This is a genomic window from Pseudomonas sp. PKS (assembly GCF_051913525.1).
Taxonomy (GTDB): domain Bacteria; phylum Pseudomonadota; class Gammaproteobacteria; order Pseudomonadales; family Pseudomonadaceae; genus Aquipseudomonas; species Aquipseudomonas guariconensis_D.
This window is the reverse complement of the sequence record NZ_JBEGDO010000018.1, coordinates 56,856-103,675: the sequence shown is the minus strand read 5'-3', so window position 1 is coordinate 103,675 and position 46,820 is coordinate 56,856. Positions and strand designations below refer to the sequence as shown.

General features: G+C 64.6%; 40 protein-coding genes and 2 pseudogenes (1 of these 42 only partly in view). 12 read left to right on the top strand and 30 right to left on the bottom strand.

Annotation, left to right across the window (positions count from 1 at the left end):
- Positions 1-214: pseudogene (locus ABOA88_RS17925) on the bottom strand (phage infection protein); the annotation flags it as partial.
- Positions 215-522: 308 nt separating this feature from the next.
- On the opposite strand from ABOA88_RS17925, the gene ABOA88_RS17920 reads away from it, so the two are divergent.
- Complete coding sequence (locus ABOA88_RS17920) at positions 523-2,589, top strand: AsmA family protein (protein WP_367851905.1); 2,067 nt, start codon at positions 523-525, stop codon at positions 2,587-2,589.
- Positions 2,590-2,766: 177 nt separating this feature from the next.
- Here the strand turns inward: ABOA88_RS17920 and ABOA88_RS17915 are convergent, their stop codons facing one another.
- Together ABOA88_RS17915 and osmE are read right to left on the bottom strand one after the other, a co-directional pair.
- Positions 2,767-3,297, bottom strand: coding sequence for a ferritin-like domain-containing protein (locus ABOA88_RS17915; RefSeq protein WP_367851906.1), 531 nt, complete (start codon positions 3,295-3,297; stop codon positions 2,767-2,769).
- Between the two features lie 47 nt (positions 3,298-3,344).
- Complete coding sequence (osmE, locus tag ABOA88_RS17910) at positions 3,345-3,686, bottom strand: osmotically-inducible lipoprotein OsmE (protein ID WP_367851907.1); 342 nt, start codon at positions 3,684-3,686, stop codon at positions 3,345-3,347.
- Positions 3,687-3,807: 121 nt separating this feature from the next.
- Between osmE and ABOA88_RS17905 the strand changes: the two genes are divergently transcribed.
- The gene (locus ABOA88_RS17905) at positions 3,808-4,698 is read left to right on the top strand and encodes an esterase/lipase family protein (RefSeq protein ID WP_196169223.1); all 891 of its coding nucleotides are present in this window, start codon (positions 3,808-3,810) and stop codon (positions 4,696-4,698) included.
- Here ABOA88_RS17905 and ABOA88_RS17900 read toward each other — a convergent pair.
- Positions 4,679-5,572, bottom strand: a complete 894-nt coding sequence (locus tag ABOA88_RS17900) for a DMT family transporter (RefSeq protein WP_196162590.1) — start codon at positions 5,570-5,572, stop codon at positions 4,679-4,681. The genes ABOA88_RS17905 and ABOA88_RS17900 overlap by 20 nt on opposite strands.
- Positions 5,573-5,782: 210 nt before the next feature.
- Here ABOA88_RS17900 and ABOA88_RS17895 point away from each other — a divergent pair, with 210 nt between their 5' ends.
- The 3 genes from ABOA88_RS17895 to ABOA88_RS17885 all read left to right on the top strand — a co-directional run bounded on the left by ABOA88_RS17895 (position 5,783) and on the right by ABOA88_RS17885 (position 8,003).
- The gene (locus tag ABOA88_RS17895) at positions 5,783-6,568 is read left to right on the top strand and encodes an AraC family transcriptional regulator (RefSeq protein WP_367851908.1); all 786 of its coding nucleotides are present in this window, start codon (positions 5,783-5,785) and stop codon (positions 6,566-6,568) included.
- Positions 6,569-6,642: 74 nt separating this feature from the next.
- Positions 6,643-6,924: a PsiF family protein gene (locus ABOA88_RS17890; RefSeq protein ID WP_043207962.1), complete on the top strand. Its 282-nt coding sequence runs from the start codon at positions 6,643-6,645 to the stop codon at positions 6,922-6,924.
- Positions 6,925-6,995: 71 nt separating this feature from the next.
- On the top strand, positions 6,996-8,003 hold the full coding sequence (locus tag ABOA88_RS17885; protein ID WP_043207960.1) for an AI-2E family transporter: 1,008 nt from the start codon (positions 6,996-6,998) through the stop codon (positions 8,001-8,003).
- An 83-nt stretch (positions 8,004-8,086) separates the two neighbouring features.
- Here ABOA88_RS17885 and ABOA88_RS17880 read toward each other — a convergent pair whose 3' ends face one another.
- The gene (locus tag ABOA88_RS17880; RefSeq protein WP_196169220.1) at positions 8,087-9,358 is read right to left on the bottom strand and encodes an Hsp70 family protein; all 1,272 of its coding nucleotides are present in this window, start codon (positions 9,356-9,358) and stop codon (positions 8,087-8,089) included.
- A 164-nt stretch (positions 9,359-9,522) separates the two neighbouring features.
- Here ABOA88_RS17880 and cbpA point away from each other — a divergent pair, with 164 nt between their 5' ends.
- Positions 9,523-10,476 (top strand): curved DNA-binding protein, encoded by a 954-nt coding sequence (cbpA, locus tag ABOA88_RS17875; RefSeq protein WP_367851909.1) that lies wholly within the window; start codon positions 9,523-9,525, stop codon positions 10,474-10,476.
- A gap of 2 nt (positions 10,477-10,478) precedes the next feature.
- On the top strand, positions 10,479-10,784 hold the full coding sequence (locus tag ABOA88_RS17870) for a chaperone modulator CbpM (protein ID WP_043207952.1): 306 nt from the start codon (positions 10,479-10,481) through the stop codon (positions 10,782-10,784).
- Positions 10,785-10,876: 92 nt separating this feature from the next.
- Here ABOA88_RS17870 and ABOA88_RS17865 read toward each other — a convergent pair whose 3' ends face one another.
- From ABOA88_RS17865 to cbiE, 12 genes are all read right to left on the bottom strand, one after another.
- Complete coding sequence (locus ABOA88_RS17865) at positions 10,877-11,395, bottom strand: GNAT family N-acetyltransferase (RefSeq protein ID WP_367851910.1); 519 nt, start codon at positions 11,393-11,395, stop codon at positions 10,877-10,879.
- Positions 11,396-11,435: 40 nt separating this feature from the next.
- Complete coding sequence (cycA, locus tag ABOA88_RS17860; protein ID WP_196169217.1) at positions 11,436-12,851, bottom strand: D-serine/D-alanine/glycine transporter; 1,416 nt, start codon at positions 12,849-12,851, stop codon at positions 11,436-11,438.
- Positions 12,852-13,068: 217 nt separating this feature from the next.
- On the bottom strand, positions 13,069-14,433 hold the full coding sequence (locus ABOA88_RS17855) for a PepSY-associated TM helix domain-containing protein (RefSeq protein WP_367851911.1): 1,365 nt from the start codon (positions 14,431-14,433) through the stop codon (positions 13,069-13,071).
- 55 nt (positions 14,434-14,488) lie between these two features.
- A complete protein-coding gene (locus tag ABOA88_RS17850) occupies positions 14,489-16,540 on the bottom strand; it encodes a TonB-dependent copper receptor (RefSeq protein ID WP_367851912.1) in 2,052 nt (683 codons plus the stop codon).
- A 67-nt stretch (positions 16,541-16,607) separates the two neighbouring features.
- Positions 16,608-17,039, bottom strand: a complete 432-nt coding sequence (locus ABOA88_RS17845) for a DUF2946 domain-containing protein (RefSeq protein WP_196169214.1) — start codon at positions 17,037-17,039, stop codon at positions 16,608-16,610.
- A gap of 19 nt (positions 17,040-17,058) precedes the next feature.
- Positions 17,059-17,541 (bottom strand): copper chaperone PCu(A)C, encoded by a 483-nt coding sequence (locus ABOA88_RS17840; RefSeq protein ID WP_196169213.1) that lies wholly within the window; start codon positions 17,539-17,541, stop codon positions 17,059-17,061.
- Positions 17,542-17,587: 46 nt separating this feature from the next.
- Positions 17,588-17,977, bottom strand: coding sequence for a DUF2946 domain-containing protein (locus ABOA88_RS17835; protein ID WP_196169212.1), 390 nt, complete (start codon positions 17,975-17,977; stop codon positions 17,588-17,590).
- Between the two features lie 189 nt (positions 17,978-18,166).
- A complete protein-coding gene (locus ABOA88_RS17830) occupies positions 18,167-19,021 on the bottom strand; it encodes an SPFH domain-containing protein (protein ID WP_196169211.1) in 855 nt (284 codons plus the stop codon).
- Positions 19,022-19,046: 25 nt separating this feature from the next.
- A complete protein-coding gene (locus ABOA88_RS17825; RefSeq protein WP_196169210.1) occupies positions 19,047-19,484 on the bottom strand; it encodes an NfeD family protein in 438 nt (145 codons plus the stop codon).
- A 64-nt stretch (positions 19,485-19,548) separates the two neighbouring features.
- The gene (locus ABOA88_RS17820) at positions 19,549-20,289 is read right to left on the bottom strand and encodes a cobalt-precorrin-6A reductase (RefSeq protein ID WP_196169209.1); all 741 of its coding nucleotides are present in this window, start codon (positions 20,287-20,289) and stop codon (positions 19,549-19,551) included.
- Positions 20,286-21,380: a cobalt-precorrin-5B (C(1))-methyltransferase gene (locus ABOA88_RS17815; RefSeq protein WP_367851913.1), complete on the bottom strand. Its 1,095-nt coding sequence runs from the start codon at positions 21,378-21,380 to the stop codon at positions 20,286-20,288. The genes ABOA88_RS17820 and ABOA88_RS17815 overlap by 4 nt, the downstream gene beginning before the upstream one ends.
- The gene (cbiE, locus tag ABOA88_RS17810) at positions 21,373-22,584 is read right to left on the bottom strand and encodes a precorrin-6y C5,15-methyltransferase (decarboxylating) subunit CbiE (RefSeq protein WP_367851914.1); all 1,212 of its coding nucleotides are present in this window, start codon (positions 22,582-22,584) and stop codon (positions 21,373-21,375) included. The genes ABOA88_RS17815 and cbiE overlap by 8 nt, the downstream gene beginning before the upstream one ends.
- Positions 22,585-22,824: 240 nt before the next feature.
- On the opposite strand from cbiE, the gene cobG reads away from it, so the two are divergent.
- Genes cobG through cobJ form a run of 4 tightly spaced genes read left to right on the top strand, consistent with a single transcriptional unit; the run spans position 22,825 to position 27,194 of the window.
- A complete protein-coding gene (gene cobG / locus ABOA88_RS17805) occupies positions 22,825-24,150 on the top strand; it encodes a precorrin-3B synthase (RefSeq protein WP_367851915.1) in 1,326 nt (441 codons plus the stop codon).
- Positions 24,143-24,769, top strand: a complete 627-nt coding sequence (locus ABOA88_RS17800) for a precorrin-8X methylmutase (RefSeq protein ID WP_196169205.1) — start codon at positions 24,143-24,145, stop codon at positions 24,767-24,769. Before cobG ends, ABOA88_RS17800 begins: the two co-directional genes overlap by 8 nt.
- Positions 24,769-25,500, top strand: a complete 732-nt coding sequence (locus ABOA88_RS17795) for a precorrin-2 C(20)-methyltransferase (RefSeq protein ID WP_196169376.1) — start codon at positions 24,769-24,771, stop codon at positions 25,498-25,500. The genes ABOA88_RS17800 and ABOA88_RS17795 overlap by 1 nt, the downstream gene beginning before the upstream one ends.
- Positions 25,488-27,194, top strand: coding sequence for a precorrin-3B C(17)-methyltransferase (cobJ, locus tag ABOA88_RS17790; RefSeq protein WP_367851916.1), 1,707 nt, complete (start codon positions 25,488-25,490; stop codon positions 27,192-27,194). Before ABOA88_RS17795 ends, cobJ begins: the two co-directional genes overlap by 13 nt.
- Positions 27,195-27,206: 12 nt before the next feature.
- Here cobJ and ABOA88_RS17785 read toward each other — a convergent pair whose 3' ends face one another.
- From ABOA88_RS17785 to prmA, 8 genes are all read right to left on the bottom strand, one after another.
- Positions 27,207-27,803, bottom strand: coding sequence for a MarC family protein (locus ABOA88_RS17785; protein ID WP_196162609.1), 597 nt, complete (start codon positions 27,801-27,803; stop codon positions 27,207-27,209).
- 142 nt (positions 27,804-27,945) lie between these two features.
- Entirely contained in the window at positions 27,946-30,717 is a 2,772-nt protein-coding gene (locus ABOA88_RS17780; protein WP_367851917.1) for a hybrid sensor histidine kinase/response regulator, read from the bottom strand.
- A gap of 132 nt (positions 30,718-30,849) precedes the next feature.
- The gene (purD, locus tag ABOA88_RS17775) at positions 30,850-32,142 is read right to left on the bottom strand and encodes a phosphoribosylamine--glycine ligase (protein ID WP_367851918.1); all 1,293 of its coding nucleotides are present in this window, start codon (positions 32,140-32,142) and stop codon (positions 30,850-30,852) included.
- Between the two features lie 183 nt (positions 32,143-32,325).
- Positions 32,326-33,933: a bifunctional phosphoribosylaminoimidazolecarboxamide formyltransferase/IMP cyclohydrolase gene (gene purH / locus ABOA88_RS17770; protein WP_196169201.1), complete on the bottom strand. Its 1,608-nt coding sequence runs from the start codon at positions 33,931-33,933 to the stop codon at positions 32,326-32,328.
- Between the two features lie 77 nt (positions 33,934-34,010).
- A complete protein-coding gene (gene fis, locus ABOA88_RS17765) occupies positions 34,011-34,331 on the bottom strand; it encodes a DNA-binding transcriptional regulator Fis (protein WP_008093076.1) in 321 nt (106 codons plus the stop codon).
- Positions 34,328-35,341, bottom strand: a complete 1,014-nt coding sequence (gene dusB, locus ABOA88_RS17760) for a tRNA dihydrouridine synthase DusB (RefSeq protein ID WP_367851919.1) — start codon at positions 35,339-35,341, stop codon at positions 34,328-34,330. Before dusB ends, fis begins: the two co-directional genes overlap by 4 nt.
- Before the next feature lie 222 nt (positions 35,342-35,563).
- Complete coding sequence (locus tag ABOA88_RS17755; protein ID WP_367851920.1) at positions 35,564-36,916, bottom strand: DUF3426 domain-containing protein; 1,353 nt, start codon at positions 36,914-36,916, stop codon at positions 35,564-35,566.
- A gap of 41 nt (positions 36,917-36,957) precedes the next feature.
- Positions 36,958-37,836: a 50S ribosomal protein L11 methyltransferase gene (prmA, locus tag ABOA88_RS17750; protein ID WP_070572716.1), complete on the bottom strand. Its 879-nt coding sequence runs from the start codon at positions 37,834-37,836 to the stop codon at positions 36,958-36,960.
- Between the two features lie 156 nt (positions 37,837-37,992).
- Between prmA and ABOA88_RS17745 the strand changes: the two genes are divergently transcribed.
- Positions 37,993-41,925, top strand: coding sequence for a type III effector 1 (locus ABOA88_RS17745; RefSeq protein ID WP_437437103.1), 3,933 nt, complete (start codon positions 37,993-37,995; stop codon positions 41,923-41,925).
- Between the two features lie 57 nt (positions 41,926-41,982).
- Here ABOA88_RS17745 and accC read toward each other — a convergent pair whose 3' ends face one another.
- From accC to ABOA88_RS17720, 5 genes and pseudogenes are all read right to left on the bottom strand, one after another.
- Complete coding sequence (gene accC, locus ABOA88_RS17740) at positions 41,983-43,338, bottom strand: acetyl-CoA carboxylase biotin carboxylase subunit (RefSeq protein ID WP_043207909.1); 1,356 nt, start codon at positions 43,336-43,338, stop codon at positions 41,983-41,985.
- A 17-nt stretch (positions 43,339-43,355) separates the two neighbouring features.
- Positions 43,356-43,823 carry an acetyl-CoA carboxylase biotin carboxyl carrier protein gene (gene accB / locus ABOA88_RS17735; protein ID WP_196169198.1) on the bottom strand — a complete coding sequence of 156 codons (468 nt, stop codon included), beginning with the start codon at positions 43,821-43,823 and terminating at the stop codon, positions 43,356-43,358.
- Between the two features lie 101 nt (positions 43,824-43,924).
- Complete coding sequence (gene aroQ / locus ABOA88_RS17730; protein ID WP_070090423.1) at positions 43,925-44,377, bottom strand: type II 3-dehydroquinate dehydratase; 453 nt, start codon at positions 44,375-44,377, stop codon at positions 43,925-43,927.
- 179 nt (positions 44,378-44,556) lie between these two features.
- The gene (locus tag ABOA88_RS17725) at positions 44,557-46,335 is read right to left on the bottom strand and encodes a protein-disulfide reductase DsbD (RefSeq protein WP_367851921.1); all 1,779 of its coding nucleotides are present in this window, start codon (positions 46,333-46,335) and stop codon (positions 44,557-44,559) included.
- A gap of 162 nt (positions 46,336-46,497) precedes the next feature.
- Positions 46,498-46,820 (bottom strand): annotated as a pseudogene (locus ABOA88_RS17720) (methyl-accepting chemotaxis protein); its annotated part runs 193 nt beyond the window's last position; the annotation flags it as partial.

Genomic DNA, 46,820 nt, shown 5'->3' with positions numbered 1-46,820 from the left:
GCTCGATCAGTCGATCGGAACCACCTTCGGCGACGCGGTTGTTACGCTCGATCAGACGATCAGAGCCGCCTTCTGCCAGGGTATTCAGGGGCTGGCTGACGGTCGCAGCGCTGGAACGGGATTCAGCCGTAAGGTGTTGTTCGGCAGCCGGCAAGGCGAAGGCGTTGGCGGCAAGGGCTGTCAGGGTCAGGCTCAGCAGCAGATGGCGTTTCATGATCTCGTTGCTCCTCTAGGGGGCTGGGAAAAGTGGGTACGAGGCCAATGCTACGCTCGGTAACGCCAGAGAAAAGTTCATCCGGGTAATGGTAACAATCGATGCCATTGATACACCGCTTTAGTGGCTCTGGCGCAGGGGTTTCAGGGGGTGTGGCTGGAGTGTCACCGGTGGAGGAGGCCCGCGCACCGACCGGTCGGGCCGGTTTATCATCGTGATCGATTAAACCCGGCGTGCTTTCGTCAGTCCGACATAATGAGTGCCATCGCGGTGCCCGTTTTGTGCCATGCAGTCAGGAGAATTACGCAATGACGCGTCCCTTGCGCATCCTTACCTGGATCCTCACCAGCCTGTTGACCCTGCTGGCGATATTGGTGGTGGTGATCGCCACGTTCGACTGGAACCGCGTGAAGCCGCTGCTCAACGAGAAGGTCTCCGAAGCCCTGCACCGCCCTTTCGCGATCAACGGCAACCTGGCCGTGCAATGGCACCGTGAACCCTCTGAGGGCGGTTGGCGCGCCTGGGTGCCCTGGCCGCATTTCGTTGCCCAGGACCTGACCCTCGGCAACCCCGACTGGCTCGAATCACCGCGCATGGTGGGGCTCGAGCGCGTGACGTTTCGGCTGTCGCCAGTGCCGTTGCTGTTCCAGCAGATCGTCATCCCGCGCATCGACCTCGCCAAGCCCACTGCCAGCCTGACGCGTCTGGCCGATGGGCGGGCCAACTGGACTTTCGATCTGGGGCCCAAGGATGAAACCGCCGAGCCCTCGCCCTGGGTGTTGGACATTGGCGCCATCGGCTTCGACCAGGGCAATGTCAGTTTCGATGACCAGACGCTGAAAACCCGCATGAAGGTCCAGATCGACCCGCTGGGCAAGCCGATCCCCTTCAGCGAGATCGTCGGCCAGGCCCGTGCCGAGAAGACCGGCGCTGCCCAGGATTACGCCTTCGGCCTCAAGGCCCAAGGCACCTACAAAGGCCAGCCGGTCTCCGGCACCGGCAAGATCGGCGGTCTGCTGGCCTTGCAGGACGCCAGCCAGCCGTTTCCGCTGCAGGCCGACGCGCGGATCGGCGACACCCGGGTGGCGCTCGCCGGCACCCTGACCGACCCGCGCAACCTGGGGGCGCTCGATCTGCGCCTGCGCTTGTCCGGCAGCAGCCTGGGTAACCTCTACCCCCTCACCGGTGTCACCCTGCCAGACACTCCGGCCTACGCCACCGACGGTCACCTCACCGCCAACCTGCACGATGCCCAGGGGGCGCGGTTTCGCTATGAAGGCTTCAACGGCAAGATCGGCGACAGCGATATCCATGGCGACCTGACGTTCGTCGCCAGCCAGCCACGGCCCAAGCTCTCCGGCAACCTGGTGTCCGAGCAGTTGCTGTTCAAGGACTTGGCGCCGCTGATCGGCGCCGACTCCAACGCCGAGCAGAAGGCCCGGGGTGGCGCCAGCAAGCAGCCGACCGGCAAGGTGCTGCCGGTTGAGGAATTCCGTACCGAGCGCTGGCGCGCGATGGATGCCGACGTCACCTTCAGCGGCAAACGCATCGTGCACAGCCAACAATTGCCCTTCAAGGACCTCTCTGCCCACCTATTGCTAGAAGACGGCCTGTTGCGCCTGGAGCCCCTGCGTTTTGGCGTGGCGGGCGGCAACTTGAACGCGAACATTCGCCTCGATGGCCGCAGTGTGCCGATGCAGGGGCGGGCGCGCCTGAGCGCCCGGGGCTTCAAGCTCAAGCAGTTGTTCCCAAGCTTTGCGCCCATGCAGACCAGTTTCGGCGAACTCAATGGCGATGCCGACCTCAGCGGACGAGGCAATTCGGTGGCGGCCTTGCTGGGCACTTCCAATGGTGATCTGAGCCTGTTGATCAACGACGGCGCCATCAGCCGCAGCCTGATGGAAATCGCCGGGCTCAACGTGGGCAACTATGTAATCGGCAAGCTGTTCGGCGACGAGGAGGTGAAGATCAACTGCGCGGCAGCCAACGTGGGCATCAAGGACGGGTTGGCGAGCACGCGCCTGTTCGTCTTCGACACCGAAAACGCGATCATCTACATCAATGGGACGGCGAATTTTGCCACGGAGCAACTGGACCTGAAGGTCACGCCAGAGTCCAAAGGCCTGCGTCTGTTCTCCCTGCGATCGCCGCTTTACGTGCGAGGGCCGTTCGCCAAGCCCCGCGCCGGCGTGCAGGCGGTGCCGCTGGCGCTTCGCGGGGCAGGCATGGTCGCCTTGGGCGTGGCCATGGGGCCTGCGGCAGGGCTGCTGGCGCTGATCGCGCCGGGGGATGATGTGCCCAACCAGTGCACACCGCTGCTCGAGCAAATGAAGGCAGGCAAGGCGCCGAGTGCGGTGAAGGGCAAGAAAAAGTGAGACGCTCCCAGCAGGAGGAGCGGTGATACGGTGGGGCCGGCAGAACCTTGTGGGAGCAACTGTCTTGGGTTGCTTGCGCCGGCCTCTTCGCGGGTAAACCCGCTCCCACACAGTTCTCCGGTGCGCTCGACAATACCGCTGTACCCGCGAAGGGCTGCAGCGCAGCCCCAAACAGGCTTACAACCCTTTCAAGAGGTCCGCCATGTCATCGGCATGTTCTTCTTCCTGGGCCAGGATGTCCTCGAAGATACGCCGAGTGGTCGGGTCCTTTTCGCCGATGTACTGGATGATTTCGCGGTAGCTGTCGATGGCGATGCGCTCGGCCACCAAGTCTTCCAGCACCATCTCCTTGAGTGTGCTGCCGGCCACGTACTGGGCGTGGGAGCGCTTGCTCAGGTTGTCGGGATTGAAGTCCGGCTCGCCGCCCAACTGGACGATCCGCTCGGCCAGCCTGTCGGCGTGCTCGGCCTCCTGGGTGGCATGTTCGAGGAACTCGTCGGCAGCGACGCTGGCCTTGATCCCGCTGGCCATGAAGTAATGGCGCTTGTAGCGCAAGGCGCAGACCAGCTCCGTGGCCAGCGCCTCGTTGAGGAGCGTAAGGATCTTGTCCCGGTCGGCGCTGTAACCCTCGGTCACGGCGCCTTGCTCGACATGCTGTCGGGCACGCTCGCGCAGGGTCCGGACATCGGTCAGTTCAATAGCGTTCATGTTCATCTCCGAAAGGATCAGGGTATTCACGGTGCGTCAGGGAGGGCTCACGCGCCGGGCACGGCCTCGCGGTCCTCTTCTCGTTGCTTGCAGGTCTTGAAGCCCTTGGCGTCGACATGGCCGGTGGCGTCGAAGCGCACGTAGTAGGGCTGCTGGTGGCCGTCGCGGTTGAGGATGTAGTCGTTGCAGGTTCCACCATGGGGCAGGTCGGTAGCGTTCGACGGGCTGCCGCCGATGGCGATGACCTTCTGCATGGTCATGCCGTTTTCCACTTGCTTGACCAGCGGCTCGTCGCGGTAGGTCACGTAATCCACCGGGTTTTCCGGATGGCTGCCACAGGCGGCCAGGGCCGCGCTTGCCAACAGGATGGCGAGGGTCTTTCTGTACATGGTCCGGCTCCTTGCTCAGGGGTGTTCTGGTTGGAACCGCAGGGCGCGACAGGAGTTCGATTGCATCGCGCCGGCACGGCCTTGTAGTGTTGGCCCACGATCCAGGCAGAGAGGGCTGGGAATGAGTCAGGTGCTCGCCACGCGTTACCCGTTGGTGCTGGTGCCCGGCATGCTCGGCTTCGTGCGGGTGCTGCTCTATCCCTACTGGTTCGGCATCGTCCCGGCCTTGCGCCGGGGCGGGGCGCAGGTCTTTGCGGTGCAGGTCTCGCCGCTGCATTCCAATGAGCTGCGCGGCGAGCAATTGCTGGAAATCATCGAGGACATCTGCAGGCGCACCGGGGCTGCGCGCGTCAACCTGATCGGCCACAGCCAGGGAGCCCTTAGCGCCCGGTACGCCGCGGCGAAACGGCCGGACCGGGTCGCTTCGGTGACCTCGGTGGCAGGGCCCAACCAAGGCTCGGAACTGGCCGACTACCTGGAGCGCAAGGCCCCGGGAGACTCACCCCAGGGGCGGATACTCAAAGCGGTGCTGCATGGCACGGCGGTGCTGCTGGTCTGGCTGGAAACGGGTTGGCGCCGTGACCCGCTGCCGATCGATGTGCATGCCTCGCACCAGTCCTTCACCACCGCCGGGGTGGCCCGCTTCAACCAGGCTTATCCACAGGGCCTGCCTGCCACCTGGGGTGGGCAGGGCGATGCCGAGGTCAATGGCGTGCGCTACTACTCTTGGTCCGGCACCTTGCAGCCGGGGCGTACCGATCAGGGGCGCAATCGCTTCGATGGCAGCAACCGCTTCTGCCGCTTGTTCGCCCGCACCTTCGAGCGCGAGAAAGGCCAGTGCGACGGCATGGTCGGGCGTTACAGCTCGCATCTTGGCCAGGTGATCGGCGATGACTACCCGCTCGATCATCTGGATATCGTCAATCAATCCCTTGGCGCGGTGGGCAAGGGCGCCGACCCGGTGCGCCTGTTCACCGAACACGCCGCGCGGCTCAAGGCTGCAGGGCTGTAGCTACCCGGCGCAGAGGTGTGGTCCAGCGTTCGGCCAACAGCACGCCCGCCAATGTCAGCAGGCCGCCATACAGGTGATAGCTGGCCAGGTGCTCGTCCAGCACCACGGCGGCGATCACTGCCGTCACCACTGGCAACAGGTTGAAGAACAGCGTGGTGCGGCTGGGCCCCAGGCGATGCACGGCCTGCATCCAGACCCGTGGCGCCACCATGGAGGCGAGCACGCAGGCGTATAGCACCAGGCCGATGTTCTGGGCATTCAACCCGGTTTTTGGCGACAGCAAAAACAACGGCAGCAGCACGAGGATCGCCACCACCACCTGCAAGTACAGCAATTGCATCGCGGGCAGGCGCAGTTGCCATTTCTTCAGCAGGAAGCTGTACAGCGCGTAGGCGAAGGTGGCCACCAGCATCAACAGGTCGCCGCTGTTGAGGCCTTGGTGCAGCAAGGCACTGGGTTGGCCGGCCGAGACCACTTCCAGCACGCCGATGAACGACACCAGCGCACCGAACAGCGCACCGAAGGTCAGGCGTTGGCCGAGCCAGGCGATGGCCAGGGCCAGGGACATCAGCGGCATCAGCGAGAGGATGATGCCCATGTTAGTGGCGCTGGTGATGCCGGCGGCGAAGTAGGCCAGGCTCTGGTACATGGCCATGCCCAGTACACCAAGGACGAAGATCTTGCCCATATGCGGGGCGATCGCGGCGCGGTTGCGCAAGACCTGGGGCAGCAGCAATGGTGTGAACAGCAGGCCCGCCAGCAACCAGCGGTAGAAACCGATCTCGGCAGGGAAGATCGCCCCGGCCGAAAGTTTGGTGACGACGGTATTGCCGGCCCAGATGAGGATGGCCAGCAGGGGAAATGCGTAATTCATGGAGCTGTGAGTCTCTGAGGGTGTTGCAAGAATTCGGGACTGCCTTGCCGCCCTTCGCGGGTAAACCCGCTCCCACAGGTCCGGCGTTATTCCTGTAGGCGCGGGCTCACCCACGAAGTGCAGGCCAGCCCCAAGCTGGCACTCATTATCCTTTGTCTGTTAACAGGCCTATACTCGTATCCAGACAACCCACCCTTCGAAGCAGCCAACATGGCCCGCAAATACCTCGACATCCCGACCTTCGAGCGACTCCCGGCTCCGGTGTACTTTCGCTACGACGAATTCGGCGCCGACACCCACAGCGCCCCGCATCGTCATCCCTGGGGCCAGCTCAACTACGCGGCCCATGGCGTCATGCACCTGGACGTCGATGGCCAGCGCTTCGTCTCGCCGCCCCATTACGCCGTGTGGGTGCCTCCAGGGACCGAGCATGGCTGCTATAACCCCCAGGCCATCGTCTATCGCTCGGTATACCTGGCCAGCGAGCTGTGCCAGGACCTGCCCCAGCAGGCCTGCACCCTGGTGATCAGCGACATCCTCAAGGCCATCCTCGGCGACTTCGCCCAACGCGATCTCAAGGTGGCCCAGGACGAACGCGACCAGCGCTTGGTCCAGGTGCTGTTGGATCAGCTCCACCTCGCGCCGACGCAGGCTTGCTACCTGCCGTTCGCCCGCAGCGAGGGCCTGCGCCAGGTGCTCGAGGCCTTGCACGCCGAGCCTGGCGACAATCGTCCGTTGGCCGAGTGGGCCGCGCTGGTGCATGTGAGCGAGCGCACCTTGGCGCGCCAGTTCCTGCGTGAGTTGGGGATCAGTTTCGGCGAATGGCGCCTGCGCCTGCGCTTTCTGCGCGCCATCGAGGCACTGGAGGCGGGTCTGTCGATCCAGTCCATCGCCTTCGACCTGGGCTATAGCACCGCCTCGGCGTTCATCGCCATGTTCCAGCGTCAGGCCCGCTGCACGCCCGAGCAATATCGCCGGCGGGCGCGCACGGCCTGATCGGGGGACGAAAAATCTTGGCTACACTGTGCTCGACGACCACGCATGCAGCGTGGAGACAAGGAGATCGCTTCATGAAAATGCTGCACGTGCCATTGCTGGTGTTGGGTGTGTTGATCAGTGCCCAGAGCTTCGCAGCCACCGCACAACAGGAGAAAATGACCACCTGCAATGCCCAAGCCTCGGAGAAGGCCCTCAAGGGCGACGAGCGCAAGGCCTTCATGAGTACCTGCCTCAAAGCCAAGCCCGCTACCCAGCAGGAAAAGATGAAAACCTGCAACGCCGATGCCAGCGCCAAGGCGCTCAAGGGAGACGAGCGCAAAGCCTTCATGAGCGATTGCCTGAAGAAGAAATGACCTGCGCCTATGTTTGTCTGGCGAAGGCTGGCAGACTGCGGCTCTTTCCTGTTGTCCGCCGTTGAGGCTGTATGACCTTCACCCCCCGCCAGATCACCCTGGCCAGCTGGATCATCGTGTTTGCCGGCCTGCTGCTGGTGCTGCCCCTGAAATTGTTGCCCAGCTTGCTGGCAGGCTTGCTGGTGTTCGAGTTGGTCAACATGCTCACGCCGCGCCTGCAGCCGGTGATCGCTGGGCAACGCGCGCGTTGGCTGGCCGTGGCGCTGCTTGGCACCCTGGTGGTCAGCACGCTGACGCTGCTGATCGCCGGGGCCTTCAGTTTCCTGCTGCACGAGGCGGAGAACCCTGGCGCCTCGCTGGATAAATTCATGGCTCTGGTGGAGCGCGCCCGCAGCCAGTTGCCCCCGTTCATCGAAGGGTACCTGCCGGCCAGCGCCGCCGAATTCAAAGTGGCCATCGGCGACTGGCTCAAGAGCCACCTGGGCGAGCTGCAACTGGTGGGCAAGGGCATGGCGCACATGTTCGTCACCTTGCTGATCGGCATGATCCTCGGCGCCATCGTGGCCTTGCAGCGCATCCCTGACATCTCACGACGCAAACCCCTGGCCGCGGCGCTGTTCGAGCGCCTGAGCCTGCTGGTGCAGGCGTTTCGCAACATCGTCTTCGCGCAGATCAAGATTTCCCTGCTCAACACCGCGTTCACCGGTGTCTTCCTGGCCGTGGTGATGCCGCTGTTCGGGGTGCACCTGCCGTTGACCAAGACCTTGATCGTGCTGACCTTCCTGCTGGGGTTGCTGCCGGTAATCGGCAACCTGATGTCCAACACCCTGATCACCATCGTGGGGCTTTCGTTGTCGATCTGGGTGGCGGTGGCGGCGTTGGGCTATCTGATCGTCATCCACAAGGTCGAGTACTTCCTCAACGCGCGGATCGTGGGCGGGCAGATCAGTGCCAAGTCGTGGGAGCTGCTGCTGGCGATGCTGGTGTTCGAGGCGGCGTTCGGGCTACCGGGCGTCGTGGCGGGGCCGATCTACTACGCGTATCTGAAAAGCGAGCTCAAGCGGGCTGAGCTGGTTTGAAGCTGCGAGCTGCAAGCTTCAAGTAAAAGCGAGTCGGTGGAGATACCCACTTCTTGTAGCTTGCAGCTTTTAGCTAGCAGCTTTTAGGCGGCGCCGTAGCGCTTGCGCGCTTCGATTGCCAATCCGCTGCCGATACTGCCGAAGATGTTGCCTTCCACATGCCGCGCGTTGGGCAACATGGCCGCCACGCTGTTGCGCAGCGCCGGAATGCCGCTGGAGCCGCCGGTGAAGAACACCGTGTCTACCTGGCCCTCGCTCACGCCGGCCTTGTTCAGCAGTTCGGTGACGCTACCACGCACGCGCGTGAGCAGGCCTTCGATGGCGTCCTCGAACAGCGGGCGGGTCAACTCCACGGCCAGCTCCGGCTCGATGCGGCTCAGGTCGAGGCGGCGACTGTCCTGGTGGGTCAGCTCGATCTTGCTGGCTTCCACTTCCATCGCCAGCCAGTGACCGGCGCGCTCTTCGATCAGCTTGAACAAGCGGTCGATACCCAGGGTGTCTTCGATGTCGTAGCGCATGCTGCCCAAGGCCAGCTGGGATTTTTGCGAGTACAGCGCGTTGATGGTGTGCCAGGTGGCCAGGTTCAGGTGATAGCTGGTGGGCATCAGCGCCTGGCTTTTCATCCGGCTGCCATAGCCGAACAGCGGCATCACGCCCTGCAGGCTCAACTGCTTGTCGAAATCGGTCCCGCCGATGTGTACACCGCCGGTGGCGAGGATGTCGCTCTGGCGCTCGGCCACCAGGTGGCGCTCCGGCGACAGGCGGATCAGGGTGAAGTCCGAAGTACCGCCGCCGATGTCGACGATCAGCACAAGTTCTTCGCGGCTGATGCCCGACTCGTAGTCGAACGCCGCGGCAATCGGCTCGTACTGGAACGACACCTCCTTGAAGCCGATCTTGCGCGCCACCTCGGCCAAGGTGTCCTCCGCCTCCTGGTCGGCGGCCGGATCTTCATCGACGAAGAACACCGGACGGCCCAGCACCACCTCGTCGAAGCTACGTCCGGCATTGGCTTCGGCACGCTTTTTCAGCTCGCCGATGAACATGCCCAGCAGGTCCTTGAATGGCAGGGCGCTGCCCAGCACGCTGGTGTCATGCTTGATCAGCTTGGAGCCGAGCAGGCTCTTGAGCGAGCGCATCAGGCGGCCTTCGTAGCCTTCCAGGTACTCGTGCAGGGCCAGGCGACCGTAGACTGGGCGACGCTCCTCGATATTGAAGAACACCACCGAAGGCAGGGTGATCTTGCCGTCTTCCAGGGCGATCAGCGATTCCACGCCGGGGCGGTGCCAGCCGACCGTGGAGTTGGAGGTGCCGAAGTCGATGCCACAGGCACGGGCCGGGGATACGTCAGACATGGGGAGGAGCTTCCGGAGGCAAAACGGCCGCGCAGTTTATGCCAGTGGCCGACTAAATCAAGACCGGTCGTCTGCTCTGGAACAACCCCAGGCGAACCTTGAAAGGCTATGCTTGACCCCAATCTTCAGAAACATCGTAAAAATTCCCAACGGTGATCCCTTAGATGGACTTCAAAGACTATTACAAGATACTCGGCGTCGAGCCCACGGCGGATGAAAAGGCGATCAAGGCCGCCTATCGCAAGCTCGCCCGCAAGTATCACCCCGATGTCAGCAAAGAGCGCGACGCCGAGGACAAATTCAAGGAGGCCAACGAGGCCTACGAGGTGCTGGGCGACGCCCAGAAACGCGCCGAGTACGACGAGATCCGCAAGTACGGCGGCCAGCATGGCCGTCCGTTCCAGGCGCCTCCAGGCTGGGAAAGCCGTGGCGGTGGCGGTGGTGGTTTCGAGGGTGGGGACTTCTCCGATTTCTTCAGCTCGATCTTCGGCGGCCGGGGCGGCAATCCCTTTGGCCGTGGTCAGCAGCAGCGCAGCGCGGGCAGGCGAGGGCAGGACGTGGAGCTGGAACTGGCGATCTTCCTCGAAGAAACCCTGAACAAGGAATCCAAGCAGATCAGCTTCCAGGTGCCGCAGACCAACGCCATGGGGCAGCGCACCGGGTTCACCACCAAGACCCTCAACGTCAAGATCCCGGCCGGGGTGACGGACGGCGAGCGCATCCGCCTCAAGGGGCAGGGCGCGCCCGGTGTCGGGGGCGGCGCCAATGGCGACCTGTTCCTGACCATCCGCATGGCACCGCACCCGCTGTTCGATGTCGAAGGCCATGACCTGATCATCACCGTGCCCCTGGCCCCCTGGGAGGCGGCATTGGGCGCCAAGGTGGCGGTGCCGACCCTGACCGGCAAGATCAACCTGACCATCCGCCCCGACAGCCAGAGTGGCCAGCGCCTGCGGGTCAAGGGCATGGGGCTTTCCAACAAGCAAGGTGAGCGCGGCGACCTCTACGCCCAGCTCAAGGTCGTCATGCCCAGCCAGTCGGATGCGGCCACGCGCGAACTCTGGACCAAGCTTTCCGAGAAAGCTGCGTTCAACCCGAGGACACAATGGAGTAGTTGATCATGAGCAGCACCCTGATCGTTCAACTGGACATGCGAACCCTCTGCCAGGAAGCCGACATCACGGCCGACTGCGTGATCGAAATCGTCGAGCACGGCATCGTTGAACCTTCGGGGCGAACGCCGGAGGATTGGTTGTTCGATGATCAGGCGCCGCTGCTGGCCAGGCGGGCCGTGAAGCTGCACCGGGACCTGGAACTGGAATGGGAAGGCGTGGCCCTGGCGCTGGAGTTGCTCGATGAGGTGCAACAGTTGCGCAGTGAGAACAGCATGCTGCGTCAGCGGTTGGGCAGGTTCATACACCTTTGAATGCGGGGTAGGTCATTCGCGGGTAAACCCGCTCCGCGCAAACCCTGTGGGATCGGGTTTACCTGCAAATGGGCCGGCATCGACAGCACCGGTCAGGTGCTTGGCTCGGCGCCTGGGTTGAGCATCAACTGCATGAACGTCAGGTCCAGCCAGCGGCCGAACTTCACCCCGACCTGTGGCATCTGCCCGGTCACCACGAACCCTAGCCGCTCGTGCAGGCGAACCGACGCCGCATTGCCGCTCTCGATGGCGGCGACCATCACATGTTTTCCGCATGCCCGCGCCCGTTCGATCAGCGCGCTCATCAACAGCGGCCCCAGGCCTTTGCCGCGCTGGTCGCCCCGGATATAGACCGAGTGCTCGACCGTGTGGCGAAAGCCTTCGAAGGGGCGCCAGTCGCCGAACGAGGCATACCCCAGCACGCCGCTGTCATCCACCGCCACCAGGATCGGATAGCCCTGCTGCGCACGTGCCTCGAACCACGCTTGGCGGTTGGCCAGGTCGACCGGCGTCTCGTTCCAGATTGCCGTGGTATTGCGCACGGCGTCGTTGTAGATCTCGAGGACGCCAGGTATGTCATTGGGCAGGGCATCGCGGATTTCAGCGGTCATGACAGCGGCTCGCAAGGATCGGTACTTGGGCCAGGGCAGCTCAGCTGTCCTGGGTGTCTCGCACGGCGGTGCGCGGGTGTCGTTTGCTGCGCACCAGCTGGTAGGTGGCGGTGAGGATGACGAACCACAGCGGCGTGAAGATCAGCGCCTTGCGGGTGTCGTCCTCCAGGCTCAACAGCACCAGGATGAAGGCAAAGAACGTCAGGCATACATAGCACATCAGTCGCCCGCCGGGCATCTTGTACTTCGAGGCCTGGTGCAACGCGGGGCGGTGCTTGCGGTAGTTCAGGTACGACAGCAGGATCAGCGTCCAGACGAACATGAACAGCAATGCCGAGACCGTGGTGACCAGGGTGAACGCCTCGACCAGGTCAGGGATCACGTAGATCAGCGCAGCGCCCAGCAGCAGGCAGGTACAGGAAAAGTACAGGCCGTTGGCCGGCACGGCGCGCCGCGACAGCTTCTCGAATGCCTTGGGCGCATCGCCTTCCTGGGACAACCCATAGAGCATGCGGCTGGTGGAGAACACGCCGCTGTTGGCCGAGGAGGCGGCCGAGGTGAGCACCACGAAATTGATGATGCTCGCCGCTGCAGGCAGGCCAGCCAGGACGAACAGTTCGACGAAGGGGCTTTTGCCCGGCACCACGTCTCGCCACGGGGTGACGGCCATGATCGCGATCAGCGCCAGCACGTAGAACACGATGATACGCACCGGGATCGAGTTGATCGCCCGCGGCAGGGTGCGCTCGGGGTTCTTCGCCTCGGCGGCGGTGGTGCCCACCAGTTCGATGCCGACGAAGGCGAACACGGCGATCTGGAAGCCGGCGAAGAAGCCCATCAGGCCATGGGGGAACATCCCGCCGTCGTTCCACAGGTTGGCCAGTTGCGCGGTACGCCCGGCCGGCGATTCGAAGCCGGTGACGACCATGTACAGGCCGGTGGCGACCAGGCCGACAATGGCGACGATCTTGATCATGGCGAACCAGAATTCGACCTCGCCGAACATCTTCACCGTAATCAAGTTCAGCGACAGCAGTACGGCGACGCAGATCAACGCGGGTATCCACTGGGGTAGGTCGGGGAACCAGAACTGCGAGTAGGCGGCGATGGCGATCACATCGGCGATGCCGGTGATCACCCAGCAGAACCAGTAGGTCCAGCCGGTGAAGTAGCCCGCCCACGGGCCGAGCAGGTCGGCGGAGAAGTCGATGAACGACTTGTAGTTGAGGTTCGACAGCAGCAATTCGCCCATGGCGCGCATGACGAAGAACAGCATGAAGCCGATGATCATGTAAACGAAGATGATCGACGGCCCCGCTAAGCTGATGGTCTTGCCCGAGCCCATGAACAGGCCCGTGCCGATGGCGCCACCGATGGCGATCAACTGGATGTGGCGGTTGGTCAGGTTGCGTTGCAGATGCGAATCGTCTGCGGGGGGTGATGAGGTCCGGGTCATGGGCTGCATTCCGTTGTGGATCAGTCTTCTTGTGCAAAGCCAAGTAGGCTAACACGCGCATTCCAGTCCAGGGGCGTGGCAGATCGCCTCGATTTTTGTGTAGCAGTGGGGTGCCTGTGCCGCTCCTTTTCGCGGGTAAACCCGTGCCCCCAGAGGATCACTGAAATCTGTGGGAGCGGATTTACCCGCGAAAGAGGCGGCACAGACAACGCAGTCTTCAAGCCCCGGCCAGGATCCGTCGGCGCACCACCAGGCTGTCGACCACCCACATCATCACCATCGAGGCGCCCACCAGCGGGAAGGCCACGCCCAGCACCAGCATGACCACCGTGGCGGTTTTCCAGCGGGGCAAGTCATGGCGCAGTGGCGGAACACCCAGCCCGCCTGCTGGCCGGCGCTTCCACCACATCACCAGCCCGCTCACCGCACCCAGCAGGATCATCAGGCACACCACCAGGATGATCGCCTGGTTCAGCGGCCCGAACATCTTGCCTTCATGCAGCATCACGCCCAGCTCGGTAGCACGGGCAACCGGGCTGTAGTCCTGCCAGCGCACGTCGGCCAGTACCTGGCCGGTATACTGGTCCACATGCAAGGTGGCGTCGTTGCGCGGGTCATCAGCGAACACTGCGACGGTGAACACACCGCTTGCCGAGCTCGGCAGGGTGATGCTGTAGCCGGGCTCGACCTGGCGCGTGGTGGCCAGGTCCTCGACCTGCTGCAGGCTCACCTGCGGCGCCGCCGGTGCGTTGGACAGGTTGTGGTGGGCGCTATGTTCGGCATGGGCGCTGGAGACTGGCATCGGTGTGTTCTCCAGCGCCCAGGGCACGGTCTGGCGGTGGGCGGTGTTCAGCGCGCCGGCCTGTTGATCGGATTTGGGCACATCGTTCCACATGGCCGCCGGGAAGCGGTTCCACAGATCGGCGTACTGCTTGCCCCACAGGCCTGTCCAGGTCATGCCGCTGAGCAGCATCAACAACAACAGCAGCGAGCCCCAGAAGCCGCTGACCGCGTGCAGGTCGCGCCAGAACACCCGGCCACGGGCTGACAGGCGCGGCCACAGCACGCCCGCGCTGCTGCGCCCGCGTGGCCACCACAGGTACAGGCCGGATACCACCAGCACGACGCCCCAGCCGGCGGCCAGTTCCACCAGTCGATCGCCCACGGTGCCGATCATCAACTCACCGTGCAGGGCCCGGGCCACGGCTTGCAGGTTGTCCTTGGCGTCCTGCTCGCCCAACACCTTGGCGCTGTATGGATCGATGAACACGTTCAGTTCGCGCCCACCATCGTGCACCACGAACTGGGCGCTACGCTCGGCATTGACCGGCGGCAGGTACTGGCCCACGTGGCCCTGTGGATAAGCCAGGCGCACCTGGGCCAGGAGGGTGTCGGCGTCCTGGCGCTGGTGGCCGGCCTCGACCACCATCAGGTCGCGGTACAGCACGGGGTCGAGCTGTGGCTTGAACAGGTAGATGATCCCGGTGATCGCCAGCAGGATCATGAAAGGCGCGACGAACAGCCCGGCATAGAAATGCCAGCGCCACGCCAGGTTGTAGAAGGAGATGCGTTGTCCGCTCATGGAAACCTCCAGATGACCCGATTTGGGCGCGGTGACCGCCGCGCCCTGTTTGTTGTTAGAAGCTGATGTCGACCTTGGTCCAGAAGGTCCTGCCTGGCTCGTCCACCGGCTGTGGCGTCGTGGCCGGATAGCCGAACCCGGCATTCCCGGCCAGGTTCAAGTGCTCGGCGTAGGTTTTGTCGAACAGGTTGTCGACGCCTGCGCTGAGCTTGAGGTTGCGGCTGACCTTGTAGGCGCCGTTGAGCGAGAACACCCCAAAACCTGCGCTTTTCTCGTAGTCCTTGCCGACCACGTTGCCCTGTTTCTCGGCGATGCGATTTTGCTCCGCGACCAGGCGCCACAAGGCCCCGACGCTCCACAGATCACGGCTGTAGGTCAGCCCCAGACGGCTTTCCAGTGGTGGCATCTGCGGCAGGGCTTTGTCGTCGCTGCTGTTCTTGCCCCAGGCGTAGGCCAAGGTGGCGTCTGCCTTCCAGTTCTCGGTCAGCCTGTAGGCCGCGCCGAGCTCGCCGCCCATGATGCGGGCGTCGATGTTCTGGGCTTGTGAGCTCATGCCTCGGTAGTCGAACAGGATGTAGTCGCGGATCTGCCCGACATAGCCGGAGGCCCAGGCTTCCAGACGCTCGTCCTGGTACTGGATGCCGAAATCCACCTGGGTGGTTTTTTCCGGCTTGATGCCATCGAAGGCATTGGCCGCGCCGGCTGGCGCCCGCTTGGGCGAGAACAGCTCCCAATAGTCAGGGAAGCGCTGGGCATGGCCCAGGCCGACATACGTGGTTGCCGGAATCATCGCCAGGTCGTGCTCGTAGCGCACGAAGCCGCTGGGCAGGGTATCGGCGCGGGTATCGCCCTCGGTGGGGCTGCCTTGGCGAAAATCACGGGCCGAGGCGCGATCGAGGCGGGCGCCGGTGACCAGGCGGTCGTTTCCGGTGGCGTACCAGGTCAGCTCGCTGAATACGCCATAGTTGTGGAAGTCGGCGTCCTTGGTCCACGGCTGGCCCTTGTGCGCGTCGATGCCCATGCCACCGCGTTTGCGGTGTTCGTTGGTCTGCGCATCGAGGCCACTGACCAGTTGCACATCGGCCCAGCGCCAGGTGGCCTTGATGCGAGCGCCGAGGGTGCGGCGGTCGACGTTGCTGACCATGGGCATGCCCATCATGCCGCTGCCGGAGGGGGTGCGTAGGCTGTAGTTGTCCATCACATGGTCGGCGTAGTTGTAGTAGACCTGTGCCTCGACCTTGTCGAGCACTTCGCCGAGGTTGGATTTTTCGAAGCGCAGGCCCAGGCTCTCGCGCTTGAATTGCGAGCCGTCCATGCCGCGTCCGGCATAGCGGGACTCGCCGTCACCCTTGCCTGCGGTCAGCTCCAGCAGGGTATCGGCGTCCGGGGTCCAGCCCAGTGCCACATCGCCGTTCCATTTGTCCCAGCGCGACGGCACGGTATCGCCGTGACCGTCCTCGTAGTCATCCGAGCGCGACTGGTTGCCGACAAAGCGGGCATAGCCCCGGCTGTTGCCGGCGGCGGCGTCGAGCACCTTGTCGAAGCGGCCGTTGGAGCCGCCCAGCAGGCTGGCATTGACCCGGCTGCCGAGTGCGCCGAAGGACTCGGGGTCACGCTCGAAGAGGATGGTGCCGGCGGAACCGCCCGGGCCCCAGATGACACTTTGCGGGCCCTTGATCACGGTGAGGCGGTCGTAGGTTTCCGGCGAGATGTACGAGGTGGGCGCGTCCATGCGGTTGGGGCAGGCGCCGAGCATCACGCCGCCGTTGGTGAGGATATTCAGGCGCGAGCCGAACATCCCACGCAGTACCGGGTCGCCGTTGGTGCCGCCGGAACGGATCGCCGAAAAGCCGGGAATGGTCTTCAGATAGTCGGCGCCATCGCTGGCCGGCACCGGCTGGCGTGGGTCCTTGGGATTGGTGACCACGGTCAGCGGCGAGCTGGGGGCAATGGCGGTGATGACCGTCGGGCTCAGCTCGGCCTGCTCGTGCGTATGGCCGTCATGGCCGGTTTCGGCGGCCAGGGTCAGGGGCGCGAGCAGAGAGCCGCAGAGCACGGCGATCGTTCCCCGCAGGGAAAGAGCAAAAACAGGGGTACAGCCGGACATAGTGATTCCAGTCGATCAGTCAGGGGGGGAGCGCGAAGCCTCCAGGCTTCGTGCGATAGCGTTGTGTTCAGGCGCTGATCGAGGCAGGTGGTGCGCGGCTGCGCGCGCCAGGGAAGACGGCCTGCCGGGCGTGGCCCTGGCGGGGCGGAGCGGGGAGGAGGGCGGGGGGAAGAACGACGCCGGCACTGAGCGGGCTGAGGGTTTGGGGCAGGGCCGGGCAGTTGAACAGCAGGGAGCAGTAGCCGCATTTTTCCCAGACCACATGCAACTGGCCATCGTTGTGGCCATGGTGGTCGGCACCATGGTCGTGCCCGGCCGCCATGGGCATGTCCATCGGCATGGACATGTTCATGCCGGCGTGATGATCCATCGGCATCGACTGGGAAACCAGTGGGCCGATGAAGATCATCCACATGGCGAACAGGCTCAGCCAGCCGCCACCCAGGCGCCTGCGATCAGGGCGGGTGAAGCGGGTGAACCGGTCGCGCGGCAGGCTCATGGCGAGCGTCTGTCAGCGGTCAGTGCGTATGGGCCTGGCCTTGCGGGGCGGCGGGCGGCTGCTTTTGCACGGCCACCTCGACGGTGATGTCGCCGGCCTTCTCGAAGTGCAGGGTCAGCGGGAAGCGCTTGCCGTCGATGAGCAGGCTGCGGTCCTTGGGCTGCATCAACATCACGTGATAGGCGCTGGGGGCGAAGGTCAGGTTTTGACCGACAGGGACGGCCACGCTGGAGACCTGCTGCATTTTCATCAGGCCGTCAGCGGTCTTGGCGTGTTCATGCAACTGGGCGTCGTCGGTGATGGGGCTGTCGACCGAGAGCAGGCGGTCGTCCTGCTGGCCGTTGTTGTGGACAACGAAGTAGGCCGCGACGTTGGGGGCATTGGGCGGCAGTTCCAACGACCAGGGATGGGCGATGTGCAGGTCGCCGACGGTGTATTCGTGGGCGTTGGCAAAAGCGCCGGGCAGCAGCAGGGCGGCCAGGACGAGGGCTTGCTTGAGCATGGTGAGTCTCCGATCTGTTCAGGTGCGGGCAGACAGCGTGGTCAACTCAGACGATCGGAGAGGCTCGGGGATTGAGCGCCGGCCATAGCTGGCGCGGCGTGGGTGTGTAGGCGGCGGGTGGCGCCAGATGGCTGCCGAGCAGCAATGGCGGGTTGTGCAACTGCGGCGGGTAGCCGGGCAGTGCCAGCATTGGCGCGGCGCCCGAGCAGCACCAGCAGTTCATCAGGCTGGCGGTGTCGTCGGTTTGCGGCCCCAGGTCGATCTTGGCCAGGGCCTGGACATCGACCTTGCCTTTGTTCGCCATGCTCGAACAGAAAGCCCCCCACAGCAGCTGCTCGGCCGGACCTTTGGGCGCGGCGCGAGACAGCGGCATGGCCAGCAGGTTGAACAGCACTGCAAGGCAGGCTATCCAGGCAATGTGCCGACGTGGGGGCATGGGAGAGATCCGGTCAGGAATCAGGTGGCTATTGTAAGGGCGAGTATAGGTAAAAGTGCCGGGGTGCGGTGAAGTGCCGCAGGGGGTTGGGGCAGGCCCGTGGAGGCAGTGTTGCCTTCTTCGCAGGGGAACCCGCTCCCACAAGGGGCGCTGTTAACCTTGTGGGAGTAGGTTTGCCGGCGAAGGATGTCAGGGCTTGCTACGACCCAGCAGTCCGCGCACGGTCTCTTGCAGGTCCGCCGGCAGCACCACGACCTTGGCGTTGTCGCTGCCGGCCAGGTTCTCCATGGCACTGATGTAGCGCTCGCCCAACAGGTACATCGCCGGCGTGGTTTCGCTGCCCACCGCGTCCTTGACCAAGGAAATGGCTCGGGCCGAGGCCTCGGCCAGGTTGATCTGCGCCTCGGCGTCCAGTTTGGCGGCCTGCAGCCGTGCTTCGGCCTCGAGGATCGCCGCCTGCTTGGCACCTTCGGCGCGGGTCACGTCGGCCTTGCGCTCACGTTCGGCAGCGGCCTGGCGCTCCATGGCACTCTGCATGTTCTCCGATGGCTTGATGTCCTGGATCTCGACGGAGCGCACGGTGACACCCCAGTCCTCGGTCTGTTCGGACATGGCCTCGCGCAGGCGTGCCTTGATCTGCTCGCGGCTGGACAGTGCCTCGTCCAGGTCCATGGCGCCGACGATCGCGCGCAGCGAGGTCATGGTCAGGCTGGTGACGGCGAAAGAGAAGTTCTGCACGCCGTAGGCGGCTTTCTGCGGATCCACCACCTTGGCGAAGCACAAGGCGTTGGCGACGATCACCGCGTTGTCGCGGGTGATGATTTCTTGCTGCTGCACATCGAGGATGATGTCCTTGGTCGGCAGGCGATAGGCGACCACGTCCATGTAGGGGATGACGATGTTCAGGCCTGGTTTGAGGGTGCTGTGGTAGCGGCCAAGACGCTCGACGATCCATTCCTCGCCCTGGGGCACGATGCGCACCCCCTTGAAGAGGGTGACGAGAACGAACAGCGCGAGGGCGGCGACGACGATGAGACTGGTCATGTTGGGAACTTCCTTTTAATTCCGGTCAGGCCCGAACGACGCGGGCGGTGTTGCCTTCGATGGCGGTGAGGCGTACGCGCTCGCCGGATGGGATCTCGCTGTCAGCGATGCAGGTCCATTCTTCATTGCCGAGGATCGGCTTCTGGAAGCGCACGCGGCCTTTCTGGAATTCCGACACGCTGGCCGTCAGCAGGCCGACTTCACCGATCACGCTGTCCGCGGTCCAGCGTACGTCCGGCTGCTTGCGGCGAAACAGCTTGAACCACACAGCGGTGGTGATGGACGAGAGCAGCACCCACAGCAGCACCTGCATGTCCAGTTGCAGGCTAGGCGCCAGGAAGGCGATGGCCGATACCAGCACGGCGCCGATGCCGAACCAGAGGATGAAGAAGGTGGGCAGGAGCAGTTCCAACAGGACCAAGGCAACGCCGAAGACGAGCCAGATCCACCATTGCATTTCCATATGAGTAGAGCCTTCCGAGCAGAGGTGGGGGAGAGTTTACGGCAGTAGTCAGGCAAAGGGCCAACTAGGGCCTGGCATCCGAACGTGTCTGCCCAATCGCAGCCATCAGCTCACCCACCTGGTCGAACACTCGATCCACCGCCGGCAACACCGGGCGCTTGAGTACCAGTACGGGTATACCCCGTTCCCTGGCCACCTCCAGCTTGGGCTCGGTGGCTGCGCTACCGCTGTTCTTGCTCACCAGCACATCGATCTGGCGCCGTTCGAACAGGGCGCGTTCGTCCACCAGGTTGAACGGTCCACGGGCGCCGATCACTTCGCAGCGCTCGTTGCCGGGGCAGGTTTCGAGGGCGCGCAGGGTCCAGAACTGGTGCGCGGGGATCTCATCGAGGTGCTGCAGGGGTTCACGTCCCAGGGTGAACAGGGGGCGTTCGAAGGGGCTCAGGGCGTCGATCAGTCCGGCCCAGTCGACGACTTCGCGCCAGTCATCGCCAGGCTGCGCCTGCCAGGCCGGGCGGCGCAGAGCCCAGCAGGGAATGCCCGCGTAGCGTGCGGCCCGGGCCGCGTTCTGGCTGATCTGCGCGGCATAGGGGTGGGTGGCGTCGATCAGCAGGCTGATCTGCGCCTCGCGCAGATAGTCCGCCAGGCCGTCGGCGCCGCCATAACCGCCGACGCGCACCTGGCACGTCAGATCCTGTGGGACGCGGCCGATGCCGGCCAGGCTGTAGATATGCTCAGGCCCCAGCTGGCGGGCGATGGCCAAGGCCTCGGTGACGCCGCCGAGCAGCAGGATGCGCGGGCTCATTGCACGCCTGCCTTGCCGACGATGCCGCCTTGGCGGTCGATGGCGAACACCTCGACCTGCACCTGCGCGGGCACCACGCTGCGGGCAAAGGCCAGGGCGTGGGCGCACACTGCATCGCCGAGCGGGACGCCGGCCGCGTGGGCCAAGGCCAGGGCCTGCTGACTGGTGTTGGCCGCGATGATCGCCGCTTGCAAGGTGGCGTCGGCGCCGATGTCCGCCGCCCAGGCCGCCAATTGCGGCAGGTCGATGCTCGAGCTGCGGCTGTGCAGGTCCATGTGCCCTGCCGCCAGCTTGCTGATCTTGCCGAAGCCGCCGCACAAGCTCAGGCGTGGTACCGGCACCTTGCGCAAATGCTTGAGCACCGCGCCGACGAAGTCGCCCATCTCGATCAGGGCGATTTCCGGCAGGCCATAGACTTGGCGCATGGTGTCTTCGCTGGCATTGCCGGTACAGGCAGCGATGTGGGTATAGCCGTTGGTGTGGGCGACGTCGATGCCTTGCTGGATCGAAGCGATGTAGGCCGAGCAGGAGAACGGCCGGACGATGCCGCTGGTGCCGAGAATCGATAACCCGCCGAGGATGCCCAGCCGTGGGTTCATGGTCTTGAGGGCGAGCTGTTCGCCGTCGCGTACGCTGACGGTCACTTCGAAACCACCGCCATGGCCGCAGGCGTCGGCCAGCTGTTGCAGGTGTTCGCTGATCATCCGCCGTGGCACCGGGTTGATGGCAGGCTCGCCCACCGCCAGCACCAGGCCGGGACGGGTGACGGTGCCGACGCCCTGACCGGCGACGAAGCGCACGCCCGGCTGCTCGAGCAGCCGCACCTGGGTGTAGAGCAGTGCGCCGTGGGTCACGTCCGGATCGTCGCCGGCATCCTTGATCGTGCCGGCCTCGGCGCCGTTGGCGGTGCGGCGGCAGAACGCCAGGCGCAGGGTCACCTGCTTGCCCTTGGGCAGCGTGATACGCACGGCATCGTCGCATTCTCCGGTGAGCAGCAGGCGAGCCGCCGCCAGGCTGGTGGCGGTGGCGCAGCTGCCGGTGGTGAGGCCGCTGCGCAGGGGCGCGGCTTTTTCGCGGGTTTCTTCACGCATCGAGGGGCTTCACCACGTCGAGCAGGGTGATCGGCAGGGCCTGGCGCCAGGTATCGAAATTGCCCAACGGCTGGGCATGGGCCACGTGGATGCGGGTCAGTTCGCCGCCATGGGTTTCGCGGAAGTTGGCCAGTGCCAGCTCGCTTTGCAGGGTCACGGCGTTGGCCACCAGGCGCCCGCCGGGGCGCAGGCGCTCCCAGCACAGGGGCAGCACACCGTCGCGGGTCACGCCACCGCCGATGAAGATCGCATCGGGCCGCTCGAGATCGGCCAGGGCCTGGGGCGCTTTGCCACGGACCAGTTGTAAGCCCGGTACGCCCAGGGCGTCGCGGTTGTGTTCGATATGGCCCTGGCGGCCTTCATCGGCTTCGATGGCCAGCGCGCGGCAGCTGGGATGGGCGCGCATCCACTCGATGCCGATCGAGCCGCAGCCGGCACCGACATCCCACAGCAGCTCGCCCGGTTGTGGCGCGAGGCGTGCGAGGGTGATGGCGCGCACATCGCGCTTGGTCAGTTGGCCGTCGTGACGAAAGGCGCTGTCGGGCAGGCCGGTGACAGGTGACAGTCGTGGGGTGTCGATGGCGGCCTGGCAGTCGATGGCCATCACGTTGAGGTCGGCTGTGCGCGCATGGGGCCAATCCTCGGCGGTGCCGCGCAGATGGCGCTCCTCCGCGCCGCCCAGGTGCTCCAGCACATGCAGGCGGCTCGGGCCGAAGCCGCGCTCGCACAGTTGCTGGGCGACGGCCGCTGGGCTTTGGCCATCATTGCTCAATACCAAAAGGCGCATGCCGCTGTAGAGATGCGCGTTGAGCGCGGCCAGGGGGCGGGCGACGAGCGACACCACCTGCACCTCCTGCAGCGGCCAACCCAGGCGCGCGGCGGCCAGCGCGCAGGAGGACGGCATCGACAGGACATGCAGCTCTTCGGCCGGCACCTGGCGGGCGAGGCTTGCGCCCACGCCGTAGAACATCGGGTCGCCGCTGGCCAATACACACACGGGTTCGCCGCGCAGAGCCAGGACCGGCGCCAGTGAGAAGGGGGTTGGCCAGTGCAGGCGTTCGCCGACCACGCAGCGTGGCAACAGGGCTAATTGGCGTGGACTGCCGAAGATCCGCGAAGCGCTCAGCAGGGCACGCCGGGCTTGCTTGCCCAGGCCGCTGAAACCATCTTCGCCGATGCCCACTACTGTCAGCCAGGGAGTCATGTGTCTCGTTCCGCCATCTTTGGGACCGCTTTGTGCTCATCGCCGCTGTGCCCGCTCCCACAGAAACCGCACAGCCCAGGAGGGTACGGATGGTCCTGTGGAGCGGGTTTACCCGCGAAGAGGGCGACGCGTTCCGGAGTTTCTGCTCAATCGCAGTCGATGCTCGACCGTCGGCTTTTCATGCCGCCGGACAAAGCAGGCATAATACCGCGCCTTCTACACTCAAGCGCATTTTCAAGATTGCCGGACGCCCCCTTGAATCAGCCTCTCGTTCCTGCCGTGTCACCCCGCCCCTCGGCTTGCCCGGGGTTGTGGCGCATCGTCGCGGCCCGTGACGGCGGCATCTGCCGGATCAAACTCCCCGGCGGCCTGCTGCTGGCCGACCAGGCCGAGGCCGTGGCGACGGCGGCAGAGCGTTTCGCGGGCGGTGTGATCGAGGCGACCAATCGCGGCAATCTGCAGATCCGCGGCATCGGCGCGGACCACACTGGCCTGATCGAGCATCTGTTGGCCGCCGGCCTCGGCCCGCGAGTGGCCGCAGGCGACGATGTGCGCAATGTGATGCAAAGCCCTCTGGCCGGGCTCGACCCCGACACGCTCATCGACACGCGCCCCTTGGCCGAGCAATTGCTGCACCTGCTGGAGACCACCCCGCGCTTGCATGGACTGTCGGCCAAGTTCGCTGTGCAGCTTGATGGCGGCGAGCGCCTGGCGATGCTCGAACACCCTCACGACCTGTGGCTTTCGGCAATGATGCTCGACGGCCGTCCCTGGTACGCCTTTGGCTTGGCCGGCTGCCCGGCCAGTGGCCAGGTCCTGGGCGCCGTGCCGGCCGAGCTGGGGCTAACGCTGGTTCACGCCGTGCTGGAGCGCTTCCTGGACCTGGCCGAGCCACAGCAGTCGCGGATGCGCCAGTTGCTCGAGGACTGCCCCGCCGAACGTTTCGTCGACAGCCTGGGCCTGGATGTTCGGCGCGATGGCGCAGTGCTGGGTTGGCGACGTGCGCTGGCCACTCGCGACTGGCTGGGGCCGCTGCCTCAACGCCAAGGCATGGCCTGGGGTGTCGCCCCGCCATTGGGCCGGTTGACTCCGGTCATGCTGCGCAGCCTCGCCAGGCTGGCCCGTGATGCCGGTGACGGCAGCCTGCGCGTGAGCCCCTGGCAAAGTCTCGTTCTGCCCAATGTCGACCTGGCGATGATCGACCGGGCCGAGTTGAACCGTCTTGGGCTGCTCTGCGATGCCGACCAGCCCCTGGCCCGCCTGACGGCCTGCACCGGCGCTGCCGGCTGCGCCAAGGGCCTGGCCGATACCAAGGCCGATGCCCTGATCATCGCTTCCTTGCTGCAAAAAGGTGGCCCCGGCAGTGTGCACGTGTCCGGCTGCCTGCGTTCCTGTGCCGTGGCTCATGTTGCCCCGGCCACCTTGCTGGCCCGCTCGCCGGGCCGTTATGACCTGTATTTGCGCGACGCGAACCAGCCGGGCTTCGGCAGGCTGCGCGCGCGCGACCTTTCCCCAGAAGAAGCAGGCGCCATGCTCGACCTGCCGACGGAGCACCTTGATGATTGACTACATCCGCGATGGTCAGGAGATCTATCGCAATTCCTTCCGGATCATCCGCGAGGAAGCCCGGCTCGAGCGGATTCCCGCCGACCTGGAGAAACTCGCCGTGCGGGTGATCCATGCCTGCGGCATGGTCGATGCCATCGATGGGTTGCAATTTTCCGAAGGCGCCGGCACTGCAGGTCGCCAGGCTCTGGCCAACGGCGCGCCGATCCTGTGCGACGCGCACATGGTCGCCGAAGGCGTGACCCGTGCGCGCCTGCCGGCCAACAACGAGGTGATCTGTACCCTGCGCGACCCCAGCGTGCCGGACTTGGCCAAGGAGTTGGGCAACACCCGCTCGGCGGTGGCCCTGGAGCTGTGGCGTCCGCACCTGGAAGGCAGCGTGGTAGTGATCGGCAATGCGCCGACCGCGTTGTTCTACCTGTTGGAAATGCTCGACGCCGGTGCGCCCAAGCCTGCGCTGATCCTTGGCTTCCCGGTCGGCTTCGTCGGCGCGGCGGAGTCCAAGGCGATGCTGGCCGCCGACAGCCGTGGCGTGCCGTTCGTGATCATGCAGGGCCGCTTGGGCGGCAGCGCGATGGCCGCCGCCGCGGTCAACGCCCTGGCCACGGAGGTGGAATGATGCAGTCACGCGGACGTCTGTTCGGCCTGGGCGTGGGCCCCGGTGATCCCGAGCTGATCACGGTCAAGGCCCTGCGCCTGTTGCGCGAGTCGCCTGTGGTCGCCTACTTCGTGGCCAAGGGCAAGCGCGGCAACGCCTTTGGCATCATCGAAGCCCACCTGCAGCCTGAGCAGACCTTGATGCCACTGGTGTACCCGGTGACCACCGAGGTGCTGCCCGAGCCGCTGTCCTATGAACAGGTGATCAGCGACTTCTACGACGAAGCCGGCGTGCAGGTGGCCGAACACCTGGATGCCGGTCGCGACGTGGCGGTGATCTGCGAGGGCGACCCGTTCTTCTACGGCTCCTACATGTACCTGCACGACCGCCTGGCCCAGCGCTACGAGACCCAGGTGATCCCGGGCGTGTGCTCGATGCTCGGCGGCACCTCGGTGTTGGGCGCGCCATTGGTGTATCGCAACCAGAGCCTTTCGGTGCTTTCCGGCGTGCTGCCCCATGAGGAGCTCAAGCGTCGACTGGCCGACGCCGACGCGGCGGTGATCATGAAACTGGGGCGCAACTTCCCCAAGGTGCGCCAGGTACTCGGCGAGCTGGGCTTGGCTCAGCGCGCGCTGTATGTGGAGCGCGCGACCATGGCCAACCAGAAGATCGTCCCGCTCGATGACGTGGACCCGCAGTCCTCGCCGTACTTTTCCTTGATCGTCGTACCGGGTGAGAAATGGCAGGGATGAACATCGGCAAGGCACCCGCGATCGTCATCCTTGGCCCCGGCAGCCTGGCGACGGCGCAGCGCATCCAGCTGTGTTATCCACAGGCGAAGATCCTGGGCCTGGCGGGTCGAGTCGAGGGCGTGGACGTTCACTATGAACACTTCGGCGACACCCTGCGCCAGCTCTACCAGCAGGACACCCCGATCATCGCCCTGTGCGCCGCCGGCATCGTGATCCGTACCCTGGCCAGCCTGCTCACCGAGAAAGGCGCCGAGCCGCCGGTATTGGCGGTGGCCGAGGACGGCAGCGCTGTGGTGCCGCTGCTCGGTGGCCTGTCGGGGGTCAATGTCATGGCCCGGGAGATCGGCCAGGCGCTGGGCGTGGCTGCGGCCATCACCACCAGCGGCGAGCTGCGCTTCGGCACTTGCCTGCTCAATCCCCCCGAGGGCTACGCCCTGGCGGACCTGGAGCAGGGCAAGCGTTTCGTCTCCGACCTGTTGGCGGGCGAGTCGGTGCGGGTCGAAGGCGATGCGCCCTGGCTCGACCAGGCGCAGTTGCCGCAGCACGACCAGGCCCGGCGCATCATCCGTGTGGGGTGCGAGGCGCGTCCGGCCAGCCGTGACGAGCTGCTTATCCATGCCCGTTCGGTGTTGGTGGCGGTCGATGGCTCGGCGCGTGATCTGGCAGAGCGCGTGCCTCAGGCGTTGACCGAGGCGGGTATCGCGCAGGCCGCATTGGCCTGCCTGTTGGCCGATGAGCACGACATGGCCGAGCCGGCCTTGCACGAGGCGGCCCAGGTGTTGGGTGTCGCCCTGCGTTTCGCGCCAGCGGCTGGGCAACTGTCCGAGCTGGTCGAGCAGGTCATGCCCGGGGCGCGCCTGATCGAGCAGGGCGATGTGGTGATCGCCGTGGCGCCAGCGCCGATCGAGCCGGCCCAGGTCGGTCGCGGCCGTGGCCGCCTGGCAGTGATCGGTCTCGGCCCCGGTGCGGCCGACCTGATGGTGCCTGCGGTCAAGGCAGAGCTGGCGCGGGCACAGGATGTGCTCGGCTACGAGACTTACGTGCGCATGGCCGGTCCGTTCCGCGCCGACCAGGTGTTGCATTGCACCGACAATCGTGAAGAGATGCAGCGTGCCCGGCACGCCTTCGAGCTGGCAGCCGAAGGGCGTTCGGTGGTCGTGGTGTCCTCGGGAGATCCGGGCGTGTTCGCCATGGCGGCCGCTGTGCTTGAAGCCTTGCACGAATCCAGCGACCCCGCCTGGCACCGGGTGGACCTGCAGATCCTGCCCGGCGTTTCGGCATCGCTGGCCACCGCTGCCCAGGCCGGTGCGCCGCTGGGGCATGACTTCTGCGTCATGTCCCTGTCGGACAACCTCAAGCCCTGGTCGATCATCGAAAAACGCCTGGACCTGGCGGCCCAGGCCGACCTGGTCCTGGCCTTCTACAACCCTATCTCCAAGGCTCGACCCCACCAGTTGGGGCAGGCGCTGAGCGTCGTGCGCAAGCACCGCGAGGCGAGCACGCCCGTCGTGCTGGGCCGTGACATCGGGCGGCCAGGGCAATCGCTGCGGGTGGTCACGCTAGGGGAGCTGGTACCGGAGATGGTCGACATGCGCACCATGGTGTTGGTCGGTTCCTCGACCACCTGCACCTTCGCGCGCGCCGACGGCAGCGTGTGGGCCTACACCCCGCGCTGGTACCCCGCCAAGGCCTGAGCCGAGCCGGGGTCAGGGCGCCAGGTAGCCCTTGATCCCGGTGAAGATGATCTGTGCGGCCAGGGCGCAGACGAACAGCCCCATCAGGCGGCTGACGATCTGCAGGCCTTGGTCGCCCAGGATCCGCTCGATGCGGTTCGACAGGTACAGCACCAAGCCAACAGTGAAGCTCGCCAGCGCGATACTGACGATGGCCAGCAGCTTGTCGTCCCAGTGCGGTTGGCCCACGCCCATCACCAGCAACGCACCGATGGTGCCGGGGCCGACGGTGAGCGGGATGGTCAGCGGAACGATGGTCACGTCCTGTTGCACGTTGTCAGCCTGGACCGCTGCCTTGCCCTGGGCCATGCCCAGCGCCGAGATGAACAGCACGCTGCCGGCGCCGATGCGGAAGGCGTCGGGGGTGATGCCGAATACCCCGAAGATCGCACGTCCGAACAGGTAGAGCACCACGCTGGCCACCAGCGCCGCGATGGCCACGCGCCAGGCAAGCTGCTTTCGCTCCTTGCTGGAGTAGCCGCGGGTCAGGCTGATGAAACAGGACAGCACGAAGAATGGGCTGTAGAGCACGAGCATTTTCAGGTAGACGCTGAACAACTCATGGAGCATGGCGCAAATCCATGGCGGGGAGGGTGTGGGCAAGTGTATCAGGCGCAATAGCGGTGCGGCTTGCGGTCCCTGTGCGCGAAGCAGGCGGCGCGGTGAATGGCACCGGCGCAGGCAACACAGGAGCGTTGTTCCTGCAAGGGCCTTACGAGGTGTGCAAACGGTCCGAGGTTGCGGTCCGCTTGCTGGCCCAGAACTGGATCAGCTCGCGCAACTGCGACAGTTCCACCGGCTTGGCTATGTGCCCGTCCATGCCGGCCTGGCGCGCGCGGTCCTTGTGCTCGGTGAGGATATGCGCGGTCAATGCAACCACCGGCGTGCGCTCGCGTTGGTTGGCGGTTTCCCAGGCGCGCAGCTGCTCGGTGGCGGAGAAGCCATCGAGCACCGGCATCTCGCAGTCCATCAGCACCAGATCATAACGCTGCGCTTTCATGGCGCGCAGGGCTTCCTCGCCGTTGCTGGCGGTGTCCGGCTCGAGGTTGAGCTTGCCGAGCATGCCGCGGATGACCTTGGTGGAAATGCTGTTGTCCTCGGCGACCAGCACACGGAAGTCGCTGGGCAGGTCCAGTGGCGGAGGTGGGCCGGGCAGTGTGGGGGCAGGCGGCTGCTCGCGGCCGCGCAGGGCGAGTTCTTCGGCCAGCGTGGTCTTGAGGGTATAGCCGGCCACCGGCTTGGCCAGGATGCGCTTGACCCCGGCATTTCGGGCAATGATCTTGCTCGGCGCATTGCTGATGCCGGTGAGCATCACCACCAGGATGTCGTGGTTCAGGCTCGGGTCTTCCTTGATCTTGGCCGCCAGCTGCATGCCGGTCATGCCGGGCATGTTCTGGTCCAGCAGCACGGCGTCGAAGTAGTCGCGCAGGTGCGCCTTGGTGCGTAGCAGGGCGAGGGCTTCCTTGCCCGAAGGCACGGCGCTGACGTTCATGCCCCAGGCACTGCACTGCTGCACCAGGACCTTGCGGCAGGTGTCGTTGTCGTCCACCACCAGCACGCGAGCGTCGCGCAGCGGCCCATCGAGGTCGGCCGGCGGCTGCTCCAGGCGCGAGGGGTCGAGTGGCAAGGTCAGCCAGAGGGTGTTGCCCATGCTGGTGCTGCTCTTGATGCCGAATTCGCCCTGCATCAGGCCGATCAGCTGTTTGGCGATGACCAGCCCCAGATGGCCGCCGAGCTTGTTGCTGGAAAGGAACTGATGGCTGTGCAACTGGGCTTGCAGCAAGGCTTCACGCTCGGCGGCGGGCATCGACTCGCCGCTGTCCTGCACGGCGATGCGCAGGCGTGGCAGGTCGCCGCGCTGATCCAGGGCCACCACCAGCAGGATCTCGCCTTGCTCGGTGTTCTTCAGGGCATTATCCAGCAGGCTCGACAGCGCCTGGCGCAGTCGCGTCGGGTCTCCGCTGATGACCCGTGGCACCTGGGGCTGGGTGAAGCTGATCAGCTCGATGTTCTGCTGTTCGGCCTTGGCCCGGAAAATGTTCAAGCAATCCTCGATCAGGGCATTGAGGTCGAACTGCACATCATCCAGCTCGATCTGTCGGGATTCGAGCTTGGAGATGTCGAGGATTTCGTTGATCAGCGTGAGCAGTTCGTTGCCGGCGCTGTGGATGGTCTGCACATAGTCGCGCTGCTTGACCGACAGCGGCGTGCCCAGCAGCAATTCGGTCATGCCCAGCACGCCGTTCATGGGGGTGCGGATCTCGTGGCTGATCTTGGCCAGGAACTCGGCCTTGGCGTTGATCTCGGCATCGCTGGCAGCCAATGCGCGGCTGGCGCGGAAGCGCTCCTCGCTGATGCGGCGCAGCCGTTCGCTGACCGCCAGGTTCAGCAGCAAGCCACTGGCCACGGTGAGCCCCATCAGGATGCACAGCAACCATGGGGTCGAGGTGCGCGTCAGGCCCAGCAAGGCCGGCAGCAATACCAGACCGCCCAGGTTGAATATCAGCATGGCCACGGCGAACAGTCGCGCAGGGCCGTAGCCCTTGTACCAGTGATAGGCACTGACCAGCAGCATGGTCACGCTGCCGAGCGCGATCAGGGCGTAGGTCATCAGGTTCAGTGGCAAGGTGTCCACGAACAGCAGCACCAGGCCGCTGACCGTGACGATCAGCATTTCTGCGTGCAGCAGCCGGTTGCAGCGGATCGAGCTGCAGGGGGTGAAGAAGTGCTGGGTGAAATACAGCCCGGCCAGCCCTGCCAGGACCAGGGTCAGGTAGGCGGCGGGGGTCTGGGCGCTGTGCCACAGCTGCCACCAGGGGCCGCTGAGGTTGAGCAGGATCAAGGCGCTGAGCAGCATCAGGCCGTGGTAGAGGGCCAGGATCAGCGTGGTGCTGGAGCGGGTGTAGAGGAAGCGGATCAGGTTGTGCAGGATCAACATCACCAGGCCGCCGAACAGCAGGCCGAACAGCAATGGGCGCGTCTGATCGGCCGCGGCCCAGGCCGCAGGCTCCAGGCTGATGGCCGGACGCAACTGGTGTTCGGAGACCAGGCGCAGGTAGATGTCCAGCGTGCGCGGGCTGTTGGGCAGCGGCAGCAGGTGGTCGCTGCTGCGCAGGGTGGGGCTGGCATTGCCGCCTTGACGCCCATGGTGCAGTTGGCGAACGAGCTTGTCGCCATCCAGCGCGTAGAGGTCCAGGCGTGAGAGGTCGGGCGCGAAGACCCGCAGCAGTTGCTCCTGCTCACCCGGCTCGAGTCGATAGTGCAGCCACAGCGCCTGGTCGGCGGGGGCGGCATCGAGTTCGAACAGTTGCAGGGGGCTGAACTGGTTGCGGTAGCGGTCCGAGCGGATATCGCTCAGTTGCAGGTTGGCCTGTTCGTCGAGCAGAACGCTCCAGCCTCCACCTTGTTCGGCCGAGGCCGGGGGAAGGCAGAGCAGCGTCAGCAGGCTGACGATCAGGGCAATGGCAATCCGAAGCCGACGCAAGACGAGATCCCTTCCTAGCCGTTGTGCAGGATAACTATGCGCGGGGCGCCAAGACGAAGGCAAGGCCCCGGCGGGGCCTTGTCGACGAGCCGGAGGCCGTGAGCCAGGGGCGTCACGGCGATCCGTTGCAGCTTACTGGTGCTCGCCACGCTCGCGGGCGATCGCACGGTAGCCGATGTCGGTGCGGTAGAAGCTACCGTCCCAGTTGATTTGCTCGGCCAGGCGGTAAGCCTGTTGCTGGGCGGCCTCGACGGTGGCACCCATGGCAGTGGCGCAGAGCACACGGCCACCAGCGGTCACGACCTTGCCGTCCTTGAGCGCGGTACCTGCGTGGAAGACCTTGCCTTCGAGCTTGGCGGCAGCGTCCAGGCCGTTGATCACGGCGCCCTTGGCGTAGTCGCCCGGGTAGCCGCCGGCGGCCAGTACCACGCCCAGGCTCGGCTGCGGGTTCCACTGCGCCTCGACCTTGTCCAGGGCCTTGGCGAAGGCAGCCTCGACCAACAGCACCAGGCTCGATTCCAGGCGCAGCATGACCGGCTGGGTTTCCGGGTCGCCGAAGCGGCAGTTGAACTCGATGACCTTGGGGTTGCCCGCCTTGTCGATCATCAGGCCTGCGTAGAGGAAGCCGGTGTAGACGTTGCCTTCCTCGGCCATGCCACGAACGGTCGGCCAGATCACCTGGTCCATCACGCGCTGGTGCACATCGGCGGTGACGACCGGCGCCGGGGAGTAGGCACCCATGCCGCCGGTGTTCGGGCCAGTGTCCTTGTCGCCGACGCGCTTGTGGTCCTGGCTGGTGGCCATCGGCAGCACGTTGTGGCCGTCGACCATGACGATGAAGCTGGCTTCCTCGCCGTCGAGGAACTCCTCGATGACCACACGCGAGCCTGCGTCGCCAAAGGCATTGCCGGCGAGCATGTCACGCACGGCGGCTTCGGCTTCCTCGAGGGTCATGGCGACGATCACGCCCTTGCCCGCAGCCAGGCCGTCGGCCTTGATGACGATGGGCGCGCCTTTTTCCTTGAGATAGGCCAGGGCTGGCTCGATCTCGGTGAAGTTCTGGTAGTCGGCGGTCGGAATCTTGTGACGGGCCAGGAAGTCCTTGGTGAAGGCCTTGGAGCCTTCCAGCTGGGCCGCGCCCTTGGTCGGGCCGAAGCAGTCCAGGCCACGGCTGCGGAACAGATCGACCACGCCGGCGACCAGCGGGGCCTCAGGGCCGACGATGGTCATCTGCACGTTCTGCTCGGCGAAGTCGGCCAGTTGCTCCAGGGCGGTGACGTCGATGGCGACGTTCTCGCACTTGGCTTCGATGGCGGTGCCGGCGTTGCCCGGGGCAACGTAGACCTTCTCGACGCGTGGGTCCTGGGCGACTTTCCAGGCCAGGGCGTGCTCACGGCCGCCGCTGCCGATGATCAAAACATTCATGTCAAAAACCTCGAATTCTTTCGGACGGGAGGCAAAGCCTCACGCTGTACGAGGTCGCAATGAAGCAGGTAGATGCAAGGCGGGGTCGGTTCCGATGAGCGGAGTTGCCTTCTGGCAATGAGCATCAGCGGAACCGGCCCCAACGCAGCAGATGCCTGCTTCAGTGCGGCCGATTGCCGTAAATCAGTGGCGGAAGTGGCGCATGCCGGTGAATACCATCGCAATGCCAGCTTCATCGGCGGCAGCGATAACCTCGGCATCACGCATCGAGCCACCTGGCTGGATCACGGCGGTGATACCCACTTTAGCCGCATTGTCGATGCCATCACGGAACGGGAAGAAGGCGTCCGAGGCCATGACTGCGCCCTGAACCTGCAGGCCGGCATGCTCAGCCTTGATGGCCGCGATGCGGGCGGAGTTGACGCGGCTCATCTGGCCGGCGCCCACGCCGATGGTCTGGCGCTGCTTGGCGTAGACGATGGCGTTGGACTTGACGAACTTGGCCACTTTCCAGGCGAAGACCAGGTCGTGGATTTCCTGCTCGGTCGGGGCGCGCTTGGTCACGACCTTCAGGTCATCGGCACCGATCATGCCGATGTCGCGGCTCTGTACCAGCAGGCCACCGTTGACGCGCTTGAAGTCCCAACCGGCGGCGCGCTCGGCAGGCCACTCGCCGCACTCGAGCAGGCGCACGTTCTGCTTGGCCGCCACGACTTCGCGGGCAGCCTGGGAGATTTTCGGCGCGATGATCACTTCGACGAACTGGCGATCGACGATGGCCTTGGCGGTTTCGCCGTCGAGTTCGCGGTTGAAGGCGATGATGCCGCCGAACGCCGACTCGGTGTCGGTGGCGTAGGCCAGGTCATAGGCCTTGCGGATGCCGCCTTCGTTTTCCGGTACCACGGCCACGCCGCACGGGTTGGCGTGCTTGACGATGACACAGGCCGGCTTGACGAAGCTCTTCACGCACTCGAGCGCGGCATCGGTGTCGGCCACGTTGTTGAACGACAGCTCCTTGCCCTGCAGCTGAATGGCGGTGGAGACGCTGGCTTCGCCCTTCTTGGCCTCGACGTAGAATGCCGCGCTCTGGTGCGGGTTCTCGCCGTAGCGCATTTCCTGGGCCTTGATGAACTGGCTGTTGAAGGTGCGCGGGAACTCGCTGCGGCCTTCGGTGGACAGGGTGTCCTTGGCCTGGTCGATGGTGCCCATGTAGTTGGCGATCATGCCGTCGTAGGCGGCGGTGTGCTCGAAGGCCTTGAGCATCAGGTCGAAGCGCTGGGCGTAGGTCAGGCCGCCGGCCTTGAGGTTTTCCAGGACGCTGGCGTAGTCGCTTGCGTTGACCACGATGGCGACGTCCTTGTGGTTCTTCGCTGCGGAACGGACCATGGTCGGGCCGCCAATGTCGATGTTCTCGATGGCGGTCGGCAGGTCGCAGCCCGGTTTGGCGATGGTCGCCTCGAACGGGTACAGGTTGACGGCGACCAGGTCGATCGGCTTGATGCCGTGCTCGTTCATGATGGCGTCGTCGATGCCGCGGCGGCCCAGGATGCCGCCGTGGATCTTCGGATGCAGGGTCTTGACCCGGCCATCCATCATTTCAGCGAAGCCGGTGTAGTCGGCCACTTCCACCGCGTTCACGCCGTTGTCCTTGAGCAGCTTGTAGGTGCCGCCGGTGGACAGGATCTCGACGCCCAGCTGTTGCAGCTCACGGGCGAATTCGAGGATCCCGGTCTTGTCGGAGACGCTGATCAGGGCGCGGCGGATCGGCAGGCGGGTAGTCTGGTCGGTCATTTCGGATTCCATAACGCGGTGGTTTCAGCAAAAAAGGCGCCTCTTGGGAGAGCCGCCTTTTCTGATTGGGATTCGGATTACAACAGATCGTACTGCTTGAGTTTCTTGCGCAAGGTGCCACGGTTGAGCCCGAGCATCTCGCTGGCCTTGGTCTGGTTGCCCTTGACGTAGTTCATCACGCTTTCGAGCAGCGGTGCCTCGACTTCCGACAGCACCAGGTTGTAGACGTCCGTGACGGTCGCGCCTTCCAGGTGGGCGAAGTAGTTGTGCAGCGCCTTCTCCACGCTGTCGCGAAGGGTCTGGCCCTCTTCGCTTGGCGTATTGAGGTGCTGTTTCAGGTTGGCGTTGTCGCTCACGGGCGTTGTTCCACTCACTAATGTCTCGGTCATCATCGTCATGCGGCCACCCCTTGTCCGTCCTCTGTCTCAAGGCTCTCTCGACGTTCGCAAAAGAACGCGCGAACGTTGGCGCACTGCGCTTGTGTGTCTTCCAGCGCGTTGAACCGGGCGCGAAACTCCTTGGCGCCAGGTCGTGTTGCCAGGTACCAGCCCACATGCTTGCGGGCGATACGCACGCCCATCACATCGCCATAGAAGGCATGCAGTGCAGCCAGGTGCTCCAGCAGAATGTGTTCCACTTCATCCAGCGCCGGTGCAGGCAGGTGCTCGCCCGTGCGCAGGTAATGCTCGATCTCGCGGAAAATCCACGGCCGCCCCTGGGCGGCACGGCCGATCAGCAGGCCGTCGACACCGGTGGTGTCCAGCACCGCCCGGGCCTTTTCCGGCGACGTGATGTCGCCGTTGGCAAAAACCGGGATCGACACCGCCTGCTTGATCGCCGCGATGGTGTCGTACTCGGCTTCGCCGGTATACAGATCGGCGCGGGTGCGGCCATGGACCGCAAGCGCCTGGATGCCGGCCTGTTCGGCGATCTTCGCCACGGTCAGGCCGTTCTTGTTCGCCCGGTCCCAGCCGGTGCGGATCTTCAGGGTCACCGGTACGTCCACCGCGCCGACCACGGCGTGGAGGATTTCGCTGACCAAGGCTTCATCTCTCAATAAAGCAGAGCCTGCCGCCTTGTTGCAGACTTTTTTTGCCGGACAACCCATGTTGATATCGATGATCTGCGCGCCGGCCTCGACATTGGCCTGGGCCGCCGCGGCCAGCATCTGCGCATCGCCACCGGCGATCTGCACCGAGCGGGGCTCGGGATCGCCTTCATGGATGCGGCGCAGGCGCGACTTGCGGCTGTTCCACAGGCTCATGTCGCTGGTCACCATCTCCGACACCACCATGCCAGCGCCCAAGCGTTGGCAAAGTGTACGGAAAGGCTGGTCCGTCACCCCGGCCATGGGGGCGAGGATCAGGTTGTTTCGCAGTGTGTAAGGGCCGATGCGTACCGCCGACATAGGTGTTCCCTGTTGTGGGGCCGAATCATGGGAGTCCGAAAAAGGGTTGGCATGATACCCGCTCTCGATGACTGGATAAAGATGAATCTGGATAAAATCTGAACAGCTGCGGGCTTATAACGGGACGCTTCAAGCAGCAAGGTTCAAGCCGCAAGCTTCAAGCCAATCGTTGATTGGCCTGCTTGTTCTCGTGGCTTGAAGCTGGCTAATGAGCGCTGCTTTTCATTCCGGCGAACGGAAGCTCAGGCTGTAGTTCACGGCCTTCGGGCCCGGATCGAGGATGTCCAGGGCGATGTGGATGGGTGTCTGGCTGGGCATCTCGCCGCGCCCGGCCAGCTCGCCCGACAGGTACTCGCTGGGCTTGAAGCGACGGCTGGCGATCAACTGGCCGTTGAGGTCGGCAAAGCGCAGCTCCAGCAGCGGGAAAGGTTGGGCGAACGGCGCGCGGTTGTAGATGATCGCATCGACGATCAGGGCCCCCTTGAAGTCCGGGTGGCTGCGCACCACCAGGTTGCTGCTCTTGATGCGGGCGATATCGACGCGGGTCGGCACCGTGCAGCCGACCATCGGGCACAGCTGCTGGAACCAGGGGCGGTACTGGTCCTGGCGGGCCATTTCATCGAAGTGGTAGGCGATGTACTGGAAGGCCAGCAGCCCAGCGGCCAGCAGGGTCAACAGGCTCCACAGCAAGCGTTTGAACCAGTTGGGCTTGGCTTTTTGCCAGTCAAGCTGCAACGGATCGTCCACCACATGCACCAGCGGCTCCTTTCGGGAAGGGCGTTCGGCCTTGGCGGCCAGCGTCGGCTCCGACCGCTCCTCATGCAGATCGTCTGGCTCGTCGTCATCGCGTGCAGACAGGCGCAGGCTGCCCGGTTCGTCGTCGTCCCGGGCAGAGAGGCCTTTCTCAGGGATGTCGTCGTGGGTCGAGAGTGGTGCCTGCGGCTCGTCGGTCAAGACGTCGCGCGGCTCGTCCTGGGTGAGTGGGCGAGGTTCGTCGTCGTCCAGGTCCAGACCGCCCAGGGTTGGCTCGGTGCGTTCGCCGGGTGCCGGCTCGAGGTCCAGATCGAGGGTTTCCTGTTCGACCAGCACGGGGGCAGGCTCTTCGGCGGGAGGCAGGTCCAGCCGATGATCGGCGGCGGTGCCGAAGGGCTCGTCCGCGTGCTCATCGTGGCGATGGTCATCGCGGCGGGCCTGCAAAGCCTCTTCACGCGACGGCGCCTGGCGCTCCTGGTGGGGCTCGCGACGCTCGAGACGGGCGAGCTCCTGATCCAGGTCCAGGTCATCCAGCGCTTGTGCGGTGACCGCCCAATCTTCCTGCTGCTGGCTCGGTGCCGGCTGCTCGTCCTGAGGCGGCAGGGCCGGCTCCGGTTCCGCTACTGGCGCAGGTGCCGGTGGCGGGCTAGCCGCCTCAGGTGTGTCGGCGCTCCGGTTCTGCTCCAGCAACTGCTTGGCAGCGTTGAACACCTGCAGGCAGTGGCCGCAGCGCACTACGCCTCGCGCCATGCTCAATTGCTGGTAGGTGACGCGAAAGCTGGTCTGGCAATGCGGGCACTGGGTGACGAAACTGTCGGTCATGCGGCAATCCGGGCTGTGCAGGTGGTTAAGTCTAGGTGGGCCTAGCGGCGGCGACCACTGATGCGTACCCAGCCGTCGCGCACGACGATTGGGTCCAGGTCGAAGTCGGCGGCGTAGGCAGCTGCTACTTCGTCGCCCTGCTCGGCAAGGATGCCCGACAAGGCCAGCAGGCCACCGGGGCGAACCAGGCCGGACAGTTGCGGGGCCAGCGAGACCAGTGGGCCGGCCAGGATGTTGGCGACCAGCACGTCGGCTTGCATCGCGGGCATCTGCTCGGGCAGGTACAGGGCCAGTCGCTCGTCGGCGATGCCATTGCGCTGGGCGTTGTCTCGCGAGGCTTCGATGGCTTGCACGTCGATGTCGGTGCCGATCGCCTCGCGGGCGCCCAGCAGCAGGGCGGCGATGGCGAGAATCCCCGAACCGCAGCCAAAGTCCAGGACCTGGGTGCCTTCGAGCTGCTGGCCGTCGAGCCATTCCAGGCACAGGGCGGTGGTCGGGTGGGTGCCGGTGCCGAAGGCCAGGCCCGGGTCCAGGAGCAGGTTGACCGCGTCTTTTTCCGGGGCCTCGTGCCAGCTTGGCACGATCCACAGGCGCTGGCCGAAGCGCATGGGCTGGAAGTTGTCCATCCAGCTGCGCTCCCAGTCCTGGTCTTCGATCACTTCGGCGTGGTGCTCGGGCAGCTCGGCGCCGGTCAGCAGGCGCAGATGGGCGAACACAGCCTCGGGCTCGGCGTCAGCTTCGAACAGGGCCAGCAGGTGGGTGTGCGACCAGAGCGGGGTGGTGTTGAGGTCCGGTTCGAAGATGGGTTGGTCTTCGGCGTCCATGAAAGTCACCGAGACGGCGCCGACTTCGAGCAGGGCGTCTTCGTAGGTTTCGGCTTGGTCTGGGCTGATGGCCAGGCGTACTTGCAGCCAGGGCATGGCGGGCACCTTTGGTAAATCGACAGGGGCAGCCCAGGGCTGCGCGTAGCCTGGCAGTTTACTTGAGTGTGTGGGGTTTGTGCATTCCGTGCATTGGCGGTTTCTGGCGCGGGTAGTTGTCTGCTACCGCATGCCGGTCGGTGCCCAGGCCAATCCTTGGTGGCTTCTCAATCAGGATTGATCGTCATGAGTGCTTCAGTTTCGCCCCCTGTACCCGATACCAGCTCGCCTGTCCTTGAGCGCATCACTGTCTGGGCCGAGCATTTCCAGCGACGGCTGAACGATCAGTCAACCTTCTTCGAGGTCGCTGAGAACAACCTTCTGGTGGAATTGAAAACCCATTACAGCGACGATATCGATCCGCGTTTGCCGCACGATCTGCTCGATGCGGCTCTGCAACATCGGATCGATCAGAGGCCACTGGTGTTCGACGAGCAGTTGCATGCGCCTTATCGTCCGGATGGACGTGTCGTTCAGGAGATTCCCGAGGCGCGTCGGGATGTCATGGTCCAGCTCGTGGAAAGCGTAAGCGCCCGGCTTCTGGACAATTACCAGGATTACCTGACGCGCTACTGGCAGGTAGTGCCGGAGGGGCTTGTCGAGCGGCAGGCGTACCTTGTCCGTGTTGCCGCACGGGTGCAAGCGCATTGCCAGCGCATCAAGGCCACGCTGGAGTCGGCAGAACGTCCCGACATGTCTGTAGAGATGCTGCGTGCGCGACTTGGCGAGCACGAACACCAGTGGCATGGGCAACTGGCGTTATCAAGCTTGGCCACCGCAGCCGAGCTCGAAGCGGTCGATGCCGTGACCAAAGCCCGCTCCCCACACTGGTACAAATTGCTGGAGGACAGCCAGCGTGCTCGTCTGGAGGGGGCTTGGCAGGACTGGCAGGATGCGCAGGACCAAGCGAATCGCGTACTGGGCGATGTGCGCTCGCTGCAGCGCCACGCCAGCCGTTGTACGCAAGACTATCTGGACGAGCACCTTGACGCACCGCTGCTCGCTGACCGGATTACATTCAAGCGACGCAGGCGAGGTGCCTCACCGCAGGACACGGAATCACTGACCTTGAGCGAGCTGGTGGCTGAAGGGGCGCTGGATATCGACTCGCTATATGAGCTCAGTGATATCACCAACACCTCGCTCTTGTGCCCGCCACCGAGCGGTGCGCAGATTCGCGCGTTGGCGGCCAGCATCGATGCCAAGGCAACCTACCTGCCAGCACTGACCAAGCGCCACGAAGCTGCCGAGGTCCAGCAGGCGCTGTTCGATGCCTATGACTTCGGCTTGAAATACAGCGCGCAACGCGCCGTGTATGCAGGGCATCTGCAAGACACTCATCATGCCCAGTTGTCATCCCTGTGGCAGGGCACGCAGGCCGAGTTGGAGGTCAGTGCCCTCGAACTGTTCGACGGCATGGTTTGCAGTGACCTGCTGGTGTTCTTTCGTAGCGAAGAAGGCGTCTTGGACAGCCTGTTCTTGTATGCGCCGGCAAAACCGGACGGGCAGGAGTGGGTCGAGTTCAACTCCCTGCGCATGCTCAGCGCCGAGGTCGGCGGCTGGATGAAAGAGGCGGCCGGCCAAGACTACCTGCTGTCGCAATTGCCCGTGGGGCAGCGCGACAGTGCTGCCGTGGAAATGGGGAAAATTCAGTCATTGCCCGCTGCGTGGGATCTGACCCGAGATCTTCGCAGTGCAGGCCGGGGTTATCAGGCTTGTATCGAACAAGGCGTTCGGGCACGCATGAAGATTCGCGAGCATGAAGTGCAGGCCAGCGAGTCGCCTCGTTGGTATAGCGCGTTGGGCATCGAAGAGCGTCGGGTGATCAACCTGCTTTGCAACGAGGCCCGTGGCGCCGAGCAGGCATTCATCGAGGCGCTGAAAGACTATGAGAGTTTTCAGGACTTTGCCCGACGTACGGTGGGCGAAGCCATCAAGCCTTATCTGGTAAAGCAGGGCATCACCGATCCGGTGGCACCGGAATCGATCGTCTTCGATTTGAGCACGACATTGGCCGACGGGACGACACGTTCCGTCAATCTGCTCGACGTGGTGTGCTATGGCTATGACGACAATTCGGGTATCGACCACCCGAGGCGAGGCGTGCGCTCGCTTGTCGGTCAGGATCTATCTGCGCTGCGAAGCGCCGACCTTGCCCGATACGCGCGCAGTGCCTATGTGGGAGAAAAGTACATTGCCCATGTGCGCGAGCGCTTCCTGTCGGCCGGTTCGGTGCGTTATGTGAACTACCAGCAACTGTTCGGCAGCGCCCTGCTGAGCGGCATGGATCGTGATTTGCGAGTTGCACATGGTCGCGGGCAGATCAACCTTGAGACCTACGAAGCACTGACGCGTCTGGTCACTGAGCTGGGACGCACGCTAGGAAAAGAGAAGGCCAGCGGGTCATCCGAGCAAGTGGCCGATCATGATGGGATTTTTCGGCTGACCATCGAGGGTCACGTCATCCTGGGCTGCTATGTGTTTCGCCACCTCCAGGAGGGGAAGGCCCAGGACTGGTTGTATGCGCCGGCAGAGCCGAACGGGCGTCTGTTCAGCCGATACAGCACGTTGGGTCGGGAAGTGTCAGGGGCGGCAAACGATTACCTGCTTGCGCGGGCGCCTCTGGCGGGCAGGCGCAAGGTCGAGCAACGCCTGCTGGCCCTGGCTTCGGGCAGTGCCTCCCGGGATTCTCTGCGCGGTCGTCAACACGTCATCACCATCGCTGCCGAATACGATGCCTATCTCGAACATGCACTGAAGGATGTCGATGAGGTGACGAGCAGCCGCTTCGAGGTGATTCGTACACAGGTCGCCAAAGGGCTGCTGTACGCGGTGGTGCCGCTTTCTCTGGTTTTGCCGCCGTTCGCAGCGTTGCTGGGCGCCTATTTTGTCGCGGCGCCGTTGCGTTCGGCGATTATCGCCCACACGCGCAAGGACACCGCGCATGCCCTGCAGCAGTGGTTGCTCGCCTCCTGGGGCTTGCTGGGGCTGATGATCGTGCTGCCAGGTTTTTCGCTCAGGGCCGTCAGGTCGTTGCTGAACGAAACACGGCACATGCTGGCGATCAGGCAAGTTTCCTATGCCAGTCGCAGACGCGCTCCTTCGATGCGTTTCGACAAGCGTTGGGCGGTCGAAGGTGAGCCGGCGAACCTTCAAGAGGTCACCGAGGCGGGCATTTGGCAAGGCACCTATCGCAGCGGCGTATCAAGCGAGGCCCCTGGGGCCAGGCACTTCGTCCGCCATCAGGGGCGGTACTTCCAGGTCGAGAGGGACGTGGAGCACGGCACGTTGCGCGTGATCAAGGCCAACCGGCCCGACAGTCTTCACCGGGAGGCCATCACCCGCAGTGCAGATGGTCGCTGGGTAGCCAATAGCACAGGCCTGCGCGGGGGCAACACCGTGCAGGATCTGGGGCGGATCACCGACGTGCGGCAAATCGCCCAGGGTACGAGCCCTGATCCGCTTCGCGGAGCGCTGCAGGGCGAAGCGGTGATCGGGCAACTGTCGGCCGCCAGCGCGGACAACTACCTGTTCACGCTCAATGTGCAGAGCTGCGTTGCCGTTTCGCTGTACAACCCGGCAACCAAATGGGGCGCGGTCATCCACTTCGACCATAACATCCGCGGGCTCATCGAGCGCGCGATCCGGGACGTTCTGTCTCGCATCCAGAGTGCCGGAGCAGGGGAGGTGCGTGCCGTGATGGCGGGTGGGGATTGGCTGGGAGGGACGAGCATCGGCGAACCGATCCGGTCAGTGCTCAGGCGCCAGGGGATTTCCGCGCAGTGGGACCATTGGTCGTACTCTTCATGCTTTGGCAAGACCTATGGCATGACACTGGACTTGGGCACCGGCGTGACCCAGGTCTATACCACCTCCGGCGCCTTGGTGGCAGACCTGTACAATCCGATTCTGCGTGGGGCCCGCGCGGGTGCCTCGGGTATCAGCGGCAGGGCTGGCCGGGTGCTTGCGCGAGTCAGGGCCGAACCGTTGTACCAGTTGCGCAGCGGCCGGGTCAGCGATGGCGCGGGTCGTGTATACAGGGCCAGCGAGTACGAGAACAACGCCATCGCGATTCATCTGGTGTCTTGACAGGCAAATGAAAAACCCCGGCACTGGGCCGGGGTTTCTTGCATCACGCTAACGCGATCACTCCTGGTTGGCCAGTTTGTGCTCGAGGTAGTGGATGTTGACGCCGCCTTTGCAGAAACCTTCATCACGCACCAGGTCGCGGTGCAGTGGGATGTTGGTCTTGATGCCGTCGACGACGATCTCGTCCAGGGCATTGCGCATGCGGGCCATGGCCTCGTCGCGGTCCTTGCCGTAGGTGATCAGCTTGCCGATCAGCGAGTCGTAGTTCGGCGGAACCGAGTAACCGCTGTACAGGTGCGAATCGACGCGAACGCCGTTGCCGCCCGGGGCGTGGAAGTGCTTGACCTTGCCTGGGCTCGGAATGAACTTCTTCGGATCCTCGGCGTTGATACGGCACTCCAGCGCGTGACCACGGATGACCACGTCTTCCTGGCGGATCGACAGCTTGTTGCCAGCTGCGATGCTGAGCATCTCCTTGACGATGTCGATGCCGGTGACCATTTCCGAGACCGGGTGCTCGACCTGGACACGGGTGTTCATCTCGATGAAGTAGAAACGGCCATTCTCGTACAGGAACTCGAAGGTACCGGCACCGCGGTAGCCGATCTCGATGCACGCGTCGACGCAACGCTTGAAGACTTCCTGACGGGCCTTCTCGTCGATGCCTGGCGCTGGCGCTTCTTCCAGGACCTTCTGGTGACGGCGCTGCAGCGAGCAGTCGCGATCGCCCAGGTGGATGGCGTTGCCCTGGCCGTCGGACAGGACCTGGACTTCCACGTGACGTGGGTTGGTCAGGAACTTCTCCAGGTAGACCATCGGGTTGCCGAAGGCGGCACCGGCTTCGGTACGGGTCAGCTTGGCCGAGGCGATCAGGTCCTCTTCCTTGTGCACCACGCGCATGCCGCGACCACCACCGCCACCGGCGGCCTTGATGATCACCGGGTAGCCGACGTCGCGGGCGATCGCCAGGGCGACCTCTTCGTCTTCCGGCAGCGGGCCGTCAGAGCCCGGCACGGTCGGTACGCCCGACTTGATCATCGCGTCCTTGGCCGAAACCTTGTCGCCCATCAGGCGAATGGTGTCGGCTTTAGGGCCGATGAAGGCGAAACCGGACTTCTCCACCTGTTCGGCGAAGTCGGCGTTTTCCGCCAGGAAGCCGTAACCCGGGTGGATGGCAGTGGCGCCTGTCACTTCGGCCGCGGCGATGATCGCCGGGATGTGCAGGTAGGAATCCTTGGACGATGCAGGACCGATGCAGACCGACTCGTCTGCCAGGCCCAGGTGCATCAGTTCGCGGTCGGCCGTGGAGTGAACAGCGACGGTCTTGATACCCAGCTCTTTGCAGGCACGCAGGATCCGCAGGGCGATTTCCCCGCGGTTGGCGATCAGGACTTTTTCGAGCTTCCCAGACATCGTTGGCTCTCCGCGGTTCAAACGATGGTGAACAGCGGCTGGTCGAACTCAACCGGCTGACCGTCTTCCACCAGGATGGCGTCGATGACACCGCCGATCTCGGCTTCGATGTGGTTCATCATCTTCATGGCTTCGACGATGCACAGGGTGTCGCCTTTCTTCACGGTCTGACCGACTTCAGCGAAGTTGGCCGAGGTCGGCGAAGGCTTGCGGTAGAAGGTGCCGACCATTGGCGAGCGAATCACGGTGCCTTTGAGGGCTGGAGCGGCGGCGCCAGCTTCGGCGGCCGGGGCAGCGGCGGCGACTGGCGCGGCAGCGGCAACCGGAGCAGCGACTGGAGCCGGGGCGGCGAAGTACTGGGCGCCGGCCGGGGTCTTGCTGTGACGGCTGATGCGAACGGACTCTTCGCCTTCCTTGATCTCCAGTTCGTCGATGCCAGACTCTTCCAGCAGTTCGATCAGCTTCTTGACTTTACGGATATCCATTAATCATCAACTCCCAAGGTTCGGTCGGGGACTTAATTTTAAAAACGTGTCTAAAACGTTTCTCTAGAGCCCTGGCCCCGAAGGGCCAAAGCCTTGTGTCATCAGGGCTGTGCGTTGGCAGCCAGGTATTCCAGCGCGGACTCCAGGGCCAACCGATAACCGGTGGCGCCCAGACCGCAGATCACCCCTACGGCGACATCGGAAAAGTAGGAGTGATGACGGAACGGTTCACGCTTGTGCACGTTGGAGAGGTGCACTTCGATGAATGGGATGCTCACAGCCAGCAATGCGTCACGTAATGCGACGCTGGTGTGGGTGAAAGCAGCCGGATTGATCAGAATGAAGTCCACGCCTTCGTTGCGGGCGGCATGGATACGGTCGATCAATTCGTACTCGGCATTGCTCTGCAGGTATTGCAGGTGGTGGCCAGCGGCGCGGGCGCGCTGCTCCAGGTCCTGGTTGATCTGGGCCAGGGTCACGGCACCGTAGTGGCCTGGTTCGCGGGTACCGAGCAGGTTCAGGTTAGGGCCGTGCAGCACCAGTAGGGTTGCCATCTGCGATTCCTTGGGTTTTGTAGGGCAATACGACATGAGCGCGGCGACTATGCCGCAAGAGGGCGTCGGGTGTCCAGTTCCCTGCAATAGCCAACACGTTGTCCGAGGTTCGCGCAAAGTATGTGACCGGATCATTAAGTCTGGTCACTCCTTTGGCGAATTGTCCCGGTCCGGAGAAGTTATAGACCCAGTTTGCCGCGCACGCGCGTCAGGATGGCCGCAAATTCGCCGGCGTTTATCTCGCCAATGACCCGATCAGCGGAGAGTTCACTGCCGTTCGCGGCAAAGAACAGCAGCGCAGGCGGGCCGAACAGCTGATAGCGGTCCAGCAGGGTGCGTTGCTCGGCGTTGCTTTCGGTCATGTCGAAACGCAGCAACTTGAACGCGCCCAGTTGCGCCTGGACTTGCGGCGCATTCAGTACTTCGTGCTCGATCACCTTGCAGCTGATGCACCAGTCGGCGTACCAGTCCAGCAGTACCGGTTTGCCGGCGGCCTTGGCGTCGGCGAGCGCTGCATCCAGTGCGGCGGGCGTGGTGATGGTCTGCCAGGCGTCGGTCTTGCTGGCCCGGCTGGCGTCGAGGCTGGCTACTGCCGGGGGTGGCAATGGACGCAAGGGGTCGCCCTGACCGCTCAGGGCGCCATACCAACAGGCCAAGGCGTAGACCAGCAGGGCCAGGCCGAGCAATTGGGCCAGGCGTTGGCGCGGGGTCTTGACCACGAACTCCAGGGCGCCGAGGAACAGCGCCACGCCAGCGGCCAGCAGACCGACCAGCAGCAAGGTCGCAGGGCCTGGCAGCACGCGGCTGAGCAGGCCGATGGCCAGGCCCAGCAGGAGAACCCCGATGGCATTCTTGACGGTGTTCAGCCATGGGCCGCTCTTGGGCAGCCACGCGGCCCCTCCGGTGGCCACCAGCAGCAGCGGCGCGCCCATTCCCAGGCCCAGGGCGAAGAGTTTCAGCGCCCCGCCCAATGCATCGCCGCTCGCGCTGATGTACAGCAGGGCGCCGGCCAACGGCGCCGACACGCAGGGGGAAACCAGTAGGCTGGACAGTACGCCAAGCACGGCCGCACCGAGCAGCGAGCCGCCTTTGGTGCGGTTGGCCATGCTGTCCAGGCGGCTGCTCAGCGCCTGCGGGAGCTTGATTTCGAACAAGCCGAACATGGCCAGGGCGAACAGCACGAAAAACAGCGCGAATGGCACCAGCACCCACGCCGACTGCAGGCGTGCCTGCAGGTTCAGGCCGGCGCCGAACATGCCCATCAGCGCCCCGAGCACGGCGAAGGTCACGGCCATCGGCAGCACATAGGCCAACGACAGGCTCAGCCCACGCCAGCCACCCACCTGCCCGCGCAGCACCACACCGGACAGGATCGGCAGCATCGGTAGCACGCAGGGGGTGAAGGTCAGGCCTATGCCGGCGAGGAAGAACAGCAGCAGTGATTGCCAGCCCCAGCCTTGCTCGGCGCCACCTGCGCCGGCCTCGGGTTTGTCGCCGGTGCCATCGATGCTCAGCCGTTCGGTTTCCGGCGGATAGCACAGGCCTTTGTCGGCGCAGCCCTGGTAGCCCACCAGCAAGGTGAAGGCACGTGGATCGGTGCGCGGCAACTCGATATCGACCACGCCGTGGTAGACCTCGACGTTGCCGAAGAACTCGTCGTGCTTGGCTTCGCCTTTGGGGATGTTGGCTGGGCCCAGGGTGATGTCGGCGGGCTCTGTGCGGAACTGGAAGCGGTGGCGGTAAAGGTAGTAGCCATCGGTGGCGACGAAGCGCAGTTTGACGGTCTGGGCATCGGCCTGGACCAGGCTGAGCTTGAAGGCTTCGTGGACAGGCAGGAAGTCGGCGCTGTTGCTCAGGGAGGCGGCGCCGAGGGTGGCGCTGGGGCGGTTGTCGAGCAGGCCCGCGGCGAAGGTAGGGCTGGCCAGCAGCAGGAACAGCAGGAAAAACAGGCGGCGCATGGCGGTCTCGCTAGGTGAAACGTGGAGGCATCATAGCGGACTTGCCCTCGATTGGGGCCTGGTAAGCCGGCAGCGCGACACATGGCCGCTGGATTTCAGGTTGTCAGTGCCGACGCATTCGCGGGTTTACCCGCGGATGCGCTCGCTCAGGCGCCGAGGCGCTCAGAGGCGAAACGCCCGCACCGCAGTGTTCAGCTCGCCGCCAAGCTGGAGCAACTGCTCGCCCTGCTCGCGCCCTTCACCAATGCGCTGCAGGTTGTCCTCGCCCAGTGCGTGAATCCGTTCGCTGTGATCGCGAATCTCACTCACCGCGCCCGTCTGCTGGGCGGTTACCTCGGCGATGCGTACCGCCGTGTCGGCGATCGTGCGGATGGCACCGACGATTTCATCGAGCGCGCCATCGGCAGCCTGGGCCTGGCTGGCGGTGGCCTCGGCGTGTTCGAGTTGGGTGCGCATGCCGTTCACCGATTCCCGGGCGGCTTGTT

Excerpts from the sequence above, each read along its gene's own strand:
- ABOA88_RS17905 (WP_196169223.1), top strand. The coding sequence starts at position 3,808 with ATGAGTCAGGTGCTCGCCACGCGTTACCCGTTGGTGCTGGTGCCCGGC.
- ABOA88_RS17830 (WP_196169211.1), bottom strand. The coding sequence starts at position 19,021 with ATGACCAGTCTCATCGTCGTCGCCGCCCTCGCGCTGTTCGTTCTCGTC.
- cbiE (WP_367851914.1), bottom strand. The coding sequence starts at position 22,584 with ATGACTCCCTGGCTGACAGTAGTGGGCATCGGCGAAGATGGTTTCAGC.
- aroQ (WP_070090423.1), bottom strand. The coding sequence starts at position 44,377 with ATGGCAACCCTACTGGTGCTGCACGGCCCTAACCTGAACCTGCTCGGT.
- ABOA88_RS17915 (WP_367851906.1), bottom strand. The coding sequence starts at position 3,297 with ATGAACGCTATTGAACTGACCGATGTCCGGACCCTGCGCGAGCGTGCC.
- purD (WP_367851918.1), bottom strand. The coding sequence starts at position 32,142 with ATGAATGTTTTGATCATCGGCAGCGGCGGCCGTGAGCACGCCCTGGCC.
- osmE (WP_367851907.1), bottom strand. The coding sequence starts at position 3,686 with ATGTACAGAAAGACCCTCGCCATCCTGTTGGCAAGCGCGGCCCTGGCC.
- ABOA88_RS17850 (WP_367851912.1), bottom strand. The coding sequence starts at position 16,540 with ATGTCCGGCTGTACCCCTGTTTTTGCTCTTTCCCTGCGGGGAACGATC.
- prmA (WP_070572716.1), bottom strand. The coding sequence starts at position 37,836 with ATGCCCTGGCTGCAAGTACGCCTGGCCATCAGCCCAGACCAAGCCGAA.
- accB (WP_196169198.1), bottom strand. The coding sequence starts at position 43,823 with ATGGATATCCGTAAAGTCAAGAAGCTGATCGAACTGCTGGAAGAGTCT.
- ABOA88_RS17800 (WP_196169205.1), top strand. The coding sequence starts at position 24,143 with ATGATTGACTACATCCGCGATGGTCAGGAGATCTATCGCAATTCCTTC.
- ABOA88_RS17835 (WP_196169212.1), bottom strand. The coding sequence starts at position 17,977 with ATGCCCCCACGTCGGCACATTGCCTGGATAGCCTGCCTTGCAGTGCTG.
- ABOA88_RS17815 (WP_367851913.1), bottom strand. The coding sequence starts at position 21,380 with ATGCGTGAAGAAACCCGCGAAAAAGCCGCGCCCCTGCGCAGCGGCCTC.
- dusB (WP_367851919.1), bottom strand. The coding sequence starts at position 35,341 with ATGTCGGCGGTACGCATCGGCCCTTACACACTGCGAAACAACCTGATC.
- ABOA88_RS17880 (WP_196169220.1), bottom strand. The coding sequence starts at position 9,358 with ATGTCTGACGTATCCCCGGCCCGTGCCTGTGGCATCGACTTCGGCACC.
- ABOA88_RS17840 (WP_196169213.1), bottom strand. The coding sequence starts at position 17,541 with ATGCTCAAGCAAGCCCTCGTCCTGGCCGCCCTGCTGCTGCCCGGCGCT.
- ABOA88_RS17870 (WP_043207952.1), top strand. The coding sequence starts at position 10,479 with ATGAGCAGCACCCTGATCGTTCAACTGGACATGCGAACCCTCTGCCAG.
- ABOA88_RS17885 (WP_043207960.1), top strand. The coding sequence starts at position 6,996 with ATGACCTTCACCCCCCGCCAGATCACCCTGGCCAGCTGGATCATCGTG.
- cbpA (WP_367851909.1), top strand. The coding sequence starts at position 9,523 with ATGGACTTCAAAGACTATTACAAGATACTCGGCGTCGAGCCCACGGCG.
- accC (WP_043207909.1), bottom strand. The coding sequence starts at position 43,338 with ATGTCTGGGAAGCTCGAAAAAGTCCTGATCGCCAACCGCGGGGAAATC.
- cobJ (WP_367851916.1), top strand. The coding sequence starts at position 25,488 with ATGGCAGGGATGAACATCGGCAAGGCACCCGCGATCGTCATCCTTGGC.
- purH (WP_196169201.1), bottom strand. The coding sequence starts at position 33,933 with ATGACCGACCAGACTACCCGCCTGCCGATCCGCCGCGCCCTGATCAGC.
- ABOA88_RS17785 (WP_196162609.1), bottom strand. The coding sequence starts at position 27,803 with ATGCTCCATGAGTTGTTCAGCGTCTACCTGAAAATGCTCGTGCTCTAC.
- ABOA88_RS17890 (WP_043207962.1), top strand. The coding sequence starts at position 6,643 with ATGAAAATGCTGCACGTGCCATTGCTGGTGTTGGGTGTGTTGATCAGT.
- ABOA88_RS17755 (WP_367851920.1), bottom strand. The coding sequence starts at position 36,916 with ATGACCGACAGTTTCGTCACCCAGTGCCCGCATTGCCAGACCAGCTTT.
- ABOA88_RS17920 (WP_367851905.1), top strand. The coding sequence starts at position 523 with ATGACGCGTCCCTTGCGCATCCTTACCTGGATCCTCACCAGCCTGTTG.
- ABOA88_RS17825 (WP_196169210.1), bottom strand. The coding sequence starts at position 19,484 with ATGGAAATGCAATGGTGGATCTGGCTCGTCTTCGGCGTTGCCTTGGTC.
- ABOA88_RS17865 (WP_367851910.1), bottom strand. The coding sequence starts at position 11,395 with ATGACCGCTGAAATCCGCGATGCCCTGCCCAATGACATACCTGGCGTC.
- ABOA88_RS17900 (WP_196162590.1), bottom strand. The coding sequence starts at position 5,572 with ATGAATTACGCATTTCCCCTGCTGGCCATCCTCATCTGGGCCGGCAAT.
- ABOA88_RS17895 (WP_367851908.1), top strand. The coding sequence starts at position 5,783 with ATGGCCCGCAAATACCTCGACATCCCGACCTTCGAGCGACTCCCGGCT.
- ABOA88_RS17795 (WP_196169376.1), top strand. The coding sequence starts at position 24,769 with ATGCAGTCACGCGGACGTCTGTTCGGCCTGGGCGTGGGCCCCGGTGAT.
- ABOA88_RS17725 (WP_367851921.1), bottom strand. The coding sequence starts at position 46,335 with ATGCGCCGCCTGTTTTTCCTGCTGTTCCTGCTGCTGGCCAGCCCTACC.
- ABOA88_RS17855 (WP_367851911.1), bottom strand. The coding sequence starts at position 14,433 with ATGAGCGGACAACGCATCTCCTTCTACAACCTGGCGTGGCGCTGGCAT.
- ABOA88_RS17845 (WP_196169214.1), bottom strand. The coding sequence starts at position 17,039 with ATGAGCCTGCCGCGCGACCGGTTCACCCGCTTCACCCGCCCTGATCGC.
- cycA (WP_196169217.1), bottom strand. The coding sequence starts at position 12,851 with ATGACCCGGACCTCATCACCCCCCGCAGACGATTCGCATCTGCAACGC.
- ABOA88_RS17820 (WP_196169209.1), bottom strand. The coding sequence starts at position 20,289 with ATGAGCCCGCGCATCCTGCTGCTCGGCGGCGTCACCGAGGCCTTGGCC.
- fis (WP_008093076.1), bottom strand. The coding sequence starts at position 34,331 with ATGACGATGATGACCGAGACATTAGTGAGTGGAACAACGCCCGTGAGC.